57 protein-coding genes, 1 tRNA gene and 1 pseudogene (2 of these 59 running past the window's edge) are annotated in these 55291 nt (G+C 70.8%); 29 read left to right on the top strand and 30 right to left on the bottom strand.

Going from position 1 to position 55291, the window contains the following annotated elements:
- From cmk to RWH45_RS00850, 4 genes are all read left to right on the top strand, one after another.
- Positions 1-229: the 3' end of a (d)CMP kinase gene (gene cmk, locus RWH45_RS00865; protein ID WP_315993048.1), read on the top strand. 509 nt of this gene lie to the left of the window's left edge; 229 of the gene's 738 nt are visible here — the last part of the coding sequence; its start codon lies beyond the left edge, outside the window; it ends in the stop codon at positions 227-229.
- Positions 219-1745, top strand: coding sequence for a ribosome biogenesis GTPase Der (gene der / locus RWH45_RS00860; RefSeq protein WP_315993047.1), 1527 nt, complete (start codon positions 219-221; stop codon positions 1743-1745). The genes cmk and der overlap by 11 nt, the downstream gene beginning before the upstream one ends.
- 295 nt (positions 1746-2040) lie before the next feature.
- The gene (locus RWH45_RS00855; protein WP_315993046.1) at positions 2041-2478 is read left to right on the top strand and encodes a DUF805 domain-containing protein; all 438 of its coding nucleotides are present in this window, start codon (positions 2041-2043) and stop codon (positions 2476-2478) included.
- A 116-nt stretch (positions 2479-2594) separates the two neighbouring features.
- Complete coding sequence (locus RWH45_RS00850) at positions 2595-3038, top strand: DUF805 domain-containing protein (protein WP_315993045.1); 444 nt, start codon at positions 2595-2597, stop codon at positions 3036-3038.
- Positions 3039-3195: 157 nt separating this feature from the next.
- Here RWH45_RS00850 and RWH45_RS00845 read toward each other — a convergent pair whose 3' ends face one another.
- Complete coding sequence (locus tag RWH45_RS00845; protein ID WP_315993044.1) at positions 3196-3609, bottom strand: GNAT family N-acetyltransferase; 414 nt, start codon at positions 3607-3609, stop codon at positions 3196-3198.
- An 80-nt stretch (positions 3610-3689) separates the two neighbouring features.
- Here RWH45_RS00845 and RWH45_RS00840 point away from each other — a divergent pair, with 80 nt between their 5' ends.
- A complete protein-coding gene (locus tag RWH45_RS00840) occupies positions 3690-4592 on the top strand; it encodes an NUDIX domain-containing protein (protein ID WP_315993043.1) in 903 nt (300 codons plus the stop codon).
- Positions 4593-4713: 121 nt separating this feature from the next.
- On the opposite strand, the gene RWH45_RS00835 is transcribed toward RWH45_RS00840, so the two are convergent.
- Positions 4714-5097 (bottom strand): RNA-binding S4 domain-containing protein, encoded by a 384-nt coding sequence (locus RWH45_RS00835; protein WP_076674808.1) that lies wholly within the window; start codon positions 5095-5097, stop codon positions 4714-4716.
- 42 nt (positions 5098-5139) lie between these two features.
- Complete coding sequence (locus tag RWH45_RS00830; protein ID WP_315993042.1) at positions 5140-5718, bottom strand: GNAT family N-acetyltransferase; 579 nt, start codon at positions 5716-5718, stop codon at positions 5140-5142.
- A 139-nt stretch (positions 5719-5857) separates the two neighbouring features.
- Between RWH45_RS00830 and RWH45_RS00825 the strand changes: the two genes are divergently transcribed.
- A tRNA-Pro gene (locus tag RWH45_RS00825) sits at positions 5858-5931 on the top strand.
- Between the two features lie 104 nt (positions 5932-6035).
- On the opposite strand, the gene RWH45_RS00820 is transcribed toward RWH45_RS00825, so the two are convergent.
- On the bottom strand, positions 6036-6278 hold the full coding sequence (locus RWH45_RS00820) for a hypothetical protein (protein WP_315993041.1): 243 nt from the start codon (positions 6276-6278) through the stop codon (positions 6036-6038).
- Between the two features lie 124 nt (positions 6279-6402).
- Positions 6403-7713, bottom strand: a complete 1311-nt coding sequence (locus RWH45_RS00815) for a terminase large subunit domain-containing protein (protein ID WP_315993040.1) — start codon at positions 7711-7713, stop codon at positions 6403-6405.
- Between the two features lie 86 nt (positions 7714-7799).
- On the opposite strand from RWH45_RS00815, the gene RWH45_RS00810 reads away from it, so the two are divergent.
- On the top strand, positions 7800-8477 hold the full coding sequence (locus RWH45_RS00810; RefSeq protein WP_315993039.1) for a hypothetical protein: 678 nt from the start codon (positions 7800-7802) through the stop codon (positions 8475-8477).
- Positions 8478-8863: 386 nt separating this feature from the next.
- Here the strand turns inward: RWH45_RS00810 and RWH45_RS00805 are convergent, their stop codons facing one another.
- The 4 genes from RWH45_RS00805 to RWH45_RS00790 form a co-directional block, all read right to left on the bottom strand.
- Positions 8864-9196, bottom strand: a complete 333-nt coding sequence (locus RWH45_RS00805; protein ID WP_315993038.1) for a hypothetical protein — start codon at positions 9194-9196, stop codon at positions 8864-8866.
- Positions 9197-9380: 184 nt separating this feature from the next.
- Entirely contained in the window at positions 9381-9656 is a 276-nt protein-coding gene (locus RWH45_RS00800) for a hypothetical protein (protein WP_315993037.1), read from the bottom strand.
- A gap of 112 nt (positions 9657-9768) precedes the next feature.
- Entirely contained in the window at positions 9769-9945 is a 177-nt protein-coding gene (locus tag RWH45_RS00795; protein ID WP_315993036.1) for a hypothetical protein, read from the bottom strand.
- A gap of 124 nt (positions 9946-10069) precedes the next feature.
- Positions 10070-10555, bottom strand: a complete 486-nt coding sequence (locus RWH45_RS00790) for a hypothetical protein (RefSeq protein ID WP_315993035.1) — start codon at positions 10553-10555, stop codon at positions 10070-10072.
- A 158-nt stretch (positions 10556-10713) separates the two neighbouring features.
- Here RWH45_RS00790 and RWH45_RS16245 point away from each other — a divergent pair.
- Positions 10714-10881: pseudogene (locus RWH45_RS16245) on the top strand (DUF3263 domain-containing protein); the annotation flags it as partial.
- Positions 10882-11206: 325 nt separating this feature from the next.
- Here RWH45_RS16245 and RWH45_RS00785 read toward each other — a convergent pair.
- Together RWH45_RS00785 and RWH45_RS00780 are read right to left on the bottom strand one after the other, a co-directional pair.
- Positions 11207-11830, bottom strand: a complete 624-nt coding sequence (locus tag RWH45_RS00785) for a hypothetical protein (RefSeq protein WP_315993034.1) — start codon at positions 11828-11830, stop codon at positions 11207-11209.
- Between the two features lie 111 nt (positions 11831-11941).
- Positions 11942-12421 carry a hypothetical protein gene (locus tag RWH45_RS00780; protein WP_315993033.1) on the bottom strand — a complete coding sequence of 160 codons (480 nt, stop codon included), beginning with the start codon at positions 12419-12421 and terminating at the stop codon, positions 11942-11944.
- Between the two features lie 187 nt (positions 12422-12608).
- Here RWH45_RS00780 and RWH45_RS00775 point away from each other — a divergent pair, with 187 nt between their 5' ends.
- A complete protein-coding gene (locus RWH45_RS00775) occupies positions 12609-13127 on the top strand; it encodes a hypothetical protein (RefSeq protein ID WP_315993032.1) in 519 nt (172 codons plus the stop codon).
- A 228-nt stretch (positions 13128-13355) separates the two neighbouring features.
- On the opposite strand, the gene RWH45_RS00770 is transcribed toward RWH45_RS00775, so the two are convergent.
- The 4 genes from RWH45_RS00770 to RWH45_RS00755 all read right to left on the bottom strand — a co-directional run bounded on the left by RWH45_RS00770 (position 13356) and on the right by RWH45_RS00755 (position 14984).
- Positions 13356-13730, bottom strand: a complete 375-nt coding sequence (locus RWH45_RS00770; protein WP_315993031.1) for a hypothetical protein — start codon at positions 13728-13730, stop codon at positions 13356-13358.
- Positions 13731-13837: 107 nt separating this feature from the next.
- A complete protein-coding gene (locus RWH45_RS00765; RefSeq protein ID WP_315993030.1) occupies positions 13838-14179 on the bottom strand; it encodes a hypothetical protein in 342 nt (113 codons plus the stop codon).
- A gap of 91 nt (positions 14180-14270) precedes the next feature.
- Positions 14271-14417 (bottom strand): hypothetical protein, encoded by a 147-nt coding sequence (locus tag RWH45_RS00760; RefSeq protein WP_315993029.1) that lies wholly within the window; start codon positions 14415-14417, stop codon positions 14271-14273.
- 321 nt (positions 14418-14738) lie between these two features.
- Positions 14739-14984 carry an alternative tryptophan synthase beta-subunit gene (locus RWH45_RS00755; RefSeq protein ID WP_315993028.1) on the bottom strand — a complete coding sequence of 82 codons (246 nt, stop codon included), beginning with the start codon at positions 14982-14984 and terminating at the stop codon, positions 14739-14741.
- 452 nt (positions 14985-15436) lie between these two features.
- Between RWH45_RS00755 and RWH45_RS00750 the strand changes: the two genes are divergently transcribed.
- Complete coding sequence (locus RWH45_RS00750; RefSeq protein ID WP_315993027.1) at positions 15437-15784, top strand: YnfA family protein; 348 nt, start codon at positions 15437-15439, stop codon at positions 15782-15784.
- Positions 15785-16112: 328 nt separating this feature from the next.
- Positions 16113-16508 carry a barstar family protein gene (locus RWH45_RS00745; protein ID WP_315993026.1) on the top strand — a complete coding sequence of 132 codons (396 nt, stop codon included), beginning with the start codon at positions 16113-16115 and terminating at the stop codon, positions 16506-16508.
- Positions 16509-16600: 92 nt separating this feature from the next.
- Here RWH45_RS00745 and RWH45_RS00740 read toward each other — a convergent pair whose 3' ends face one another.
- On the bottom strand, positions 16601-17902 hold the full coding sequence (locus RWH45_RS00740) for an ABC transporter permease (protein WP_315993025.1): 1302 nt from the start codon (positions 17900-17902) through the stop codon (positions 16601-16603).
- On the bottom strand, positions 17899-18606 hold the full coding sequence (locus RWH45_RS00735; RefSeq protein ID WP_315993024.1) for an ABC transporter ATP-binding protein: 708 nt from the start codon (positions 18604-18606) through the stop codon (positions 17899-17901). Before RWH45_RS00735 ends, RWH45_RS00740 begins: the two co-directional genes overlap by 4 nt.
- A 133-nt stretch (positions 18607-18739) precedes the next feature.
- Here RWH45_RS00735 and RWH45_RS00730 point away from each other — a divergent pair, with 133 nt between their 5' ends.
- The 3 genes from RWH45_RS00730 (at position 18740) to RWH45_RS00720 (ending at position 21791) form a co-directional block, all read left to right on the top strand.
- On the top strand, positions 18740-19945 hold the full coding sequence (locus RWH45_RS00730) for a sensor histidine kinase (protein WP_315993023.1): 1206 nt from the start codon (positions 18740-18742) through the stop codon (positions 19943-19945).
- Positions 19942-20610 carry a response regulator transcription factor gene (locus RWH45_RS00725; RefSeq protein WP_315993022.1) on the top strand — a complete coding sequence of 223 codons (669 nt, stop codon included), beginning with the start codon at positions 19942-19944 and terminating at the stop codon, positions 20608-20610. The genes RWH45_RS00730 and RWH45_RS00725 overlap by 4 nt, the downstream gene beginning before the upstream one ends.
- Before the next feature lie 155 nt (positions 20611-20765).
- Complete coding sequence (locus tag RWH45_RS00720; protein ID WP_315993021.1) at positions 20766-21791, top strand: hypothetical protein; 1026 nt, start codon at positions 20766-20768, stop codon at positions 21789-21791.
- Between the two features lie 122 nt (positions 21792-21913).
- Here RWH45_RS00720 and RWH45_RS00715 read toward each other — a convergent pair whose 3' ends face one another.
- Positions 21914-23689: a Na+/H+ antiporter gene (locus tag RWH45_RS00715; protein ID WP_315993020.1), complete on the bottom strand. Its 1776-nt coding sequence runs from the start codon at positions 23687-23689 to the stop codon at positions 21914-21916.
- Between the two features lie 260 nt (positions 23690-23949).
- Between RWH45_RS00715 and RWH45_RS00710 the strand changes: the two genes are divergently transcribed.
- Positions 23950-24729, top strand: coding sequence for a hypothetical protein (locus RWH45_RS00710; RefSeq protein ID WP_315993019.1), 780 nt, complete (start codon positions 23950-23952; stop codon positions 24727-24729).
- Between the two features lie 42 nt (positions 24730-24771).
- Here the strand turns inward: RWH45_RS00710 and RWH45_RS00705 are convergent, their stop codons facing one another.
- The 7 genes from RWH45_RS00705 to RWH45_RS00675 all read right to left on the bottom strand — a co-directional run bounded on the left by RWH45_RS00705 (position 24772) and on the right by RWH45_RS00675 (position 36078).
- Positions 24772-28116 carry an ATP-binding protein gene (locus RWH45_RS00705; RefSeq protein ID WP_315993018.1) on the bottom strand — a complete coding sequence of 1115 codons (3345 nt, stop codon included), beginning with the start codon at positions 28114-28116 and terminating at the stop codon, positions 24772-24774.
- The gene (locus tag RWH45_RS00700; protein WP_315993017.1) at positions 28113-28865 is read right to left on the bottom strand and encodes a DUF4194 domain-containing protein; all 753 of its coding nucleotides are present in this window, start codon (positions 28863-28865) and stop codon (positions 28113-28115) included. Before RWH45_RS00700 ends, RWH45_RS00705 begins: the two co-directional genes overlap by 4 nt.
- Positions 28858-30339 carry a DUF3375 domain-containing protein gene (locus RWH45_RS00695; RefSeq protein WP_315993016.1) on the bottom strand — a complete coding sequence of 494 codons (1482 nt, stop codon included), beginning with the start codon at positions 30337-30339 and terminating at the stop codon, positions 28858-28860. Before RWH45_RS00695 ends, RWH45_RS00700 begins: the two co-directional genes overlap by 8 nt.
- 74 nt (positions 30340-30413) lie before the next feature.
- Entirely contained in the window at positions 30414-32429 is a 2016-nt protein-coding gene (locus RWH45_RS00690) for an ArnT family glycosyltransferase (RefSeq protein ID WP_315993015.1), read from the bottom strand.
- A gap of 169 nt (positions 32430-32598) precedes the next feature.
- Positions 32599-33960 carry an APC family permease gene (locus RWH45_RS00685; RefSeq protein ID WP_315994571.1) on the bottom strand — a complete coding sequence of 454 codons (1362 nt, stop codon included), beginning with the start codon at positions 33958-33960 and terminating at the stop codon, positions 32599-32601.
- A gap of 256 nt (positions 33961-34216) precedes the next feature.
- Complete coding sequence (locus tag RWH45_RS00680; protein WP_315993014.1) at positions 34217-35611, bottom strand: aspartate aminotransferase family protein; 1395 nt, start codon at positions 35609-35611, stop codon at positions 34217-34219.
- A complete protein-coding gene (locus tag RWH45_RS00675; protein WP_076674833.1) occupies positions 35608-36078 on the bottom strand; it encodes an Lrp/AsnC family transcriptional regulator in 471 nt (156 codons plus the stop codon). The genes RWH45_RS00680 and RWH45_RS00675 overlap by 4 nt, the downstream gene beginning before the upstream one ends.
- Positions 36079-36246: 168 nt before the next feature.
- On the opposite strand from RWH45_RS00675, the gene RWH45_RS00670 reads away from it, so the two are divergent.
- Together RWH45_RS00670 and RWH45_RS00665 are read left to right on the top strand one after the other, a co-directional pair.
- Positions 36247-37977 (top strand): cellulase family glycosylhydrolase, encoded by a 1731-nt coding sequence (locus RWH45_RS00670; protein ID WP_315993013.1) that lies wholly within the window; start codon positions 36247-36249, stop codon positions 37975-37977.
- A gap of 175 nt (positions 37978-38152) precedes the next feature.
- Positions 38153-40198: an ArnT family glycosyltransferase gene (locus RWH45_RS00665; RefSeq protein WP_315993012.1), complete on the top strand. Its 2046-nt coding sequence runs from the start codon at positions 38153-38155 to the stop codon at positions 40196-40198.
- A gap of 152 nt (positions 40199-40350) precedes the next feature.
- Here RWH45_RS00665 and RWH45_RS00660 read toward each other — a convergent pair whose 3' ends face one another.
- Positions 40351-41145: an alpha/beta fold hydrolase gene (locus RWH45_RS00660; protein ID WP_315993011.1), complete on the bottom strand. Its 795-nt coding sequence runs from the start codon at positions 41143-41145 to the stop codon at positions 40351-40353.
- A 56-nt stretch (positions 41146-41201) separates the two neighbouring features.
- On the opposite strand from RWH45_RS00660, the gene RWH45_RS00655 reads away from it, so the two are divergent.
- From RWH45_RS00655 to RWH45_RS00630, 6 genes are all read left to right on the top strand, one after another.
- A complete protein-coding gene (locus RWH45_RS00655) occupies positions 41202-41768 on the top strand; it encodes a mismatch-specific DNA-glycosylase (protein WP_315993010.1) in 567 nt (188 codons plus the stop codon).
- Positions 41765-42157: a ribosomal maturation YjgA family protein gene (locus RWH45_RS00650; RefSeq protein ID WP_315993009.1), complete on the top strand. Its 393-nt coding sequence runs from the start codon at positions 41765-41767 to the stop codon at positions 42155-42157. Before RWH45_RS00655 ends, RWH45_RS00650 begins: the two co-directional genes overlap by 4 nt.
- A gap of 142 nt (positions 42158-42299) precedes the next feature.
- Complete coding sequence (locus RWH45_RS00645; protein ID WP_315993008.1) at positions 42300-42596, top strand: DUF1905 domain-containing protein; 297 nt, start codon at positions 42300-42302, stop codon at positions 42594-42596.
- Positions 42597-42609: 13 nt separating this feature from the next.
- The gene (locus RWH45_RS00640) at positions 42610-43098 is read left to right on the top strand and encodes a prepilin peptidase (protein WP_315993007.1); all 489 of its coding nucleotides are present in this window, start codon (positions 42610-42612) and stop codon (positions 43096-43098) included.
- Positions 43099-43180: 82 nt separating this feature from the next.
- The gene (locus RWH45_RS00635; RefSeq protein ID WP_315993006.1) at positions 43181-44242 is read left to right on the top strand and encodes a YhjD/YihY/BrkB family envelope integrity protein; all 1062 of its coding nucleotides are present in this window, start codon (positions 43181-43183) and stop codon (positions 44240-44242) included.
- The gene (locus RWH45_RS00630) at positions 44235-44972 is read left to right on the top strand and encodes an NAD(P)H-hydrate epimerase (protein ID WP_315993005.1); all 738 of its coding nucleotides are present in this window, start codon (positions 44235-44237) and stop codon (positions 44970-44972) included. The genes RWH45_RS00635 and RWH45_RS00630 overlap by 8 nt, the downstream gene beginning before the upstream one ends.
- Before the next feature lie 24 nt (positions 44973-44996).
- Here RWH45_RS00630 and RWH45_RS00625 read toward each other — a convergent pair whose 3' ends face one another.
- On the bottom strand, positions 44997-45752 hold the full coding sequence (locus RWH45_RS00625) for a glutamine amidotransferase (RefSeq protein WP_315993004.1): 756 nt from the start codon (positions 45750-45752) through the stop codon (positions 44997-44999).
- 236 nt (positions 45753-45988) lie between these two features.
- Here RWH45_RS00625 and RWH45_RS00620 point away from each other — a divergent pair, with 236 nt between their 5' ends.
- Entirely contained in the window at positions 45989-46216 is a 228-nt protein-coding gene (locus RWH45_RS00620; protein WP_315993003.1) for a response regulator, read from the top strand.
- The gene (locus RWH45_RS00615; RefSeq protein ID WP_315993002.1) at positions 46213-46860 is read left to right on the top strand and encodes a CYTH domain-containing protein; all 648 of its coding nucleotides are present in this window, start codon (positions 46213-46215) and stop codon (positions 46858-46860) included. Before RWH45_RS00620 ends, RWH45_RS00615 begins: the two co-directional genes overlap by 4 nt.
- A 189-nt stretch (positions 46861-47049) precedes the next feature.
- Here RWH45_RS00615 and lpdA read toward each other — a convergent pair whose 3' ends face one another.
- Both lpdA and RWH45_RS00605 read right to left on the bottom strand, forming a co-directional pair.
- Positions 47050-48447 (bottom strand): dihydrolipoyl dehydrogenase, encoded by a 1398-nt coding sequence (lpdA, locus tag RWH45_RS00610; protein ID WP_315993001.1) that lies wholly within the window; start codon positions 48445-48447, stop codon positions 47050-47052.
- Between the two features lie 9 nt (positions 48448-48456).
- Complete coding sequence (locus tag RWH45_RS00605; RefSeq protein ID WP_315993000.1) at positions 48457-49104, bottom strand: copper resistance CopC family protein; 648 nt, start codon at positions 49102-49104, stop codon at positions 48457-48459.
- Positions 49105-49617: 513 nt separating this feature from the next.
- On the opposite strand from RWH45_RS00605, the gene RWH45_RS00600 reads away from it, so the two are divergent.
- The 3 genes from RWH45_RS00600 (at position 49618) to RWH45_RS00590 (ending at position 51434) form a co-directional block, all read left to right on the top strand.
- Positions 49618-50106, top strand: coding sequence for an FHA domain-containing protein (locus tag RWH45_RS00600; protein ID WP_437127313.1), 489 nt, complete (start codon positions 49618-49620; stop codon positions 50104-50106).
- Positions 50106-50792 (top strand): transcriptional regulator FtsR, encoded by a 687-nt coding sequence (gene ftsR, locus RWH45_RS00595; protein WP_315992999.1) that lies wholly within the window; start codon positions 50106-50108, stop codon positions 50790-50792. Before RWH45_RS00600 ends, ftsR begins: the two co-directional genes overlap by 1 nt.
- A gap of 96 nt (positions 50793-50888) precedes the next feature.
- Positions 50889-51434, top strand: a complete 546-nt coding sequence (locus RWH45_RS00590) for a MerR family transcriptional regulator (protein WP_315992998.1) — start codon at positions 50889-50891, stop codon at positions 51432-51434.
- Positions 51435-51788: 354 nt separating this feature from the next.
- Here RWH45_RS00590 and RWH45_RS00585 read toward each other — a convergent pair whose 3' ends face one another.
- The gene (locus RWH45_RS00585) at positions 51789-52601 is read right to left on the bottom strand and encodes a ParA family protein (RefSeq protein ID WP_298875452.1); all 813 of its coding nucleotides are present in this window, start codon (positions 52599-52601) and stop codon (positions 51789-51791) included.
- A gap of 68 nt (positions 52602-52669) precedes the next feature.
- On the opposite strand from RWH45_RS00585, the gene RWH45_RS00580 reads away from it, so the two are divergent.
- A protein-coding gene (locus RWH45_RS00580) for a pyruvate carboxylase (RefSeq protein WP_315992997.1) crosses the window boundary here: on the top strand, positions 52670-55291 show its 5' portion. 786 nt of this gene lie beyond the right edge of the window; only the first 2622 of its 3408 coding nucleotides appear in the window; the start codon lies at positions 52670-52672; the stop codon falls past the right edge of the window.

Here is a 55291-nt window from a genome sequence, read left to right as displayed (position 1 = left end):
CCCCGAGGTGCGGGCGGCCCGACGCAGCAAAGAGCTCACCTCGCAGGACGCCGCGGCCGTCGCCGCGGCTCTGCACAAGCGGGATGCCGCTGATTCCACGGTCGTCGACTTCCTCACCGCCGCGCCCGGCGTCGAGGTCGTCGACTCGACCCACCTCGATTTCGCACAGACCGTCGACGCCGTGTTGAGCGTCGTCGAGAACACGATGGGAGCCCGCGATGGGCGTTGAAGAAGACGAATACGAAGGCGGGCCCGACCAGCTCGCCGAGAAGATGCAGAACCTCGACGAGGCGCTCGCCGAGCAGCGAGCCGAAGCACTGCGTGCGGGCCTCGCCGACTTCGACCTCGACGAGGACGACGCCGAACTGCTCGCGGGGCTGGCGTCGGGCGACGGCGAGATCGAGTTCCTGCCCGCACTGCCGGTCGTCGCGATCGTCGGTCGGCCGAACGTCGGCAAGTCGGCGCTCGTGAACCGCATCCTCGGTCGCCGTGAGGCGGTCGTGGAAGACACCCCCGGTGTCACGCGCGACCGCGTCACGTACAAGGCCGAGTGGCTCGACCGCCGCTTCTCGCTGGTCGACACCGGCGGGTGGGAGCCCGACGCGAAGGGCATCGACCGCTCCGTCGCCGCCCAGGCCGAGGTCGCGATCGACCTCGCCGACGTCGTGCTGTTCGTGGTGGATGCCACGGTGGGGGCGACCTCGACCGACGAGCACGTCGTGAAGCTCCTGCGCAAAAGCAAGAAGCCCGTCTTCCTCATCGCCAACAAGGTCGACGACGCCCGCCAGGAGCCCGAGGCCACGGCCCTGTGGAACCTCGGCCTCGGCGAGCCGCACCCGGTCTCGGCCATCCACGGTCGCGGCGTCGCCGACCTGCTCGACGAGCTCATGAAGGTGCTGCCCGAGGTCTCGGCGGTCGCGAAGTACGAGATCGGCGGACCGCGCCGCGTCGCGATCCTCGGTCGCCCGAACGTCGGCAAGTCGTCGCTGCTGAACAAGGCCGCGGGCGAGGAGCGCGTCGTCGTCAACGAGCTCGCGGGCACCACCCGCGACCCCGTCGACGAGGTCGTCGAGCTCGGCGGCAAGCTCTGGACGCTGGTGGACACCGCCGGCATCCGGCGCCGCGTGCATCTGTCGCAGGGGGCCGACTTCTACGCGTCGCTGCGCACCTCGACCGCGCTGGAGAAGTCCGAGGTCGCGGTCGTCGTGCTCGATGTGTCGCAGCCCATCAGCGTGCAGGACCTCAACATCATCGACCTCGTCCTGGAGTCGGGTCGCGCTCTCGTGCTGGCGTTCAACAAGTGGGACCGCTTGAACGACGACGACATGGAGAACCAGGACCGTCGCCGCTACCTCGAGCGCGAGATCGAGCAGGACCTCGCGCACGTGGCGTGGGCTCCGCGCGTGAACATCTCGGCCCGCACCGGCCGTCACCTCGACAAGCTCGTGCCGGCGCTCGAGACGGCGCTGGAGTCGTGGGACACCCGCATCCCCACCGGCAAGTTCAACGCCTTCCTCTCGGAGCTCGTCGCCGAGCACCCGCATCCGCTCCGCGGCGGCAAGCAGCCCCGCATCCTGTTCGGGACGCAGGCGGCGACGCGTCCGCCGACATTCGTGCTGTTCACGACCGGGTTCCTCGACCCGGGCTACCGCCGGTTCATCCAGCGGCGCCTGCGCGAGATCTACGGCTTCGAGGGCACGCCGATCGTGCTGAACATGCGTATCCGCGAGAAGCGCCAGCGCTGAGCCGCGCGTCCGACGCCCCGGTCCCCTCCTCTGGGGGTCGGGGCGTTCGCGTCGCCGCGGGCGGTCACTGCGACGCGTGCCGGGGTCGCGGGGCGATGTCCGGCGAGGCGCCGGGGGCGCAAGATGGTGGGTGCCTGTCGTCTCGGCGTCATCCCGCCGGGATGCCGGCCGGCTGCTCGTGGCGAGTCCCGTGCGGCGCCGGATGCAAGGGTCCGCGGCCGCGAGCCGGGTGCCGATACAGTGCACGGGCGACGGCGGGGGCCGTGGCATCCCTGATCCCTCCCGGAGGCGCACCATGACCGCGATCGCACCACCCCTCGACCAGCCCTACTACGGCGCGCCGCTTCGGGCTGCCGTCAGGCGGTTCTTCGCGAAGTACGCGACCTTCCGCGGACGGGCGAGTCGCAGCGAGTACTGGTGGTGGGTCCTGACCGGGACCGTCGTGGGCACCGTGCTGAACGCGCTGCCGACGCTGACCGACGGCGTGCGGATCGAGGCCGACGGCTCGACGACCATCACGGGACCGCACGGGGTGATCCTCTCGCTGATCTGGATCGTCTGGGCCCTCGGCACGATCGTGCCGACACTGGCCGTGCTGGTGCGGCGCCTCCACGACACCGGGCGGAGCGGCCTGTGGGTGCTCGTCGGGATCGTGCCCCTCATCGGCGTCCTGGTGCTCCTCGTCTTCACGGTTCAGGGGCCGCGGCCGGAGGGTGCGCGCTTCGACGTGTGAGTCGACACGGAGCGTCGTTCTCGTACGGCGGGCGCGCAGTCTCGATACAGTGCACGAGCGGGGGGCGATCAGCCGCCGCATCGGGCATCATCCGTCATCGTGTCAGGGGGACACACATGTCGTACACGCAGAGCACTACTCCGCTTTCTCAGCCGCTCTACGGCGCCTCGTTCGGCGCCGCCGTGCAGCGCTTCTTCAAGAAGTACGCGACCTTCCGCGGTCGCGCCAGCCGCAGCGAATTCTGGTGGTGGGTCCTCGCGAACGCGCTGGTCTCCATCGTGCTCAGCGTTCTGGCGCTGCTCACCGGCGGACCGGGGGTCGACGAATTCGGACAGACCGCCGTGCCGTCGGGTCTCGGCTTCGTGTTCTACGTGATCCTGTTGCTGTGGGGCCTCGCGACGTTCGTGCCGCATCTCGCGCTCATCGTGCGCCGTCTGCACGACACCAACCGCAGCGGTTTCTGGATCTTCATCGGGTTCGTTCCGCTCGTCGGCGGCATCATCCTCTTCGTCTTCGAGCTGCTGCCCAGCGATCCGCGCGGAGCGCGATTCGACGCCTGATCTCGATACCGAACGTCCCGGCCCCCATGGGGTCGGGACGTTCGCGTGTGCGGGGAGGATGGATGCCGCCGGCCCTGCGCTCGGCATCCGCTCGCGAGCGGCGTCGGTGGCGGTACCGGGGGCCCTGCCCGTCCACCACGCCGTCTCGGGGCTACTGTCAGACGGACGCCGCCGGACGCACGAGGGCGGTCCGGTCGGGCTCGACGAATCCGTACTTCCGGTACAGGCCGTGCGCGTCGCTGGTGAAGAGGGTCCAGCGGAAGTGCGGGCCCGGACCCTCGTCGATCATCAGCGACACGAGACCCCGGCCGATGCCGTGACCGCGGTGCCCCTCGACGACGAAGACGTCGGCGAGGTAGCCGAAGGCGACGCCGTCGGAGATCGCCCGTGCGAAGCCGACGAGCTCGCCGGTGTCGCGGCGATAGGCGGCGACGAGGCGCCACGCGCTGTCGAGCTGAGCCTCCACGTCGGCGCGGGTGCGCCACCGGGCCCAGTAGGCCTCGGTGCTCAGCCACTGCCAGACCGCGTCACGGTCGATGCGCCGGGGGTCGTCGTCGAATTCGTACTCCACCCGTCAAGTGTGGCGCGTTCCGCGGCGGGATATGACGCACGGCGGCGCTCCCACCCGACGGCTGTGCCAGGCTGGACGGGATGACGATCGAGCCTCCCGCCCCGGGCGAACCGCGGCGACCGCACGGGCCGCGCGACCCCGGCGACGCGTGGGTCGTCGCGCCCACGGGCGAGAAGTACTGGGGACGTTTCGGCGCCGCGGGCCTGCTCGCCCTCGACCCCGAGCGCGGCGTGCTGCTGCAGCACCGGGTCTCGTGGAGCCACTTCGGCGGCACCTGGGCGCTGCCCGGCGGAGCGCGTCACGAGGGGGAGTCCGCTCGCGACGGTGCCCTGCGCGAGTCGGCGGAAGAGGCCGGTGTGCCCGTGGATGCCGTGCGCGCGCGCTTCGAGAGCGTCCTCGATCTGGGTATCTGGTCGTACTCCACGCTCGTCGCCGACGTCACGACGCCTTTCGAGCCGGTCATCAGCGACCCCGAGAGCGTGGCCCTCGAGTGGGTCGCGGTCGATCGGGTGACGGACCTTCCGCTGCACCCCGGATTCGCTGCGGCCTGGCCGGCGCTGCGCGCAGCGCTGGGCTCTCGTCCGGCGATCGTGGTCGACGTGGCCAACGTCATGGGGTCGGTCCCCGACGGCTGGTGGAAGGATCGCGCGGGAGCCGCGACCCGCCTCGTCACGAAGCTCTCCCGTCTCGCCGAGCAGGGGGTGGATGCCGACCTCCTCGGCCTCTCCGCCACGCGTTGGTTCCCGCGGGTGGTCGCCGTGCTGGAGGGACAGTCTCGGGCGGCGGAGCCGGTGGCTCCGGCCCTCGAGGTGCGCCGTGCCCCGGGTGAGGGTGATGACGAGATCGTCGAGGCCGTGCGCGGGCTCGTGGGGGCGTTCGATCCCGTCGTGGTGGTGACCGGCGACCGTGAGCTCGCGGCCCGCGTCGAGGCTCTCGGCGCGACCGTGCGCGGCGCACGCTGGGCGCTGGATCAGCTGGGCTGACGGCGCCTCCGACCCGCGGGGATTCCCTTGCCGGCGAGGTGGCTGAGCTTGTCGAAGCCACCGGTCCCCGCGACCGGCGCAACGACCGGACGCAGCCCCGCGTGGTGCGACGCCGAGGGGCTCAGTCGAGTTCGCGGCCTCGCAGCTTCTCGATCTCGCGGCGGTCGCGCTTCGTGGGGCGTCCCGCGCCGCGGTCGCGGACGGGCACGAACGGCATGCTCTCCTTCGACGGGGGCGGGGGAGTGCGATCGTCCACCGACTCGGCCACCAGAGCGGCACCGACGCGCTTCGCGATGGTCTTCTTCACGACCAGGATGCGATCGAACCCCTGGATGCGCACGCGTAGCTCGTCGCCGGGACGCACCGGCTGAGCCGCCTTCGCCCGTTCGCCGTTGACGCGCACGTGTCCGGCGCGGCACGCCGTGGTCGCAGCCGAACGCGTCTTGTAGACCCGCACCGCCCACAGCCACGCGTCGACGCGAGCGGTGGTCGTGGCATCCGTCATCTCAAGTCCTTCGTCGGCGAACCTCCATCGTAAGACGGGCGATCAATCGCGGAGAGTGAGGGAGACCAGGGCGCGGTCGGGCTTGGAGCGGTCGACGATGTCGAAGCCGGCATCCTGGAAGACCGCCACCGTGCCGCGGAACAGCTGATCAGCCGAACGCTTCTGGACCGACGGATCGAGGGGGTAGCCCTCGACGACGCGGGCGCCGCCCTCACGGGCGAAGGTCACCGCGGCATCCAGGAGGGCACGGGTGAGGCCGGTGCCCCGGTGCTGCTCCCGCACCACGAAGCACGACACGGCCCACACGTCGTCGGCGTCGAGAGGCTCCACGGTCGCGGTCTTGACGTCGCGCGTGCGGGCGAGGCGCGGCTGCGCGAGACGTGGACCGACCCGGACCCACCCGGCCGGCTCGCCGTCGACGTAGGCGACGAGGCCGGGCGCCCTTTCGCTCCGCGTCTCGGCGCGGAACCGCTCCGTCAACTGGCTGCGCGACTCGTCGTTGAACTGCGCGTTGGTGAGCAGCCACCACTGGCACTGACAGCCGGGGCCGTCGCCGCTGTCGAGGGCCGTCTCGGCGTCGTCGAAGCGGTCACCGGTGGCGGGCAGGATCTCGATCGTCATGTCGCGACGCTAGCGAGGGGGTCCGACATCGACAAGGGCATCACGCCGTTCGAGGCGGCGCCACACGCCCGGGGTGGGTGCTGGTTCGCGACGGTGTCGGGGAGGGGCTAATATAGGGGAGTTGCCCGCTCGCGGGTAACGGGATGTGGCGCAGCTTGGTAGCGCACTTGACTGGGGGTCAAGGGGTCGCAGGTTCAAATCCTGTCATCCCGACAGTTGAGGCCCGAACTTCCGCAGGATTGCGGGGGTTCGGGCCTCTTGTCGTTTCCGGCGACGGGCGCCAGACACGACGCAGACACGATGACCCCGCCAGGCACCTATTGATCGGCGCGCTCTGCGGCGGCTGCAGCGCGCAGGCGGCGCAGCCGGTACTGGTGCGAAGGCCACGCGTCGAGGCGATCGCGGAGGGTCGCGAACAGCACATCCTCTTCCACGACGCGGACGCGCTGCCCGTCGCGTTGCTCCCACGACATCGGCATGCCGCTGCGTCGCCACCGTTTGATCGTGAACGCGGAGCGGCGCACTGTGCGCGCCGCCTCGCGGTACGTCAGGGTGGCCACCGGTCAGCCGATCTGAGCGGTAACGATGGATCCGCCCGCACGCTCGTCCGCTACGGGGGCGGTGGTGGTGCGGGCTTCTTCTTCGGCGGCGGAACGAACGACTCAAGCCCGACCAGCGCGTACGTCACGGCGACGATGGGCGCGTTGTCGACGGGTGACGCGTCGCGGTTCCAGACGGGCATGCCGCTGAGATTGCGGGTGGTGGCGTTGTCGACGGCAGGTCGAGTGGCCCTTGCCCGCGGTGACGGATCTTGTCCTCTCGGACACGGTCACGGATCCGACCAGCGGCGAGCAGCAGCGTGGTGGCGGAGATGTAGACGATGTCGAAGCCGGCGTCTTTGAGCGGCTGGACGAGATCGGAGTCGGCGCCGCGGGTCTGCAGCGCCACCTGCGTGATGCCCGTCTTGGCGCGGATCGCCTTCGCGTGATTCACGACCCACGTCTTGCCCGTGCGCTGAGCGATCACCTCGAGGTGCACGCGCCCGTCGTCGCGGTAGCCGGCGACACCGATGCTCGTGCGCGTGTTCCGCTTCTCGCGGTGCACGTCGATACCCATGACCATCCGCGAGCCGTCGGCAATCCTCGAGCCCGTCGACTCGATGTCGCCGTCCTCGTCGAGCAGCAGCGGGTCGGCGGACGCGTGCCACTCCTCGGTATCCAGGAACGGCACGACCAGGGACGTCACCCACTGGCCGAGCACCTCGATGCGCTCGACCCGCTTGTTCTTCGCCTTCGCCGCGGTGCGCATCAGCCCAGCGATCGTCATGCCCGGCAGGTGCCCGGCGGACGGGTTCGCCTGTGCGAACGCCTTCGGGTCCGCGGACCACTCGGCCAGGAACCACTCGGCGTCCGGGTCGTCGACGTCCTCGGTGGCGATGTCGAGCACGTCGCGCAGCACGACCGACCGCGAGGTGCCCGCGTTCGAGAAGGCGACCAAGAGCGAGTCGTACATCGCGTTGACCGACTTCTCAATCGCCGACCAACCCTCGTAGTCGTACTGCTGACGCAGCTCATCAAGGAGCAGCCGGGCTGCCGAGTGACCGCGGGCGCCCTCGAACGTGCGGGGCATGTACATGCCGCCGCCCTTAGTGCGGATGTCAACGTCGCCGTTGACCGTGCGGGGCGGATAGGTCAGCTTCTGCAGCTCGGGGCGCAGGTCGTGCGCGATGCCGAGCTTCTCGTCGTCGGGCCCGCCCCATCGGCGCACCTGCTTCCACGGCTTCATCGCAACGTCGAGCTTCTGCGCGGCGCCGACGATGATGAAGTCCTGCTCGGGAAGCTGCTGCGGCCAGCGGCCCGCGTCGAGGTACATCCAGTACGCCGCGAGCACGGCGGCGATCGCGGTCTTCCCGTTCTGCCGTCCGACGATGACCAGGCCTTGCGGAACCGCAGCAGCCCGAACGCGTCGAGCTCGAGCATGTGGATCAGCAGCCACTCCTGCCACGCCAGGAGACGCACGCCGAGATCCTCGCGCGCGAACTTGATCACGTCGAACCCGCGCGACGTCGCCGGGTTCAAGCTATGGATCTCATGCTGTTCTACACAGGTATCGCCGCCGTTGCTGGCGGAGCCAGCGCCGTCATCGCTTGGACCGCACGCTCGGATGCTCTCAAGGCTGGGAAGGCAGCTGAACTGGCTCGAGCTGATGCGACGGATGCTGAGAGGCGCGCGGGCGAAATCGCGGAGCGGTCTGCCAAGGCGCTAGATCGCGCTAACGAGTTGGCGCAACGACACTTCGACGGCCGCCTCGAGTGGGAACGACGCAAATCGCGCGCGAGCTGGGGAGCTCTACTACGCGCGTGGGCTGTGTTTCGCGTGCACAAGGCGAGCTACGGAGGGGAGCGTCCTCTGCCGGACTCTGTTCGGCGAGTCGAGTTGAGAGAGGTCAGCGAGGCGCGCGTCGCCCTGGACGAATCGACAGCGGTTCAGCTGCAGGGGTCGATCTTCGAGGCCATTAGTAAGTGGACGAAAGAGATCGAGGCCCTGCCAATAGCGGAGAGAAAAGCTGCATTCGTGGCAGCCGCATCCCGTCTAGTTGTGACAGAGGATCTGATCGAGTCATGGGTGGCGGACCCGGAAGGAATCAGCCGCGCCCTCGCCGAGTACCCCAGTGCAGCAGAGAACGGCAAGCGTTCCCCTGACAAAGGCGACGACCAAGCGACCGATGGAGACGACAACGGTGAGGACCCGAAGCCCTAAGTCCAGTCCCGGGAGGGTGTGCCGAGGTCGACGACGGGAGCGCCGTTGCCGCGGTCGCGGTTGCAGCCGGCGTGGGAGGGGCGCTTGTTGGTGGGGTCGTCCTGTAGCTGGGGGTGGGTTCAGTGCGACCGGGTAGCGCTCTTCTTCCGCCTCCGGTGGATGCTCGTGAAGCGCGGGAGCGTCAGCTGATGCCAGCGCGACTCGGTCACGCTTCGCCTGCTGCCGCCTGTCACTCCGTCGCGCCATGAACATGAGCGAGAGCCTAAGGGACTGTAACGGATCTCACACACCGCGTTCTCACTCCCTGCAGGCCCCGGCGAGAGCCCGCCCCCGGCATCCCTCTTTGGAGGTGACGCCGGGGGCGTTTCGTAGTCCGCCTGGGTGTTTCAGACGGTACCCGTGTGCGACCACAGGCCGTCTGCGAGGCCCGGCGCGGTGGCGATGACCGTGAGGGTGTACGGCAGTGGCTCAGCCGCGGCGTCTCCAGGGTGCCCGACGTTGAATTGCACGCCGTCCGCAGTCTCGCCGGGGTTTACCACGCCCTGGAAGGTGGCCGGGCTCACCCATGACCACCGTTCGGAGTAGTCAGAGATCAGCCGCACGTGGTCACCGTCGAGGGTGGCGCTCACGGTGACTCTGGCTGTGTCGTTCGAGAGGTTGCGGACGAGGATCTGGAAGGTCGACACACCCTGCTGGGGGAAGTCGATCTGCGTGGCCATGGCTGTGATGGCATTCGATGGACTGGCTGTCGCGGCCGGCGCGGCCACGGCCACCGCGACGACCGGAAGGGTCCATACGCCGGCCTTAAGCACCTGACGCCTATTGATATCGCGCACGGTACGAGTGTGGCAGTGCAACGCGTCTCGCGGGTAGCACCTCGTTGCGGGATCCCCGGGGCCGGGGTCAGTGAGCGCGAACGGTGATGAGTGCCCATCCGTCGGGGTTCTGCGCGTCGAGCGCGGCGCGGTCGGCGGCTTCGATGTCGCGCGCGCCGTCGCGGCGGACGAACGTCCCGACCGCGGTGAGGAGTGTGGTGCCCTTGCCCATCGTGACGGGGGTGTTCGCGAGCTCGAACCCGGCGGGGCACTGCGCTTCGAGGAGGTCGTGCGCGTCTGCGAGGGAGTGCGCCTCGACCTCGATGGTGCGGGTTTCGACGGGGCGGATGGTTCCGATGAGCACGAGGTCAGCCTAGGCGGCGGACGGCGACGGCGTTGCGCCAGACGACGGGCTGCCAGTGTCCGCCGTCGCAGGGGACCTCGAGCACGACCATGCGGTCGTTCGCGCCCATGGCCTACGCCTCGACGCGTTCGGCGGCGCGGTTCGGCCACTGCACCCACGCCCACACGGGGCGTTTCGGGCCGAACCACTCGACCGGCTGCGGCCCATACGCCTGCAGCGGGAGCGTGATCGGATGCACCGATGCCAGCGTGCGCGACAGCATCTCGTCGCTGACCTTCGTCGAGCCCACAGACCGGTCCCCTTCCCCGGCCACGGGTGATGCTACGGACCACCACCGACACGCGGAAGCGCCCCTCCCGGAATTCGCATAGGGAGGGGCGCTTTGGCTCGGCGCCGCAGGTCGACGCACATGATCAGGTGGGCTGGACCTCGATGACGATTCCGCCCCGGCTCTGTCCAGCGGTGTTGTAGATGGTGGCCACGATGGTGCCTGGCGACGAAGAGTAGGTGAGGCCGTTCAGTCGGAAGCGGACGAATGTCTGCTCTCCTACGACGAGGTAGCGGCCGGGAACACCCGCCACCGGGGTGAGCCCGATCAGGTTGTTGACGGACGTGTAGCCAGCCCCTGAGCCGGCAATGTCGATGTACCAACCGTCCTTGTACGAGCCGCCATCTTCGTATCCGCCGGAGCCATCGGCGACCTGAGCGAAGAAGGTGTAGTTGACGTTGGTGCCCGCGTTGGGCGCGGTGTTTCCGAGCACAGCGGTGCTCTGTGCGTCAGGGTTTTGAGTGGACGCGGATGCTTTCGGCGCAGCGACTGCCACCGCAATGACCGGCACGCTCCATGCGCCCGCCTTTAGGACGGTCCGTCGTGACGGGTCGCGTATTTCGTTTTCCATGGTGGTGCCCCCAAGCTCCCGGCGAGACGGAGCACGTCGCTCTCTAGATCCCCCGATGATCCCAGAAGACTAGTCGGGCGACTCGAACGGCCATAAGGAGCCTGATGTAAAGCTTTGACGTAGAGGAGCGGTGACCCCGCTGGTCGAGCCTCAAGGACAACGCAGTTTGCGCGTGCTTCGGGGTGCCGCCAGCGCGGTACTTCCAGCTCCTGCTCCGCGCCATCGACACGGCTGCCCCGCTTGAGGCGCGACCCATGCTCGTGCGTTTAATGCGTCATGTCTGGGACGCTACAGCTGTGGAGACGGCACCCCGCCGCGCGGTCTGACAGACACGATTCAGACACCATGTCGGACCGCGTCAGAGTGTCACGGTGTCGTCCAATGTCGCTCAATTGGGCAGGATTACACCCGGTCAGCGGGGGAAATGCGGGCCTATGTGCGTCCGTGTCGTTGAGTGTCGTGACCGGTGAAGGGGTCGCAGGTTCAAATCCTGTCATCCCGACAGTTGAGGCCCGAACCTCCGCAGGATTGCGGGGGTTCGAGCCTTTTGTCGTTTCCGGCGACGGGCGTGCGTCTCATGAGCGGGCACGTGAGCGCCGAGTGCGGTTCGATCAGCGGCTCTAACAGAATCGTCTGGACCTGGCACTGACGTCAGTCCCGGACGAGCCAGATACGTTTGCTGGTGGCGTTGTCGGATACAGGCGGGTCGGACACGTCGGTGTCGTAACGGAACCGGACGCCGTAGAGGACTCCTGCTCGGGGAAGATTGTCCACCGTGATCGGCCACAGTCGTTTCGCGGTGTCGCCGGGAGAGACCTCTACGTAGAGGCGCTCGGAGCGTCGTGTGTACGGGTGATTTCGGTCTGGGTCGGGGTCCCAGGTGGGCACGCCGATGGACGCGGCCCAGATTCGGTTTCCGATTCCTTCGACGTAGGTGCTGCTGCCGGGCGTCTTGAAGGCATCGTGGCCGATGGCGGTGAGGTCGCCGCCGAACGTCCAGTAGTGGCAGGTGCCCGAATTGGTTATACGGGTGGGGATGTGCAGTGTCTGCCCGATCTTGACGCGGTACACCGGCTCCTTCCGCCCGTCGACAGTCCGGTACTCGCTCGGCTTCTCGACCGGGTAGCCGGCGATGTTCGCGTCAATGGCGGCACCGGCGTTGCCTGGCACCGTGAGGCAGTCGGGTGCCGAGTCGGCGCTGGCGGCGGTGGGGGCTGTGATGAGGGAGAGGGTGAGCAGGCCGGCAGCAAAGGCCCCTGGGGTGCGTGATCGCATGTGACTCATTCCGATGGGTCAGCACCACATTCCGGGGAGGAGCAGTCCCGGCGGAAGCGATTGTGTTCGGCCTGACTGACGCCAGCACTCATTGCCCCGGCGTCCTTTTACTCAGAGAAGCGTGAGGGGAATCGAAACCGAACCTCGACCCGGCGCCGAGAAGGTGATGACAGCCGTCGGCGGGGAACTCTGCTCCGGCCCCTGGCGGCCGAGGTAGATGATGAAAGCCCCGCTCTCGGCGCCGGGTTCGATGGGTGCTGCAAAAAACCAGACGACGGACTCGCCTCCGTCGCCGTACCGCCAAGCGACATCGCCGCTGTATCCCGAGTAGAAGTAATCCGGTTCGGTCGCCGGAAGGTCAGCGATGAGGTCGCCGGCGGCAAGGGCAGTGGTGCCGTCGTTGGTGATCCAGATCACGTAGGACGTGATGCCGTTGTTGTCAGTGGGGCCGCTCACCCGGTAGGTGAGCTGAGGTGTGGTGCTCGCTGATGCGAGGGGCGCAGCGACGGCCAACGCGATCACGGGCGCGCTCCATGCGGCAGCCCCGACGAGGGCGCGGCGACTGATGACACCGCGTTCGAGATCGCTCATGCCACGGATGCTATCGGCTGTTGAAGTGCCGCGGACACGCGATGTCGGAATTGCCGAGCTGATTTCTTGGCTCAGTTACACAGACGTCATGTGATTCATGCATACTCGGCGGCACGGGGTGGCAATGGGACTGCACGGGGCGGCACCAGTCGATCGAGGCAGCACCCCCGCAACGACGGGGGACTTCGTGACCGAGCTCATCACCGACCATTCCACCGCGAACGCTGGAATGGATCGCCGCACCGTTATCAAAGCGGCTGCGTGGACAGTTCCCGCAATCGCCATCGCCGTCGCGGCACCCCGCGCGGCGGCGTCCACGTCCGATGTCGGCGCGTATTCGCTCTCCGGCTCCTGCGGAGCTCCGGGTATTCAGGGGCCGGGGTTCGTTCTCGTCGCCAGCGCCACCGCACCGGTACCGACAGGAACGACGGTTCTCATCTCCGGCACAGGAGTTTCCAGTATCGGAGTCTTCTCCTCGACCCCTTCGGGGATGACAACGCAGACTCGGCTCAGCGGCACGGCTACCCAATTCACGCTGACCGCAGACCTTCCGGCGGGAACAGCCATCTCGTTCCGCACGACTCTGTCGACGAGCGCGAGGTGGACTTTGAACGCTCTCACGACGCTGCCCGAGGGCTACACCGCAACAGGGGCGAAGTCGGACGCCGTTGTCACCTCCTCGCTCACCGGATGCTCGACGAGCTGAGAATGCTTGCCGCGTGCGTCAGGCGGGCTTCCGGTCGGGGTCAGCGATGCGCCCGACGCGCGGCCCCTGCTCGTGCGTCGACTGCGCCGCATTCGGGATGCTTCTGTGGCGGGCGAGACTGCACGCCGTCGACGCGCACGCGGACGGACACGGTCCGGTGACCATTCGGAACGCGTCGGAGTGATCCGGTGCCCTCCCGTGTCGATCCGATCGGGCGCGCCCGCCGAGTCAGTCCGCGTGCCGCCCGCTGTTGCGGTCCCACTCGAGCGACTTCCACTGGAGGAAAGTGCAGAGGTTGCTGGCGATCACGTATTCGGCGGCGAGGCTCGTGATGTCGTGGATCGACAGGGACAGACTCTCGGGCTGCTCGCTGAGGGTCAGTTCCCACATCGGGTCGTCGTAGCTGCGCGGTCGCATGTGGATGGATGCCGACGCGTTGCGCAGGCGCAGGATGACGAGCCCCGTGTCGTCCTCGCCGTCGTCCTCCTGAGGGGCGACCGAGATCGAACCCGCGATGCAGTGCTCCTCGCTTTCGAACTCCGCGACCCATGCTTCGAGCTGTTCGCGGGAGCGGCGGGGCGGCGAGTCCTCGAGCGATTCCATACCGGCAGTCTCGCACCCGTTGTCGAGCGGCGCGCACACCTTGCGCATGTATCTCGGCGTCGGACGCGGGGCTCCAAGCTACGGTGACACGTCCGTCGCGAGGGAGATCAGGCGGCGTCCACCGTCGCGGCATCCGTTCGCTTCTGCAGGTATTCGCAGAGCTTGCCCGTCGTGAACAGCTCCTCGCCGAGGGACATCAGGTGCGTTCCGGTGAGCGGGAACTCCCCGGAACGTTCGGTGAGGGTCGCGGTCCAGATGCGGTCGCAGTCGATGTTGAGGTAGATGGACGCCGGACCGTGGTTGAGATGGACGGCGACGATGCCCGAGTCGGCATGCTCGGGGTCATCCTGCGGGAGGACGTGAACGGTCGCGTGGGCGACGCGGTCGTGCTGCTCGTAGTCGGCGACCCACTGCGAGATCTCGTCGAATGCGGGGCGAGTGCACGTCATCCGCCAAGGCTATACGGAATACGACGCGCGTCGGCGGGGTCTCCTGGATGCGCAGGCACCGGGAGAGCACCGTCTGGGGAGAGGTCGCGCCTCAGCGGTCCGAGTGACCGGCCGCCTGGAGGAACTGCACCATCGAGTGGTTGTACGGGCTGCGGAACCGCCGCTTCGCGCGGATCATCGTGTAGCCCTGAGCGCGGAGGGCGAGAGCGTTCGTGACGCTCAATCGCTGCTTCGGCACGGGTTCCCACCCTCCCGGCAGTCGATAGGCGTGCGTGATCGTCTGCGACCCTGGCATCGGCATTGCCCCCCTTGAATGCAGCGGACCGATTCAAGCGACTTTACCTGCCGGTGGGGCAATCGCTTTCCGCTCGCACTACCGGGATTCGCCGGAGCTCCGGTTCGATCGGCCTTCCCCGTCGGGCCGTCCCCGGAATCCGGGCGCGGAGTTGGGGGCTCACGACGAGGACGCGGATGCCGTGAGGCCGGCCGCCGTGCCCGATTCGCGCGGGACGATACGCACGGCATCCGCGTCCTCACCCCCCAGGGGGTGGCTGTGTGGTCAGGCCGCGGACGACCCCGACGGGCGGATGTCGGCGTCGGACCACGGGGCGGCGCCGGCCGGCTGCTGGGTGTAATGCGAGAGCGACAGCTCTTTCGAGTTGCCCCACCCGCGTCGAGCCCGGACGAGGGTGTACCCCTCGTCACGCAGCGCGTGGGCGGTCTCGGCGGTGAGGGGGCGGTGGGGGAGCGTCTCCCATCCGCCGGGCATGCGATAGGCGTGGGTCACGGTGCGAGGGCGAGTCATTTCCACTCCAGAACTCGAGCTTTCGAGGGCGCTGCGCCATTGGAGCGGGGGAGGACGACGTTACGCGTCGTCGGTGGGGGTGTCTGTCCCCTCTTCGGAGGGTCAGCGTGTCGGCGGATACTGCCGCAGCGAGATCTCACGCGTGTCGAACAAGCCGCGACGCGCGCGTACCAGCATGATCCCCTGGTCGCGCAACGCGGCGGCTCGTTCCGGCGTGAGGGGCTCGTGGGGGGCCTTCTGCCAGCCGCCCGCGAGTGTGTAGATGTGTGTCAAGGTGCGAGGTCGAGTCATCATCACCCCCTGCGGGGAATGTAGCCCTCGGAGATAGGTCCTGGCCGAGAATTTTCCTCTCCGTAATGCGCGCGTGGACGACCGTAACCCGGGCGTCTCCAGACCGTCTTCCGGGCGGATGCGGCAGGGTGCCCTGGGTGGGTCGCGGCCATAATGGCCCGATGGTCACCGCCCGCATCGTCGTGCTCTTCGCTCTCGCCGCCATCGCCGAGATCGGCGGTGCCTGGCTCATCTGGCAGGCGGTGCGCGAGAACCGGGGCTGGTGGCTGGCGCTGCTCGGGATCGTCGCGCTCGGCGCGTACGGCTTCATCGCGGCGCTGCAGCCGGACGCGCACTTCGGACGCGTCCTCGCCGCCTACGGCGGGGTGTTCGTCGCGGGTTCTCTCGCCTGGGGCATCGTCGTCGACGGCTTCCGTCCCACGGTGTGGGACTACGTCGGCTCGGCCGTCGCTCTCGTGGGGGCGGGGATCATCGTGCTCGCGCCCGCCTCGGCCGGGGCGCCGGAGTGACGGCATCCGATTCGGAATCCGGCGGATGAAACCAATCAGTTAGAGAGCCAAGTAGTTAGCTAGACGAGATATCGGCGGATTGTCAAGCGGCATGTGGTGATGCGCCCGTGCGGGCACACTCGATGCATGCAGTTCGACACCACGCCCCACGAGGGCCTCGCCGACGACTTCTCCGCCTCCGAGACCGCGCGCCCCTTCGGCTCGTACCTCTCGGTGATAAACGGCGGAGACTGATCGTCCCGCGGCCCGCCAGGGCCACTCACGACAGGACCGGATGCCGACAGGCTCCGGTCCTTCGTCGTGATCCCGTGGAAGGAGGGCGGATGACATGACCGCGCGGCTCATCGAGATCGACGGATCGCGGGTGCACGGCATCCCGTCCCTGTACGCGGAGCTGAACCGCGTGTTCATGCCGAACGAGCCCTGGACCCTCGGCGAGAGCCTCGACGCGTTGGACGATCTGCTGTACGGCGGGTTCGGGGTCCTGCACGGCTCGGAACCGGTGCGCGTGCTGTGGCGCGACGCGGAGGCGGCGCGAGCGGCGCTCGGGGTGGAGACGACCCTCGCCTACCTGCGGCGCAAGCTCGAACGCCCGGACGTCTATGCGGTCGCACCGGCGCGACGTGCCCTCGACGAGCTCGAGGCCGGACGCGGCGAGACGTACTTCGACCTCGTCGTCGGGGTGTTCCGCGATCACGCGAACATCGAGCTCGTGTTCGCCTGAGGACCCCGTCGACGTTCCGGTGGACCGAGCGCCGTGCCGTGTGCAGCGCTGCGCTCGGGGCCCGGGATGCGTCACCCCGGGCCCGTCTCGCGTCACTCGTACCGCAGCGACTCCACCGGATCGGCGCGTGCCGCCCGCGCGGCCGGAAGGCTCCCCGCGAGGAACGCGATCGCCATGATCGCCACCGTCGTCACCAGGATCGACACGGGGTCGAAGGCGATGAGCTGCAGCCCCGGCAGATCGCTGAAGAGCGTCTGCCCCAGCTGCGCGCTCACGGCCGTGCCGACGCCGATCGCGACGACCGCGCCGATGAGACTGCCCAACAGTCCCAGCATCACCGCCTCGAGGCTGAACAGCGAAAAGACCCGGCCGCTGCCCATGCCCATCGCCTTCATCAGCCCGATCTCGCGCGTGCGCTCCTGCACCGACATCAGCAGGGTGTTGACGATGCCGAAGCTCGCCGCCAACAGCGCGATGACGGCGAACGCGTTGAGGACGAGCACGATCCCGTCGATGACCGCCTTGAAGGTGCCGAGCTGATCCGAGACGGTCTGGCCGGAGTAGCCGGCATCCGACAGCGCGGTCTTGGCGTCGTCGACGTCTTGCGCCGCCGCCGACGACAGGGTCACGCTCGCGCTCGCGTACCGATCGAGCTCATCGGCCGGGACCCCGGTGTTCTGAGCGGTGAACAACGCGTCTTCCAGAGCGGTGTTGGTGGTCAACGAGGTCGTGGAGGCGAAGGCGCCCTCGGTCACGCCCGTGATGGTCGCCGAGACCACGTGCTGCGTGCGCACCGGGTCGGACACGGCGATCGTCAGTGTGGCCCCGACGGCATCCGCGGCGTCCGCGAAGCCGAGGGGCGTCACGAGCGACTCGGGGATCGCGGTCTCGAGCGCGTCGGAGGACTCGTCGGGCGCGGCGCCCGCCGCAAGCTGCGGAGTCTGGCCGCCGATGAGCGAGCCCGCGCTCGCGACGTAGCGCTCGCCGCCGTCGACCTGCACGTAGTCGATCTGCACGGCGCGGGTGGGGCTCACCGACGCGACACCGGGAAGGTCTTCGATCGTCCGGATGTCGGCATCCGTCAGTGCCGAGACGGTCGCGGTGGCGCCGGGGCGACCGGGGTTCGTGTTCGCCGAGGAGACCGCGTCGGGGTCGTACTTCTGCGGTTCTGCGGATGCCGCGGCCCCCGTTCCCGTCTTCGTCACGGTCAGCACGTCGGCAGCGCCGATGGAGGAGACGGTGTCGTCGATGAAGCGGTTGATGCCGGTGCCGAGACCGTTCGTCAACGTCAGCGTGAAGGCGCCCACGAAGATCGCGAGCACCGTGAGGATCGTGCGGGTCTTGGAACGGAACGTGTTCGCGGCGGCCGTGGCGACCAGGTCGGTGGTCTTCATGCGGCGCTCCGTTCCTCGGTGACGATGACGCCGTCGCGGATCTGCACCCGGCGGTCGCACCGCGCCGCCAGGTCGTCGTCGTGGGTCACCACGATGAGAGTGATGCCGTGCTCGCGGTTGAGGCGGAACAGGATGTCCTCCACCACGGCGCCGGTGGCGGAGTCGAGGTTGCCCGTGGGCTCGTCGGCGAAGATGACCCGCGGGTCGTTCACGAGAGCGCGGGCGATCACCGCGCGCTGCTTCTGCCCGCCCGAGAGGGCCGTGGCCTTGTTCTTCGCCTTGTCCTGCATGTCGAGCTCGGCCAGCGCCGCGAGTCCCCGCCGGCGGCGTTCAGCGCGTCCGACGCCCGCGATCTTCAACGGCAGGATCACGTTCTCGAGCACCGAGGCGCTGGGGGTGAGGAAGAACTGCTGGAACACGAAGCCGAACGTCTTGTTGCGCGTGCGGTTGAGGTGGCGCCCGCGCAGGGTCGCGGCATCCTTCCCCTCCAGACGCACGGTTCCGCTCGAGGGGGCGTCCATGAGAGCGAGCAGGTGCATGAGGGTCGACTTGCCCGATCCGCTCTTGCCGACGATCGCGATGCTCTCGCCGCGGTGGATGTCGAGGCTCACACCGCGCAGCGCGTCGAAGCGCGCGGATCCGCGGCCGTACGACTTGTGCAGATCGGTGACGGAGAGCAGGGGAGGAGGAGGTTCGGATGCCATGACCTCACTGTCGCTCGCGAGCGCACCGCTCCGCGTCGCTCGCGCGGGGTGGGCGACTCCCCCCGCGGGGGTATTCCGCGAATGCCCCGTGCGGGCGATACCCGCGGGGGAGTGAGCAGTCCACACTGGGAGGATGCGACCCGACCCGGCCACGGACACGCCGCCGCGCCTGGTGCCGGCGGGGCGCGCCTGGCTCGTCGACGTGGTCATCGCCGTGCTGGTCGTCGTGCCCTCGTTCGCGCCGGTCCCGTTCCCCGAGTTGCGGCCGTCGAGCCCCCTGGTGCACGTGCTCATCGTGCTGCCGGCGCTGCTGCTGCCGCTGCGCCGCCGGTGGCCGCGTCTCGTCTTCGTCGTCTGCATCGCCATCTTCGTGGGAGCCCTCGTGCTCGGGACACTCGCGCCGGGGGCGGCGCTGGCGACGGCGATCGCGGCCTACGGGATGGCCGACCGCGTCGGGCGCAGGGAGGCCGCGCCCGTGGCCATCGCGGGGGTGGTGGGGCTCGTCGGCGCCAGCATCGTCATCGGCCTCATGACAGGGCTCGACACGCGGTTCCTTCAGGTCGGCCTCGCCGTCGCGCTCGCCGGAGCGATCGGAGATGCCGCGCGCTCCCGCCGCGCGTACGTCGCGGCGGTTCTCGAGCGCGCCCGACGCGCCGAGCAGACGCGCGAGGCCGAAGCGCGGCGCCGCGTGAGCGAAGAACGCCTGCGCATCGCCCGCGACCTCCATGACGCCGTCGCCCATCAGATCTCGGTCATCAGCCTGAACGCCGGAGTGGCGAGCTCGGCACTGGACACCCGCCCGGACAAGGCCCGCGAGGCGCTCGCCACGATCCGCACCGCTTCCCGCGACGTGCTCGCCGAGATCGGTTCGATGCTGGCCGTGTTGCGCACCCCCGACGACGTGGACGCCCGCGACCAACCGGGGCTCGCGCGCCTCGGGGCGGTCGTGGAGTCGGTGCGCGTCGCCGGGTGGGATGCGGCCGTCCGCGACGAGCGCGACCCCGACGAGGTGCTGCCCCTCGGCGTCGACATCGTCGCCTACCGCGTCGTGCAGGAGGGGCTGACCAACGCCCTCAAGCACGGCACGGCCCGTCGCGTGCACGTGCTGCTGCGTCGTGACGGCGACGATCTCGAGGTCGTGGTCACCAACCCCTTCCGCCCCGAGGAGGCCGCCGCCGAGCCCTCCCCGTCGGGCTTCGGCCTGATCGGCCTGCGGGAGCGCGTCGAGTCGGCGGGCGGTCGCCTCGACGCGGGACCGGCGCCCGGCGGCTATCGTCTCGCCGCGCGTCTGCCGGTGCCCGCCCCCCGCCTGACTGCTCGACCCGGAGGTTCCGCATGAGCCCGACACGCGTCATCGTCGTCGACGATCAGGCCCTCATCCGTGCCGCGGTGCGCGACCTCCTCGACGCGGCCGACGGCATCGAAGTGATCGGCGACGCCGCCGACGGCGAGCAGGCCGTCGCGCTCGCCCAGGCGCTTCGCCCCGATGTCGTGGTGTGCGACATCCGGATGCCGCGCATGGACGGCATCGAGGCCACCCGCCGTATCTGCACCGACCCGGCGCTGGCCGACACCCGCGTGCTGATCCTCACCACGTTCGAGGAGGACGACTACGTCGTCGCAGCGCTGCGCGCCGGAGCGAGCGGCTTCATCGGCAAGGGCGCCGAGCCGGAGGAGATCATCCACGCCGTGCTCGCCGTCGACGACGGGGGCGCGCTCCTGTCGCCCGCGGCAACCCGCGGTCTCATCGAGAAGTACGTGCGGCGCGCAGCGCCGGTCGCGGGGGAGGCGCCGTCGCTCGACGTGCTGACCGACCGGGAACGCGAAGTCCTGCGCCACATCGCCCGCGGGCGGTCGAACGACGAGATCGCGGCATCCCTCTTCATCTCCCCCCACACGGCGAAGACCCACGTGAAGAACACGATGCTGAAGCTCGGTGCGCACGACCGCGCGCAGCTGGTGATCGCGGCGTACGAGAGCGGGCTGCTGGTCCCGGGGGAGTGACGGCCACCGTCACGATCGTCGCCCGCGCGGATGTCGTCGGGGCGCGCGGCGGGGCGGCTCATCGCTCTCCGACGGGTCCGCCGGGGTCGGCGCACGGGTCCTCGTAGGATCGTGACACCGGCGGGGTGGGTCGGCGTGGACGAGCGGGGGATCGCATGAGCGGAGGGCGACGCCTCATCGAGGTTCGTGGTGCGCTCGGGCATCCGCTGGTCTGGGCGGTGGTGTGCGGTCTCGCGGCCGTGCCCCTGCTGGGCACGGCGTTCGACTTCGGAGGGTTCCTCCTCTGTCTCGCCGCGGGCTGGCTCGTCGCGCACGCGGTCGTCCGCGCGCTGATGACCCTGCGCTCGCTCGCCCTCTCGTTCTCGCTGCACATCGGCCTCGCGGCGGCCGCCGGAGTGGCTCTGTACGCGCTGACGCAGCACGCGGCGCCGGCTCCGGTCGATGCGGCGATCGTCACGGCGGCGTCCTACGCGGCCGTCCCGGCCGCGGGATGGGTCTGGCTGACCCTGATCGGGCGGGTGTCCGGTCTCGTCCGCGCGGACTCCGCTCGGCGCGCGGCACGGCTGGTGACTCCCGAGTGGGAGCGGAGCGGAGACGTGTGGGAGCTGCGCCTGCCGGTCGTGCCGCTGCGGCTGTCGACGTATCGGCTCGTGCTCGGCATCCTGATCGGGGGCGGCGGGGGCGCCCTGATCGCTTTCGTGGTCGGGTTCTCCGATGTCGCGATGCGCATGAGCCCGCTGCTCATCGTCATCGTCCTGGGCTGGCTCGTCGGCCTGCCCGTCTACGGCGGCCTGCTGCTGATCGCACGTTCCCGCACCGTCGACGCGCGCGTGCGGGTGAGCGCCGATCGGATGGTGGTGGAACGGATGCCGGAGGGCGCACCGATCGTCGACCGCGGTCTCGCCGAGCTCCGGTCGCTCCGTTGGGCGGCGAGCGAGGCGCCGACCCGCGTCGAGCTACGGCCGGTGGACGGCCCCGGGCTCGTGCTGCTGTTCGGTCTCTCCCATCGGCCCGCGGGGATGGCGGCGACGCTGCCCGAGCTGCCGTCGGGCCTGCGCCGGCGGCTGACCGACGCGGGGCTGTCGGCGCGCGAAACGCGCGGTCGCGGCGGCGACGATGTGCTCGCGCGCGATCAGGCGGCGTCCGCGGCGCTCCGCTCGGGCGGGGTCCCTCGCCGCTGATCCCCACGGAGCGGAACACCGGTCAGGCGCGACCGGAGACCGATGCCCTCACGCCCTCGTCTGCGGGGGCGCTGACGAGCGCTGCCGCCCGTTCACCGAAGGGCCGCTTCCCCTCGGCGCGGCTACTCGCCCGCCTTCTCGAGACCGCGGGTGCGGATCTCTTCGAGGTCGAGGCCGGCGAGGATCTTGCGTGCGACGAGGTCGTCGATCGTGCCCTCGCGGCGCAGCCGGAGCAGCACTTCGCGTTTGCGGTCGAGGACCGCGAGCCGCAGCCTCTGCGCCTCCTTGTGACGCAGCAGCGGGGAGCGCTGCGTGACGTCGATGTCTTCGCTGACGGCGATCATCCGGAGGGGCCCGGTGAAGGCCGTGCCCGCCGCGTCCCCGTCGTCGACCCGGCGATCGTCGCCGCGCCGGTCGGTTTCGTGACCGTCCGGGGGGACGGGTCCGGTCGCCGAGGCGTCGTCGTCGAGAGAGGCGTCGAGTTCGGCGAGGTCGCGCTCCTCGATGGCGCGCTGCCGGGCGACGGCCCGCGCGTTCGCGAGCTCGAGACGCTCGTAGCCTTCACGCCGCGCGCGGTCGCGCACCCGATCGCTGATGCCGTGTTCGACCGCGAGGTCGTCGAGGGCGGCGAGGGCGGCTCCCGAGATGGCGCGTTCGGCGAGCTCGTACTCCTCGATCGCCGCATCGTCGTTCGGCAGCTTCGCCCATTTGATGACCGCGGGAAGAAGCGGTCCCTGCACGAGAAGGGTGAGCACGATGACGCCCGCCGTCACGAAGACGATCGCGTCGCGTCCCGCGACCGCGTCGCCCGCGGCCGTGGTGACGGGAACCGACAGGGCGATGGCCAGTGACACGGCTCCGCGGAACCCCGCCACGGTGCTCACGACCCGCGACCGGTGCCGGAGCGACCGCGACGATCCCGCGGCGGGTCGCGAGAAGGGCGAGAACATCCACTGGAACAGATAGCGCACCACGAACAGGGCGATCCAGGCGGCGACCGTCACGATCAGCAGGATGCCGATCTCCGACCCCGAGATCTCGTGCAGCACGAGTTGCACCTCGAGGCCGATGAGCACGAAGAGCGCGCCGTTGAGGAGGTAGACGCCGAAGGGCCACGTGGCATCCGCCGCCCTCCGCGACATCGCGGTGGTGATCCGCGGCGACACCCAGGCCATGATGAGGCCCGCGAAGACGACCGCCAGCACCCCCGAGGCGTCGATGAGCTCGGCGATCAGGAAGGAGACGAACGGGACCAGCACCATGGTGAGGTTGATCGTCAGGGTCGACTGCATCCGTCGCAGGGCGAAGAACGCCGCAGCGGCCACCGCGATCCCCGCGGCCGCTCCACCCAGGTACGACAGCAGCACCATGCCGGTGATCTGCAGCGGCGTGATCTGGTCGCCCAGCAGCAGGGCGACGGCGATCGCGTAGAGGACCAGGGCGGTGCCGTCGTTCGTCAGGCTCTCCGCCTTGAGCTTCATGAAGGTCTTGGCGGGCAGCAGGCGCCCGAGCGCGGCGACCGCCGTGGCGTCGGGCGGTGCCACCGCCGCGCCCAGCACCAGGGCGGCCTCCCACGGCACGCCCAGCAGCGTCGCGACCCCGGCGACGGCGAACGCGGATGCCACGACGAGGAGCGTGCTCATCGGGATGATGTAGCGCAGAGACCGGCGCACCGAGCGGAGGGACGTGGTCCACGCCTCACGGAAGAGCATGATCGGCAGGAACAGCAGCAGCACGGTCTCGGGCGGGAGCTCGATCTGACGGAGCTCGGGGATGAATCCCAGGGCGAGGCCGATGACGAGGAGGACGAGGGGCGTCGCGACGCGCAGTCGCGGCGCCAGCACCGTGCCCACGAGCATCGCGAGGCCCAGCAGAACCGTGATCTCGAGTCCCTGCATCCGTGCCGCCTTTCGCCATGCCCTCAGGACTCAGCGTAGAGAAGGGCCCGGACATTCCCGAGGGGGTGTTCGCGCCGGTCGGGGCGGCTCGCTCTCGACGACGGCGTGACCGCGTTCAGCGACCGGTCCCGGATGAGCATGCCGTGGAGGGTGCGGAGGAGCATCGAAGGGGCAGCTGTTCTCGTCTTCGATACTCTGGCGGAGGAACGGGGCGATCGGCCGATGGCGCGATTGCGCCGACGAGACGGGGGAGCGTGGTGATGGGTGTCGTCACGACCTCGCCTCGACTGGCGTCCGCGGAGGCGCGTGTGCCCGTCTTCCCGAACGGCCGACGCCCCGCGTGGCTCGTCGTCGTCGTCGTGCTCTTCGCCGTGCTGCCCGGTGTCATGGCGGTCGCCGACGGCCGACCCGGGCTGCGCCTCGTGACGGGTGCGTCGACCGTCACCCTCCTCGGCGTCGCGGGCTGCCTGAACCTGCTCCTCCGCACGATGCGGGAGAGGGTGGTGCGCATCGACGAGTCGGCATCCGGCATCTGGTTCCGCCCTGCCCCGGCCGCGACGGCGATGCCGTTCGTGCTCGGGAGCCTTCTGCTGCTCCCCGCGGTCGCGCAGATCGTTGTCGATGTGGCGGACTTGGCGACGATGCCGTCGTTCCTGCTCACGCGCGCGCCCTCTGCGCTCGGACTGCTCGGCCTCGGCATCATCGTCGTGAACACCGTGCGGCTGCGCGAGGCGGCCGGCCTCCACGTGACGGTGGAGGGGCTCACAGGTATTCGTGGTCGCGGCCGCATCGACTGGACCTGGGACGAGCTCGCCGAGGTGGATGTGGGCACGGGACCGGTCGCGAAGCTCCGGCTCGTCGCCGACGCAGGGGGACCCGGCATCGAAGCGCCCATGCTGGCGCTGGGTTCGGACCCGAACCAGGTCGCCACGGTGGTGCGGTACTTCCGCGATGTCCCTTCGGCGCGAGCGGAGCTGAACGGCCCCGGACCCGCCGTCCTCCGCGGCGTCGACGACGCGCTCCGCGCCCGTGAGGGATGAGCGCGCGCTGCGCCCGCGAGAGCCGAGGCGCCGCCGCTCGCGTCAGCCGGCGACGCCCACCTTCGCCTTCGCCCACGACCGCCCCCGGGTGTCCTTGAGGATGTCGTACTCGACGTCGACGTGCGGCTCGATCGCGCTGTACTTGTCGTTCGGAGCGCCGATGACGAGCTGGAAACCGAGACCGCGCCACGCCCCGATCGCGCGCTTGGTGAAGTGTGCGTCGGCCTTGATGAGGGCCTCGTCGAGGAACACCGGGGCGTACCGCGGACGCTCCGATCCGGCATCCCCGAGCTGGTAGCGCAGGGCCGCGCCGACGATGAACGCGATGAGCTCCTGCGACTCGCCGCCGGACTTCTCGCCGATGTGGTCGTAGAGGGCGACGTGCTCGCCGGTGTCGGCGCGGAAACGCTCGGCGCTCACGCGCACGTGGTTGCGCACGTCGACGAGGTCGGCGAAGTCGGGTGCGGTGGGGCGGATCCGGCCGATCAGCCGCGCCATGCGGCCGTACACGGCCTCGCGCTCGTCGTCGGTGGATGCCGCGTCGATCGCCGCCCGCACGTCGCGCAACTCGCGACGGAAACGGCGCCGCACCTCGGACTGGTTTTCGCGCGGCACGATCTGCAGGCGGTGGTCGTCGTCGTAGAACGGCAGATCCTGCATGACGTCGTTGATCGGCGCGATGCGCTCGCGGATCTCGCGCAGGGCCCGCGTGAGCGCCGAGTCGAGGTTCGTGAGGTCGTTGCCCGACAGCTGCAGCAGCGAGTCGCGCCACTCCGCCTCGAGTTCGTGCAGGCCGCTCGCCTCGAGGTCGGCGAGGATGCGCTCGAAGTCGCCGAGCGACTCGTCGGGGTCGGCCAGCAGGTTCGGGCTCGGCCACCGGTCGGTGAAGGCGGTGAGGGTGCGGCGCAGGCTCTCGCGCTGATCGCTCCAGGTCTCCTGGGCGGCGCGCTGCTCCTCGAGCAGACGCTTCGAGGCGGACTCGAGGGCGGCGTCGAAGCGGGAGAGCAGCTGCGAGGGGGAGGCGTCGTCGGAGGGCGCGACGAACAGCCCGTCCAGGTACGCGGCTTCGTCGACCGTCAGCGTCATCGCGGCGTCTTCCGCCCGCTCCAGGCGCTCGTTCGCGGCATCCACCTCGTCGGTGACCTCGGCCCAGCGTGCGGCGAGCGCCTGCTGCTCGGTCTTGGCGGCCCCGATCTCCTCGCGCAGCCGCGCCGCGCGGGCGCGCGTGCCGGAGATCTGCTCCTGCAGCTCGGCGATGCGCGGGTTGCCCGCGGTCACCTCGACGATCGTCTCGTTCCAGCGCTCGAGGTCGTGCTCGACGGATGCCGTGTCGACCTGGTCCCACGACAGATCGGCGATCTTCTCGAGGGCGCTGCGCCGCTCGTCGAACGCGTCGAGGGCCGCAGCGGCCTCGTCGACCGCCGACTTCGCGGTGGCGAGGTCGCGACGCACCGTGACGATCTGCTCGCCGAGCTCGGTCAGACGCACGCGGGACGAGAAGCCCAGGACGCTCTGGCGGACCGATCCACCGTGCGCACCGCGGGAGCCCTGACTCGTCTGCCCCGAGATCGTGAGCGCCAGGCGGTGCTGCGCCAGGTCGGCGGCGGCATCCACGCAGACGAACGCGAACTGCTGCTCGAGGCGGTCCTGCAGCCAGCCGGTGAAGGGGGAGCGGCGGTACTCGAGGCGTCCGGGCAGGGTCGCGGGGTCGAGCCCGGTGCGCTCGGGCAGGTCGGTCGACACGCCCTCGAACCGCAGCCGCTCCGACAGGCGCACACCGTCGATGGCGGCACGGAAGGATGCCAGGTGCGCGGCATCCACGAGGAGGGTCGTCGCGAAGCCCCCGAGGGCGAGGGTGAACGCCCCGCGCCACGGCTCGAACTCGGTGCGGACGTCGACGAGCTCGGCGACGAAGGGCAGGTCGGCGGCGGTGAGACCGGCGGCCTCGGCCAGCGCCTCGCGCGCCTCGTGCAGGCGCGGGGGGATGTTGTCGTCGCGCGTCTGCGTGCGGCGATGCTCGGCCTCGAGGGCGGAGAGCTGCTGGCGCAGGTAGGTGTGCCGGCTGCTCGCGGCGACGAACGCGTCGCGCACGGCGCTCTTGCCGAGAGTATCGCCGAGGGTGGCGCGGGCTTCGGCGAGCAGCGCGCCGAACTGCTTCTCCGAGGTCGCTTCCGTGTGCAGAACAGACAGGGCGGCGTCGAACCTCTCGCGGTCGCGCTGCATCCCGGCGAGCCGCCGCTCGAGCGCGCGCAATTCGCGCTGGGCGGCGTCGAGCTGGTCGCCTCCGGCCGCACGCAGCACGTCGCCCAGTCCCTCGCGCTCGGCTTCGGCGGCATCCGCCAGAGCCTGTCGCTCGCGGACGAGGGCGTCGGTGGCGTGGGTGCGCTCGCGCAGCTCGGTCTCGACCGCCGCCAGGAGATCGACGCGGCGCTGGGCGCGCCAGAGCGAGGCACGCGACTCGGGGTCGCCGAAGCGTCCGAGCGCGTCGATGAGGCGCAGTCGTTCCGCGGCCTCGTCGATGCGGGTCTTCATCGCGCGGATGGGCTGCAACGCCCGCACCTGCTGGCGGGCCTCCAGCATGCGCGTCCGCGTGCCCTCGAGACCGTCGAAGTGCGACACGACGGCGTCGGCGACGGCGAGCGTCTCGGGCTCCTCGAGCACCATGCGCTTGTACAGATCGTCGACCGTGGTGATCTGCTGCCCGGCCTGGATGCGCGCGAGCAGGCTCATCGCCTTCGCCCCAGACCCCGCCGCGCCGATGCCGAGCACCGCGTGAAGGCGGGCCGAGAATTCGCGGTCGGTGGCGAGGGTGTCGAGGCCCGTGGCCCGGACCGCCGCGTCGGAGAGGTGGCTCTGCGCCGCTCGCTCGAGGTCTCGGAGGTCGAACGCGCCGTGCACGGTCGCGCGCACCTTGACCGCGTCGTCGAGCGTGCGGGCCGTCCCGGGGATGTACCAGGCCCGCACCGCGGTGAAGCGGGCGCCGTCGTGGTCGGCCCAGGTCATGCCGATCGCCGTCCAGGTGTCGACGCCGTCGCCGCGCAGCACCCGCACCTTCGTGCCCTCGTCGGTGCGCGACTCGTCGAGCTTGCCGCGCCCGTACGACAGGATGTTGCGCTGCTCCTGTCCGCGCGGGCGCCCCACGACCGCGCCGTTCGAGGCGCCGTTGAAGGGGGTGGTGTGCGGCATCATCAACGCGACGTACGCGTCCATGAGCGTCGACTTCCCCGAGCCGGACCCGCCGCACAGAAGCGTCGCGGTCGGCGCGAAACGCACGCGGTGCGTCCCGTCGTAGCCGCCCCAGTTGATGAGCTGCAGGTCTTCCGCCACCCACTGCTGCCCGCGGGAGGCGGCGGGGATGAGCCCGAAGAGGGTCTCGAGCATGGTCATGGGAGCTCTCCCTCGGTCGTTCCGGATGCCACGAGCTCCGCCTCGGCGTCGGCTTCGGCGTTGCGCACCGCCGGCGTCGCGGCATCCGTCGTCTGCTCGTCCAGCCAGCGCTGCAGCTCGCGCAGCGTCTCGGCGCTCAGCACGATCTCGATGAGGGGACCGATGCGGTAGCGGCCCTCGGACTCCTCCTCGATGATGCCCTCGCGGTCGAGGCGGGCGATCGCGGTGCGCACGGCGCGCTGCTGGCTCGCGCGCGTGCCGTCGCTCTCGGAGAAGTAGGTCAGCACGGTCTGCTCGACCTCTTCGACGTCGACACGGGCGGACCCGGTGCCGGCGGTGGTCTCCCGCTGGAACACCGTGCGCAGATAGACGAGCACGAGTGTCTCGGCGCGCGAGTAGGCCTCGTCCTTGAGCAGGATCGGCACGTCGAGCTCGTCGCTGCGCACCTGCTCCTTGTAGGCCACCCCGCGGGAGTGGTCGACGACGAGGCGCACGAACAGGTCGTTCAGCCGCGACTCGATCGTCTGCTGGTGGGCGAGCAGCAGCTTCCACTCCGTCGGGGAGGACTCCGCCAGCAGGAACCGGCGCTGCAGGATCCGCACGAGCACGCGGCGCACGTCCGCGTCGAGGACGCCGCGATCGCCGGCGAAGAGCGCGTCGGGGTCGTTCTCCATCGCCACGGGCGCGATGAACGCGGGGGTGTCCGTCTCGGTGCCGGTGTCGGCGCGGGAGGACTCGAGGTCAGTCATCGGCATCCGTTTCTGTGTGGCTCTGGGCGCGGACCGCGCCGAACGCGAAGCGCCGGGTCGTTCCGTCGGGGCGTACGGCCTCCACGATCGAGACCTCGTCGGTCTCGACGAGGCCGCCCCGGTGCACGATCTCGAGCAGGCCGACCAGGTCGACGGGGCGCCGTGTCTCAGCGTCGGCGCCCGCGAAGGCCGCGGCGAGATCGAAGTCGCCGCCGAGGCCGGCGACGTACGCCTCGAGCTCGGGGTAGTGCGGTCCGCCCCAGGCACGCGTGTCGACCGTGGCGAACTCGACGTCGGCCGTCTCGGATGCGGATGCCAGGGGCTCGGGCGCTCCGGGCGGCCGCACGTCGCTCACCGAGCGGCGAAGGTGGCCGATGTCGGCGAGGGGGAGGGTCCGCACCGGTTCGACGCGGCCGGGTGCGCGGGTCTGACTCCAGCGGTGCAGCCCCGCCATGACGCCGCGCAGGAGGTCGTCGACCTGGCGGTCGCGGATCGGGTCATGGGTGCGCACCTGGGCGGTGATCACGTGCGACGCGCGCCGCTGGGCGGTCAGCACCTCTTGCACGCCGGCCTCGACGCGGCGGGCGATCGCGTCGAGCTCGCCCCGTTGCTCGGGGGTCATGAGGCGCGAGAACGGCTGGGTGAGCACCGCATGCAGCTGCTCGGTGAGGTCGTCGATGTGCTCGGGGTCGCCGATGAGGCGCAGTGCTCCCTGGAACGCCCGGCCCTCCGGCGTGGCCTGCATCACCTGCCGCCCGCGTTCGAGGTACTCCCGCAGCACGTCGCCCGTCGGACGCACGTCGCGGCGGAGCTCCGCCACGACGTCGCGCTGCATCGCCGTGATCGACTCCGTGACGCGTGAGAAGTCCGCGGGCAGCTCGCGGGCGAGGTGGATGACGTTCTCGGCCTCCTCGAGCAGGTGGTCATCGTCGAGCGGCTCGACGACGCCCTCGTCGAGCGCCGCGATCTCGGCATCCAGGGCGGCGCGTTCGGCCAGCAGCGCCTCGCGGCGGCGGCCGGGGTCGCTCTCCGCGTCGCGGGCGAGACGTTCGACGGCGTCGAGCAGCGTGCGCACGCGCGAGCGCGAGACCCGGGCGCGGCCGCCGCCGGCACGACCGGCGATCTCGAGGGCGCCGACCGCGTGCGCCGAGAGGCGGTAGACCTCGACGTCGTCCTCGATCTGCAGGCCGAGCCAGCCCACGCGCACCCAGCCGCGGCAGATCTCACGCGCGGAGCCCGCGGGGATGCGGCGCTCGTCGTCGGTGTCGATGCCGGCGGCGCGCAGCTCCTCGATGACCTCCGCGACCTCCACGTGGGCGTCCGCGACCGCGACGGCGGGGCGATCGGGCGTGAACACCACCGACAGGGCGGCCACCACGAAGGGCGCGAAACGCCCGTGCAGCAGGTCGAGGGTGGGGTTCTTGAACGCCGTCGCCGAGCGCAGGTAGGCGGCTTCGGCTCGGGTGCGGGTCACTGGCTGAAGTCTACCGGCGCGGGCCCGCGCGCCCGCGCGGATGACGGGGTGGGTGAATAGGACTGGGCCCGCTCTCACGCCCCTTCGCAGTCGTACAGCGTGACGCCCGACACCTTGTTCACGTCGCCGCCTTCGTGCGCCGCCGAGAAGGACCACTCGCCCACCTGCCGGCATCCGGGCTCCGTCGCGACGTGGCGGACGGGGTCGGACTCGGGCGCCCCCTTCGCCACCGCCAGGAGGCGGGCCCGACCGGAATGGACCATCTGCTCGAGCGCGGGCACCGTGAACACCGGCACGTGGCCGGAGTAGCCGCCGTCGGTGAGCACGTCGGCGCCGGTGGCGTCGATGATCTGCGCCGAGATCGCCCACGAGTCGGTGACCATCAGGGCCTGACCGCTGCTCCCGCCGCCGTGGGCGCGGGCCGTGTCGACGAGCTGCGCCATCGCCGGGGTGAGCCCCGCGCTTCCGCCCCAGGGCGCCGGGCTCGACACCGCGAACGTCTCGTCCGGATCGCTCTTCTGGGCGGTGACGCCCACGTACGCGTCGCCGCCGCTGCCGTCGCGCGCGTCGTCGAGCACCTGCAGGCTCGTCGCGATCGGCACGCACAGCAGGGCTGCAGCGAGGGCGGCGGGGGCCACGCGACGCCCTCGTGCAGACGAGAGAGCCGCGACCACCCCGACGACGACACCGGCGACCCCGACGACCATCGCCGGGAGGAGAAGGATGCCGGGCAGCCGGGCCTGCGTGACGAGCACCGCCCACCAGGCCCCCTGCGCGAGCGCGATACCCGGGAGCACAAGGCGTCGGCCCCGACTCTTCTCGCGCAGCAGCTGCACGCCCTCGCCCCACGCGACGGCCGTCAGCAGCACGAGCGGCACGCCGAGTGCGGCGACATAGGCCGTGTGCGGGACGCGCGTCAGCGACAGCACGACGGCCGCGGTCACGAGCCAGACCGCCGCCAGAACCACCAGCGCGAACCGGGCGCGCGCGTCGATCGCCGTCGCCTCGGCCCCGGGCCGTGCGGCATCGGCTCGGCGCCCGCGGACGCGCCCCTCCTCGCGACGCGGCCACCAGCGCCACAGTCCGAGGGCGATGCCGGCGATCGCCGCGGGATAGAGCCACCCGATCTGCGTGACGAGCGGCAGCTCGAGCAGCTTCGTCGGCGACGACGACGCCCCGCCGCCGGCCGCGGCGCCGTGCCCCGTCACGGCGTGCACGAGCGCGGTGAGCGTGGCCCCCCACCCGCCCGAAGCCGCGGGGGAGCCGACCGAGCCCGGCACCGCGCCCGGGGCGAAGCGGTCGAGACCGTTGTAGCCGAAGACCATGGCGAAGACGTCGTCATCCGTCGAGCCGTCGATGTACGGGCGCGAACCCGTCGGGACGAGGGCGATCGCGGTGATCCACGCCACCGAGGCGGCGACGGCGGCGCCCGTCACGACGCCGGCCCGTGCGAGGCCGCGGCGGCGACCGCTCGTGGCCACGACCGTGGCGACGACGAGCGCCGGGAGCACGAACCAGGCCGACATCATCTTGGCTTGGAAGCCGATGCCGATGAACACCGCGCAGACCAGCAGCGGCCACCACCGGGAGGTGATCACGGCCCGCTGCCACCACACCACCGCGACGGCCAGCGCCATCGTCAACAGCCCGTCCTCCATCGGATGCGCGAACATCGAGACGAAGATGGGCGTCGACGCGGCGGCCGCGGCGGCGACCAGGCCCACCCCGCGCCCGCCGGATCGCAGCCCCAGCACCGCGCACGCGACGATGGTCACCACGCCCTCGATCACCTGGGGCAGGGCGATCGCGGAGGTCGACATGCCGAACAGCCGGATGCCGAGCGCCTGCGGCACCGCGAACCCGCTGAGCTTGTCGAGGGTCACGGTCGCCGCCGGGTCGAATGCGCCGAACAGCATCGCGTGCCACGACGACGCCATCGACCGCGCCGAGGCCTCGTAGAACGAGAAGTCGCCGCCGCGAGCGAGGTTCCAGCACGTCAGGACGACGAATGCCGCGACGATGAGCGCCAGCGAGATGCGCGCCCACCAGGGTTCGCGCCACCAGCGCGCGAGGACGACGGGAGAGGTCACGACGAGAAGAGTGCTCCCGCCGCAACGGCACCGCGTATGTCCGGACTATCAGCGGGCTGTGACCGCTCCGGGCGGTCCGGTCCGCCCCGAGCCGCGGACGGCGGGTGCGGCGTGCACGCGAGGCCGCGGCATCCGGTGGGGGATGCCGCGGCCGCGGTGCGGGGGTGCGTCAGATCTCCGAGCGCGGGCCCGGGGCCACCTTGTTGACCCCGGTGACCGGCTGGTTCTCGTCGAACGAGGCGATCGGCCGGCGGAAGCCGCGGGTGAGGATCACGAGGTACACGACGCCGAGGGTGGTCCAGATGAGGCCGCCGACGAGGGCGTGCATGTCGAGGTTGACCCACAGCAGGCCCGTCAGCAGCATGCCGATCGCGGGCATGACGATGTACCGCGCGATGTCGCCGGGCGTCTTGCGCAGCCCCTTGCGCACCGCGAACCAGGCGATCACCGAGATGTTGACGAAGGTGAACGCGACGAGGGCGCCGTAGTTGATGTACGCCGCGATCTGCTCGAGGGTGAACGAGATCGCGAAGAGGCTCACGAGGCCCACGATGACGATCGAGAACGTCGGGGTGTGCGTCTTGGGGTTGATGAAACCGAAGATGCGGCGCGGCAACACGTTGTTGCGGCCCATCACCATCAGCATGCGCGAGACCGAGGCGTGGGATGCGAGCCACGACGCCAGGGTCGCCGCGAAGCCCGCGGCGGTGAGGACGGCCTGCAGCACGGGGCCGCCGACCTGCACGCCGATCTCGGGCAGCGTGCTGTCCTCGATCGCCTCCTGCGGGAACGCCGTGGCGTCGGGGAAGCGCAGCTGCGTGACGTACGAGGCGATGAGGAAGATGAGACCGCCGACGATGAGCGTCAGCACGATCGCGCGCGGCATGATCTTGGGGGTCTTGGCCTCCTCGGAGTACATCGACACCGCATCGAACCCGATGAACGAGAAGCACACGACCGTGGCCCCGGCCAGCACGGCGCCGAACTGCACGTCGCTGTGGGCGAAGGGAGCGAGCGACACCGCGGTGCCGGCTCCCGCACCACCCACCAACTGCACGACGACCGTGACGACGAAGACCGTCATCACGAGGATCGAGAACACCAGCAGCACCATGTTGACGTTCGAGGTGCCGCGCATCGTGAGGTAGATGACCCCGGTCACACCGGCGGTGAAGACGACGACCCAGATCCAGCCGGGCACATCGGGGAAGAGGGCCTCCATGTAACTGCGCAGGATGAGGGCGTTGACCATCGGCAGCAGCATGTAGTCGATGAGCGCCGTCCAGCCGACGACGAAGCCGACGCCGGGATGGATGGACTCCCGCGCGTAGGTGTAGGCGGAGCCGGCACTGGGGATGACGCGCACCATCTTGCCGTAGCTGATGGCGGTGAAGACGAGGACGACGAGGGCGACCGCGTAGGCGGCGGGGACGACGTTGTTGGTCTTCTCGGCGACGAGACCGAAGGTGTCGAACACGACGGTGGGGGTCATGTACCCCAGTCCCAGGCCGACGATCGACCAGAGACCCAGGGTGCGGGCGAGTTTGGCTCCCGAGCGTGACGTGGCCGCGTCGGCGGCGAGGTTCTCGTTCGTGGCTCCTCCTAGAGGGGTGCGGTGCGCGATCGGGTGTCGCGTCCGTGGGCTGATGTCGGGGGTACAGCGGTCGGAGCACCGCTCGGGGTGGGAGCGGGGGTGTCGGCAGGGGTGGAGCCGGATGAGCGGTCGAGGTGCGACCGTCGATGGGGGGGGAGGGATGCCGGCGGGTGTGGGCCGGCATCCCGCGGGATCAGAGGCGCGACCACGCCTCGGTGAGGGTCGAGCGCAGGATCTGCTCGATCTCGGTGAACTCGGACGGGCCGATGGTCAGGGGCGGGGCGAGCTGGATGACGGGGTCGCCCCGGTCGTCGGCGCGGCAGTACAGGCCCGCGTCGAACAGCGCCTTCGAGAGGAAGCCGCGCAGCAGTCGCTCCGATTCGTCGTCGTCGAAGGTCTCCTTGGTCGCCTTGTCCTTGACGAGTTCGATGCCGAAGAAGTAGCCGTCGCCGCGCACGTCTCCCACGATGGGCAGGTCGAGCAGGCGCTCGAGGGTGGAGCGGAAGACGGGGGAGTGGGTGCGGACGTTCTCGAGCAGCCCCTCCTCCTCGAACACGTCGAGGTTCTCCAGCGCGACGGCGGCCGAGACGGGGTGGCCGCCGAAGGTGTAGCCGTGCGGGAACGTCGCGTCGCCGTGCGCGAACGGCTCGTACACGCGGTCGCTCACGATCGTGCCGCCCAGCGGCGAGTAGCCGCTGGTGACGGCCTTGGCGAAGGTGATCATGTCGGGCTGGTAGTCGTACGCCGAGGCGCCGAAGTAGTGGCCCAGACGACCGAAGGCGCAGATGACCTCGTCCGAGACGAGCAGCACGTCGTACTTGTCGCAGATCTCCCGCACGCGCTGGAAGTACCCGGCCGGGGCGGGGAAGCACCCGCCCGCGTTCTGCACGGGCTCCAGGAACACCGCGGCGACCGTCTCGGGGCCCTCGAACTGGATCATCTGCTCGATGCGGTCGGCCGCCCACAGCCCGAACTCCTCGGGGGTACCGCCCCCGAAGCCGGACTCCTCGGCCCGGTAATAGTTCGTGTTGGGCACGCGGAAACCGCCGGGGGTGACCGGCTCGAACATGTGCTTCATCACGGGGAGTCCCGTGATGGCCAGGGCCCCCTGGGTGGTGCCGTGATAGGCGATCGCGCGCGAGATGACCTTGTGCTTGGTGGGCTTGCCTTGCGTCTTCCAGTACTGCTTGGCGAGCTTGAACGCCGTCTCGACCGCTTCACCGCCGCCCGTGGAGAAGAAGACGTGGTTGAGGTCTCCGGGGGCGAGGTGGGCGAGGCGCTCGGCGAGCTCGATCGCCGCAGGGTGCGCGTACGACCAGAGGGGGAAGAATGCGAGCTCCTCGGCCTGCTTCGCGGCGGCCTGGGCGATGCGGCGGCGTCCGTGGCCGGCGTTGACCACGAACAGACCGGCGAGGCCGTCGATGTAGCGCTTCCCGGCGGCGTCGAAGATGTGGTGACCCTCGCCCTTGGCGATGATCGGCACGCCCGGGCCCTCCGTCATGGTCGATTGACGGGAGAAGTGCATCCAGAGGTGGTCGCGGGCCTTCGCCTGCAGGTCGGCGTGCTGATCGGTTTCGATGAGGGTCATCGCGTTCCCCAGTTGTAGAGCTGACGGTGGAGCTTGAGATAGACGAACGTCTCGGTCGAGACGACGTCGGGGAGAGACCGGATGCGATCGTTGAGCAGATCGATGAGGTCGTCGTCGCTCTCGCAGACGACCTCCACGAGCAGGTCGAACGAGCCCGCCGTCGAGACCACGTAGATCACGCCCGGCAGTTCGGTCATCTGCGCGGCGACGACGCGGGTGTCGCCCGATACGCGAACCCCGATCATCGCCTGCCGGGCGAAGCCCAGCTGCAGAGGGTCGGTGACCGCGACGATCTGCAGGATGCCGGCATCCTGCAGCTTCTGCACCCGCTGGCGCGTCGCGGTCTCACTGAGACCGACGGCTTTGCCGATCTCGGCGTAGGAGCGGCGGCCGTCTTCCTGCAGCTGTTCGACGATTGCCTTGGAGACGCGATCGAGGGCGGGACTGCGTTCGGCCGTGGGACTCATGATGGGCGACGGTATCAGCGCAACATTGGCTGAATCAATGATGATCTCGACATTTACGGAGGCGTAACACCGCGGAAACCGTCGTTGCCGCAATGCCGCGGCCCCGACGGTGCGCCGCGCGTCCGCGCGATGGTCCGCGGCGCCGCTACGATGACCGCGGAGGTGCGGATGTCGGGGTGGCTCGAACGGTGGTCGTCTGCGCGCCGCACCGTCCTTCGCGCGGCGGCCGCGGTCGCCGTCGCCGCGCTCGCCGTGACCGGTGCTGTCGCCGCACCGAGCGCGACCGCAGCGTCGACTCTTCCCGGCTGGCTCTCGACCCGCGGGGCGAGCATCGTCACCTCCGCCGGCACGCCGTACACGATCAAGGCCGTCGCCTGGTTCGGCATGGAGACCTCCAACTGCGCACCGCACGGCCTGTGGTCCCTCTCGCTCGACGAGGGTCTGCGGGCGATCGCGGGCATGGGCTTCAACACCATCCGCCTGCCCTTCTCGAACGAGTGCCTCGCCGCCTCGTCGTCGAACTCGATCAACGCCTCCGTCAATGCCGACCTCGTCGCCCTCAGCCCCCTGAAGCTGATGGACACCGTGATCGCCCGAGCGAAGGCCTATGGCCTGTCGGTCATCCTCGACCGTCATCGCCCCGACTCCGCGGCGCAGAGCGAGCTCTGGTACACCGGCGCCTACAGCGAGAAGCGGTGGATCGACGACTGGAAGATGCTCGCGCAGCGGTACAAGAACGAGCCCGCCGTGATCGGTGTCGATCTGCACAACGAACCGCACGGCCCGGCCTGCTGGAACTGCGGCGATCCGGCCCGCGACTGGCGCGCGGCAGCCACGCGCGCCGGAAACGCCGTGCTGTCGGTCAACCCGAAGCTGCTGATCGTCGTCGAGGGCGTCGAGCGCCAGAACGACGGCTCGAGCACGTGGTGGGGAGGCGGCCTACGCGACGTCGGCGCGGCTCCGGTGACCCTGTCGGTGAAGAACCGCGTCGTGTACTCCCCGCACGACTACCCGGCCACGGTGCACCAGCAGTCCTGGTTCACGGCGCCGGGCTACCCCGCCAACCTCGAAGCGGTCTGGGATGCCAACTGGGGCTACCTCGTGCGCAAGGGCATCGCGCCCGTGCTGCTGGGCGAATTCGGGACGAAGCTCGAGACCGACAGCGACAAGAAGTGGATGAGCACGCTCGTCGCCTATCTCGCCAAGACGAAGATCAGCTACGCGTACTGGTCGTTCAATCCGAACAGCGGCGACACCGGCGGCCTGGTCGCCGACGACTGGCGCACCCATCAGAAGGCGAAGCTCGCCGCGCTGCGACCGATCCTCACCCCCGTGACGGTGCCCACTCCGAAGCCGACGTCGAGCCCCACGACCTCCCCGAGGCCGAGCGCCTCGGCATCCCCGAAGCCGACCGCGTCGGCCTCCCCGAAGCCGAGCTCGAGCCCGTCCACGTCGCCCAAGCCGTCGACGTCGCCGAAGCCCACCACCTCGCCGAAGCCCACCACCTCGCCGAAGCCGAGCTCGAGCCCGTCCACGTCGCCCAAGCCGACCACGTCGACGTCGCCGAAGCCCTCGCCCTCGACCTCGCCGAAGCCCTCGGCGACGAGCCTCTCCGCGACGTGGGTGCCGCAGAGCGCCTGGGGGGAGGGGTACGTCGCCGAGCTGTCCCTCACCGCCGGGGCGGCCGTGAAGAGCTGGTCGGTGTCGTTCGAGGCGCCGGGAACGTCGGCGGTGACCAGTGCCTGGGGCATGTCGTGCAGCGTCGCCGGCATCACCGTGACGTGCACCGGGAGCGACTGGGCGGCCGCCCTCGCGCCCGGCCAGAGCGTGCGGGTGGGGTTCCAGGCCGCCGCGACCACGGCGCCGACCGCGCCGACGCTGCGCGTCTCGGCATCCTGAGCTCCGCCGATCGGCGGGCGCAGCGCCCGCACACGGTGCGACCGCGACCCCTGACCGCGACAGTGGGTCTCGCCGTGGCGCGGAGGGACACGGCGGGTCGGGGATACCGGCATCCATCGCTCACGCATAACAAGCGTGAGGGCTGGTCGAGGGGATCGCTGTCTACGCTGCGCGGGTGACCGCCGTCCTGACCCCCGCTCCCACCCCCTCCGTCTCCTTTCCGCGCGCGCGACGACGGCCCGGGGGCTGGACGGTCGGGCTCGTCGCGATCGGGCTGCTCGCCCTCGTGCTGACGGGGTGGCAGGTGTGGGCGGGGGCGCCGAGCGAGTACTACGCCTCGATCGCCCTGTCGATGAGCCGGTCGTGGTCGAACTTCTTCTTCGGCGCCGTCGACCCCGCGGGCACGGTGACGCTCGACAAGATCCCCGGGTCGTTCTGGATCCCGGCGCTGTTCGTCCGTGTCTTCGGCTATTCGGCGTGGGCGGTGATCCTGCCGAACGCCCTCGCGGCCGTCGGGGCGGCGCTGGTGACGGCGGCGACCGCGCGTCGGCTCGCGGGCGTCCGCGCGGGTCTGGTCGCCGGGGCGATCGTGGCGGTCACCCCGATCCTCGTCGCGGTGGCCCGGTCGAATCAGCCGGAGACGTTCTTCGTCCTCGGCCTCGCTCTCACCGCCTTCGCCGCCGTGCGCGCCGTCCAGCAGCGCAGCGCCGGGTGGCTGATCGCCGCGGGCGCGCTGGTGGGGCTGTCGTTCCAGTTCTACATGCTCGAGGCGTGGGCGGTGTGGCCGGCTCTCGCGGCCGCATATCTCTGCACGCGGCAGTCGTGGGGGCGCCGTGTGGGGCATCTGCTCGTCGCGGGTGTCGTGAGCCTCGTCGCCTCGCTGTGGTGGGTGGCGATCGTCGCGGCGATCCCCGCCGGCAGCCGCCCGTACATCGGGAGCACGCTGTCGAACGACCCGTGGGAGATGGTCTTCGGCTACAACGGCCTGGGCCGCTTCACGGCGACGAGCGACAGCAGCGCGTACGAGTCGTTCACCCCTCCGTTCTCCGGCGACCCGGGGGTGCTGCGCCTGTTCAACGCGCAGCTCGCCGGACAGGTCGCGTGGCTCATCCCCGCGGCGGTCGTGGCACTCGCGGTGCTGTGGGTGATGCGGTTCCCGCGGCCGCTCACGGTGCTCCTCACGGTGTGGACGGCCACTTTCGTCGCCATGTTCTCGACGGTGGCCGGGATGCACCAGTTCTACACCGCGGCCCTCGCCGTGCCTCTCGGCCTCGTCGTGGCGACGGCTCTGGCGGTCGCGCACCGCGCCGAGCGGACCTGGCCGCAGGTGGCGATCGTCGGCACGGCCGCGGTGACGGCGCTGGGGATCGGGCTCGCCTCGGGCGGCTACAGCATCCCGGTCTCCCTCGCGCAGGCCGTGGTGGCCGCCGTGGCGATCGCCCTGCTGCTCGCTCGCCGCGGGTCGCGCACCGTCACCACGGCGGCGATGCTGGTCGGCCTGCTGCTGACCCCCGCGGTCTGGTCGGCGGTCACGATCGCGCACCCGAATTCGATCAACCCGGTCGCCGGGGGCGTGTCGGAGATGTCGGGCGCAGGCTTCGGCGGCGGGATGCCGGGTGCCGGCCGCGGCGCGGGCGGCTCGGGCGCATTCCCCGGGGGCGGTGCGGCGCCCGGCGGTGCGGCACCGGGCGGTTCGGCTGCGGGGGGCTCGGCGCGGGGCGGTGCAGCCCCGGGAGGGAGTGCACCGGGCTCGGCCGCGGGCGGCTCCTCGGCGCGCGACGGCGGCGCGCAAGCGCCCGGCGGGGCCGACGACGGCGGCTCGAACCGCGGCGGAGGCGCAGGCGCCGGCGGAGGCGCCGGCGCGGGAACCGCCGACACGGCCCTCATCTCCTGGCTGGAGCAGAACGCCGCCGGGTCGACCTACCTGGCCGCGACCTTCGGCGCCCAGTCCGCGGCATCCCTCATCATCGCCAGCGACGGCGGCTCGTTCCTCCCCATCGGCGGATTCAACGGGACGGATGCCGTGCCCACCCTCGACGAGTTCGTCGCGCTCGTCGAGTCGGGCCAGGTGCGCTTCGTCATCGAGGGGCAGGAGCGCGGCGGAGGGGTCGGGTCGTCGGCCGCGGCCGCGTCGAGTACGTCGGCGCAGATCCGCGATTGGGTCGGGCAGAACTGCGCGATCGACAGCAGCGCCCCCTCGACGGTGTACGCCTGCGGTTGAGCTCGTCCCCGCGCGCGTCGCCGCCGCCCCTCCGCGCGATCGACTGTCCGAAACACCCGGTCAATCTCGAAAACCGCCCGGGTGTTGTGGACACTCGCCGGGAGCGGCAGCGGGAGCGGCAGCAGGCACGCCGCGGCGGAGCGGCGGCCGGGCTAGGCGCGGCCGAGGAACTCCAGGCCCGCCTCGCGGAACGTGCGTGCCCCGGGGGCGTTGACGTGGTGACGGCCGGGGATGTCGGCGAACTCGCCGCGGGGGAGGAGGCTCGCCAGGTGGGCGGACTGGTCGTGGATGGGGTCCTCGGTCCCCGTCGCGATCAGCACGGGCTGCTGCGGGGGAGATGCCGGGTCGGGGTCGGTCTCGCCGAGGCGCATCCCCTCGGCGATCGCCACGAGCGCGCGCAGGTCGTTACCGGGCACCCGCTCGGCGAGCGAGACGTAGCGCAGGGTGGTGGCATCCTGGACGGGCTCGCCGTGATCGAGGAACGCGCGCGCCTGCTCGACCTTGAGTCGGGCGAGCGGCCGGCCGTCGGGGATGCCGCCCAGCACGGCGCGCTCGACGTGCTCGGGCGCGTCGACGGCGAGCTGCCAGCCGACGCGACCGCCGAGCGAGTAGCCGAGGTAGCGCACCTGGTCGACGAGGTAGGTGTCGAGCACGGCCACGAGGTCGGATACGAGGGTGGGCATCGTGTACGACGCGGCGTCGTGGGGCTTCTCGCTCGCCCCGTGCCCGCGCTGGTCCACGGCGATCACCCGGAAGCCCGCGCGCAGCAGATCGCGCACCCACCCGGTGTTGATCCAGTTGTCGCGCGTGCTCGAGCCGAAACCGTGCACGCACAGCACCGGTTCCGCCTCGGGATCGCCCCAGGAGTAGGTGGCGAGGCGCACGTTGTCGCCGACGATGACGAACTGCGCGGGAGGGATCTCGGTGAGGGCGGGCACGGCATCCATTCCTCCGATCCTGGCAGAACGCCGCGTGCGGGCCCGGTACTGGTCATAGTGGTCTCATGGGATTCACGCGTGCCGAGCTCGAGTCCTTCCGGGATGCCACGGTGCCCGACCTCGTGGAGCCCGGGGTGCGGCTGCTGTTCGTGGGGATCAACCCGGGGTTGTGGACGGCGGCCACGGGCACCCCGTTCGCGCGACCCGGCAACCGCTTCTGGCCGGCTCTGGTGAAAGCCGGGATCCTGCCGCGTTCGCCCGCGTACTCGTCGGCGCTGGGGGAGGCCGACCGGCGTCTCGTGTTCGATGCGGGGATCGGGGTGAGCAACCTCGTCGCCCGCGCCACGGCCCGGGCCGACGAGCTCACGCGCGACGAGCTGCGCGCGGGCGCGCACGCACTCGCGGAGCGGGTCGCGATCTGGCGGCCGCGGGTGGTCGCGGTCGTCGGACTCACCGCGTATCGGCAGGGGTTCGACCGTGCGAAAGCCGTCGCGGGTCGACAGGACGAGGCGGTCGCCGGGTGCGAGACATGGGTCCTGCCCAACCCGAGCGGTCTGAACGCGCACGACACCGTCGAGTCGCTCGCGACCGCCTACGCTGCTCCCGCGCGCGCGGCCGGGGTGATCTCATGACACGGCGTCTCGCGGCGGTCCTCGCCCTCGCCGTCGTCGTCGCCGCGGGGCTCGCGGGGCACCGCCTGATGCCCTCCTCGGTGGCATCCGACGTCGCCGGTGACGCGCTGTACGCCGTGGCGGTGTACACGGGGCTCGTCCTGCTGCTCCCGCGCGCACGACCGCTCCTTCTCGCGGCGGGCGCGGCCGCGTGGTGCGTCGCCGTCGAGCTGTTGCAGCTCACCGTGTTGCCGATCACGCTGGCGGAGCGGATGCCGGTCGCGGCCCTCGTGCTGGGCTCCGGGTTCGACGCGCGCGACCTCGTCGTGTACGTGCTCGCGGTCGTGAGCGCTCTCGGCGTCGACGGCGTGGTGACGAGGGTGCGTGCCCGGCGCGCGGAGACGGGCTGATCCGGTCGCCCGCCCGCGGTGCGTGCGCCGTCGGGCGGGGATCCGCGGTCTCTCCGCCCGACGGCTCCTCCCCGGGGAGGGATGCCGCGCCCCGGGGACGTCGCGGGGTAGCGTGACGGTTCCGCGACGAAAGGAGGGCCCGGTGCTCGTGCAGTTCGACGGCGTCGTGTTCCGGTGGGAGGCCCGCAGCGACAGCGACTGGTACTTCGTCGCTCTCCCGGCCGAGCTGAGCGACGACATCCGTGAGACCCAGACGTTCCGCCGCGGGTTCGGCGGGGTGCGTGTCGACGCCACCATCGGTTCCACGTCGTTTCGCACGTCGATCTTCCCGCAGGCGGGTGGCGTGTACGTCCTGCCGCTCAAGCGGGCGGTCCGCGACGCCGAGGGGATCGAGCCGGGCGGTACCGTCGTGGTCGACCTCGCGGTGCTCGACGCCTGAGACGCACGGCGCTGTGCTGCGGCCGTCGTCGGCAGACGCACCGTCGTCGCTCCCCGCCCTCGCGCTCTCGCTGTTCGCGGTCGTGAGCGTCGTGCTCGTGATCACCGACGTGCGTCGACGCCGTCTGCCCGATGTGGTCGTGCTGCCCGCGACGGCGGCGGCGGTTCTCATCCTGGCGGTCGCGGCGGCGACCGCCGGACGACCGGCACTCGCGGCCGCAGTCGCCTTCGGCGCCGTCGGGGCGTTCGGCGCGTGCCTGCTGGTGCGTCTGTCGCGGCCCGAGGCGTTCGGCGGAGGCGACGTCAAGCTCGCCGCCCTCGTCGGTGCGCACCTCGGGTGGTTCGGCCCGGAGGCCGTGGCATCCGGGGTCGCCTTCGGTTTCGTGGCCGCCGGCGTCGCCGCCGTCGGCGTGCTCGCGGCGGGTGCGCGCGGAACGAGCCTGCCCTTCGGCCCGTTCCTGCTGCTCGGTGCGTGGGTGCGCCTGCTGACCCCGGCGTCGTGACCGGTGCCCGGCCGCTTGTCGCTCGACGGGCGGCGGGTCAAGCCCGTCCGGCCCGGCGCGTCCGCATCGATACGCTGACCCCATGGCCGACCTCATCCGTCGCGTCACCGCGTGGGCCTTGTCGCTCCGCCTCGTGCGCGCCTTCCTCGTCTACTCGGGGGCACGCGGCCCCGTCCTCGCCGACAGCGTCACCTATCGCACGCTGTTCAGTCTGTTCGCGGCGGTGCTGCTCGGCTTCTCGGCGGCGGCGGTCTGGCTGTCGGGCAACCCCGAGGGCCTCGCGGCGCTCGAGCGCTCGGTGAACAACGTCGTCCCCGGCCTGGTGGGCCCCGACGGTCTGCTCGACGTCAGCGCGATCGAGGCGCCGACCGAGTTCACCATCGCGGGCGTGATCGGAACGATCGGTCTGCTGGGCGCGGCGATCGGGGCGATCGGCTCCCTCCGAACTGCCCTTCGCCAGATCGCGGGGGTGGCGACCGACGACACCCTGCCCGTCCTGGTCATCGTGCGCAACCTCGCCGTCGCCGTCGGCATCGGCGTCGCGCTGGTGGGGGCGGCCGCGGTGACCTTCCTCGCGACGGCGGGTCTCACTTTCGTCCGGGGGCTGCTCGGCATCTCCGCGGACTCCTGGCTCACGGCCGTGCTGACCTGGTCGCTCTCCACGATCGTCGTCCTCGCCCTCGACACCGCGGCGGTCGCGGTGGCGTTCGCCGTGCTGTCGGGCGTGAAGACCCGTCGCCGCACGTTGTGGCGCGGGGCGCTGCTCGGGGGCGTCGGTCTGGTGGTGCTGCAGCAGTTGTCGGGCCTGTTCGTGGGCGGTGCGGGCAACAACCCGCTGCTGACGACCTTCGCCTCGCTCATCGCCCTGCTGCTGTGGCTCAACCTGTCCAGCCAGGTCATCCTGATCGCGGGCGCGTACATCACCGTCGCCACGGAGGAGGACCACGATCGCGTCCGCGCGAAGTACGGCGCCTCCACGATGATCCAATTCCGGGTGCGGCGCGCCGAGAAGGCCGTCCGCGCCGCCGCGGGCGAGCTCGACGCCGCGCGCGCGGCCGAGAAGAAGGAGCGCGAGACCCTCGCCGAGAGCGACCCCGCCGCCGCCACGCGTGCGGACGAGGCGGAAGCGGACGCGCGTGTCTGACGGTTCGACCCCCGCGGGGGCGGCGCGCGTCGCCGCATACACCGCGGATGCCGTTCGCGCGGCCGAGGCGCCTCTCCTCGCGGAGGGGAGACCGCTGATGCGGTGGGCGGCGCATGCTCTCGCCGTCGTCGCCGCAGCGGAGCGCGACACGGCACCCGGACCGACGCTGGTCCTCGTCGGCGCGGGCGACAACGGGGGAGACGCGCTGTACGCCGCCGCCGAACTGGCGCGTGCCGCCGATTCCCGCGTCGACATCGTGCTCGTGCGCGATCGCGTGCATCGCGCCGCCCTCGACGCCGCCGTCGCCGCCGGCGTGGTCGTGCGGCAGGCGTCGGAGATCTGCGCCGCGATCGACGACTACAGCCTCGTGCTCGACGGCATCCTGGGCATCGGCCGTCTCGCCGACCGGCGGATGCGGGGCAGCGCCCGCGCGATCGTGGAGTGCCTGCTCGCCCGCACCCGCCGTCCGCGCATCGTCGCGGTCGACCTCCCGAGCGGACTCGATCCCGATGACGGATCCGCGGATGCCGCCGTGCTCGCCGCCGATGTCACGGTCACGTTCGGCGCGATCAAGTCGGGTCTCGTGCGCGGTCGGGGCCCGGAACTCGCCGGGCGGGTGCACCTGGTCGACCTGGGACTCGAGCCGTACCTGCGGCGGGCGCACCCGGCGGTCACCGCGCCGATCGAGGTCGTGCGGGTCGATTCGCCGGGATCCCTTGCCGAGGCGTAGGGGCCGAGTGGTGCCGGCCGCCGCTCAGCGGGCGTAGCGCTCGACAAAGGTGCGGAGCATGCGCGACGGTGCTGTGACGGGTGCCCGCCGCACCGCCGACAGGGTGAGGTCGAGGTCGCCGGAAGCGAAGTACCCGTACCCGGCGTAGGCGTGGATGCGGGTGACGATCCCGTCGACGTCGAGTTCGGGGTGGAACTGCGTGGCGTAGACGTTGCGCCCGACGCGGAACATCTGCACCGGACACGCGGCCGACGACGCCAGCAGCACCGCCGACGGCGGCAGGACGCTGATGGCCTCCTTGTGACCGACGAACGCGGTGAAGGCATCGGGGAGGCCCGCCGACAGGGGGTCGGTGCGCCCCTCCGGGGTCAACGTCACCTCGACGACGCTGATGGGTTCCGCATACGTGCCGTCGATCGGCGCACCGAGGTGCGTCCCGAGGGTGCCGACGCCGTAGCACGCGCCCAGGAAGGGCGCATCGCGTGCGACCACCTCGGCGACGAGCTGTGCCATCTCCGCCTCGACGCGACGCTGCACGACGGACTTGCGCTCGAAGGGGTCGGACGCGTTGAACGGGCTTCCGCCGACGAGGACCCCCGACACCTCGTCGAGATCAATCGCGGGCATCGTCTCGCGCTCGAGACGCACGCGGCGCAGACGGTGCGGCGGCAGCCCGGTGTAGCGCAGGAACAGCGCGTACTCCTCGTCGGCGGGGCCGTCTTCGGCGCGCGTCGCGAGCAGCACGAACGGGCGGTCACCGGGCAGGTCCGTCGCGTTCACCCGAGCGAGTCTAGGCGAGCGGGCGGCGACCGTCGGGCGGTCCCGCGCCGGGCGGGGAGCGCCGCCGGCGGGGCGCGCAGTGGTTCCCGGGGCAGCGCCGCCGGCGAGGCGCGGAGTGGTCCCCGCGGGAGCGGCGGCGAGGCGCGCAGTGCTTCCCGGAGCAGCGGCGCGAGCGATCGCGGCGACGCGGTGTCAAGGCGCGGGGCCTCGTCGCGGGTGCGGTCTACGCTGACGGCATGGCTATTGCACGACTGACCGGAGGCCCGCTCGACGGGCAGGTGATCCCGCTCGAGAACGAGACCGACGACACGCTGATCATGCCCTACAGCGAGGGACAGCTCGTCTACCGCCGCGAGGGCGAGCCCACGAACACGGGCGACTCCGACGGCCCCACCCAGGCGGTCTTCGCCTTCGCCGAAGAGACCGAGGACATCAACCCCGACGCCGACGGGCGCGACGATTGAGCGCAGGCCCGAACGGGTCGTCGAACGTCGAGGTCGAGACGAAGTACGACGTCGACGACGCCACGCCCCTGCCCGACTGGTCGACCCTTCCAGGGGTGGCGACGGTCGGTGACCCCGAGCCGCGAGATCTCGACGCGCGCTACCTCGACACCCCCACGGCCGATCTGGCCCGTGCGGGCGTGGCGATGCGGCGCCGTCTGGGCGGTCCCGACGCGGGCTGGCACGTGAAGGGGCCCGCCGAGGGCGCCGGTCGCACCGAGACGCAGTGGCCGCTCGAGGCCGATGACGTCGACCCCGAGGCCGACCCGGTCGTGCCTCCGGCGGTTCAGGATGCCGTCTCCGCGATCGCTCGACCGCCCTTCGCCGCCCTCGCCCGCCTGCGCAACCACCGCACGGCGTACGCGCTCCGGGATGCCGAGGGCAACGAGGTCGCCGAGTTCGTCGACGACCGGGTCCGTGCGCGAGACGAGCGCCGGGGCGTGGACTCGTCCTGGCGTGAATGGGAGGTCGAGCTCGGCGCGGCCGGTCCGACCGACGACGAGGGTCGTGCGGCGTTCTTCGCCGCCGTCGATGCGGCCGTCTTCGCCGCCGGTGGCCGCCCCGCGGCATCCGGTTCGAAGCTCGCCCGCGCCCTCGGCCACTGATCGACCTGGACGGGGCCCCCCCCGCCGCCGCGACAGCCCGCCCGTCGCGAGACAGCGTCTCGCTGACGACTCCGGGACATCCGGCGACCGGCATTCCGGCGAGGTGATGTGTCCTGGCGGGAGCGGCTTCCCGACACCCACGCAGAAGGCCCGCCCGGGCGAACCGGGCGGGCCTTCTGCGTGGAGCGATCAGAGGTTGATCATGTGCCCTGCGAGGCCGTGGAAGGCCTCCTGCAGGCCCTCCGACAACGTCGGGTGCGTGTGGACGTTGCGGGCCGCCTCGAGCGCGGTGAGGTCCCACTTCTGCGCGAGGGTGAGCTCGGGCAGCAGCTCGGAGACGTCGGGACCGATGAGGTGGCCGCCGATGAGCTCGAGCGTCTCGGCGTCGGCGACGAGCTTGACGAAGCCGACCGGCTCGCCGAGGCCGTTGGCCTTGCCGTTGGCCGAGAAGGGGAACTTCGCGACCTTGATGTCGTGGCCGGCGTCGCGGGCCTGCTGCTCCGTCAGGCCGAACGACGCGACCTGCGGGTTGCAGAAGGTGGCGCGCGGCATGTTGCGGTAGTCGCCCAGGGTCTGCGTCTCGGCGTTGCCGATGGTCTCGGCGGCGACGACGCCCTGCGCCTCGGCGACGTGCGCGAGCTGCAGCTTCGCGGTGACATCGCCGATGGCGTAGATGTGCGGCACGTTGGTGCGCATGTGGTCGTCGATGTCGATGGCACCGCGCTCGGTGAGCTTCACGCCCGTGTTCTCGAGACCGAAGCCGTCGACCTTGGGGGCGAACCCGATCGACATCAGCACGCGGTCGGCGTCGATCGAGCCGGTCGAGCCGTCCTTAGCGGTGTACGCGACGGTGACCTTGTCGCCGTGGTCGGTGACGGAGTCGACCTTCGTCGAGGTGAGGATGTCGACGCCGTAGCCCTTGTACTGCTTCTGGATCTCCTTCGAGACCTCGGCGTCCTCGTTCGGGAGGGCGCGGTCGAGGAACTCGATGATCGTGACCTTCACGCCGTAGTTCGTCATGACGTAGGCGAACTCCATGCCGATGGCGCCGGCGCCGACGATGACGATCGACTCGGGGAGCTCGCGGGTGAGGATCTGCTCCTCGTAGGTGACGACGTTCTCGCTCAAGGTGACGCCGGGGAGGAGGCGCACTGTCGAGCCCGTGGCGATGATGACGTTGTCGAATGTGACCTGCTCCTTGGAGCCGTCGGTCTTGGTCACGTCGATGGTGTGGTCGTCGGCGAAGTATCCGCGACCCTCGTACTCGGTGACCTTGTTCTTCTTCATCAGGTAGTGGATGCCCTTGACGTGACCGGCGGCCACGCTGCGGCTGCGGTCGAACGCCTTGCCGAAGTCGAAGGTGACGTCGCCCGAGATGCCGAACAGGTCGGCCTTCGCGTGGAAGGTGTGGGCGAGATCGGCGTTGCGCAGCAGCGCCTTGGAGGGGATGCAGCCGACGTTGAGGCAGACACCGCCCCAGTACTTCTCTTCGACGATCGCAACCGACAGTCCCAGCTGCGCACCGCGGACCGCGGCGACGTACCCGCCGGGACCCGCACCAAGAATGACCAGATCGTAATGAGGCATGGCTCCAGCCTATCGCCCGGTCGTGCCGCCACCGGCGGCGTTCCGACGCCCGCGCGAGGCGAAGACGTAGACGAGCACGCCCGCAACGATCACCAGGGCCACGGCCAGCAGGATCCACGGCAGGGGAGAGCTCGCCGACGACTCCTCGACCGGCGCCGCGACGGGGGTCTCCGCTTCCGTGGGCGCGGCCGAGGCGGAGACGGTGGGGGAGGGGGATGCCGACGCCGAGGTCGTGGGCGTCGCCGTCGGGGTCGGGGCGGCCTCGGGGACGGTGAACGCGAAAGAGCCGTCGATCGGGTGTCCGTCACTGGAGACGACGCGCCACTTCACGGTGACGACACCGGATGCCGACCCCGCCAGCGCCTGGGTCACCTCGGTGCCCGACGGCTCGGGGGCACCCTCCGCGAGCGACGCGCCGCTCGCATCGGTCACTTCGACCACCGTCGCGCCCGGGTCGGTGAGGACGTCGGCACTGAACGTGAGGGTGATGCGCTGCGGCACGGCCTCGAGCACCGCATCGGCCGCGGGATCGGTCGACACCAGCTCGTCGTGCGCGGAGGCCGGCGTCGCGGGGACGAACAGCACGGCGGCGGCCAACAGGAGGGATACCAGGACGGCGGGGAGGCTGCGCCGACGCGGCGCCGAGGGGGACGTCATCCTTCGACCCTAACGAGGGCGTCGGCGTGACGGGCCGCCCCGGGTACCGGCCCTTCTCCCCGCCCCAGACCCTGCGCCTGGTCGAACGGTCTGGGGTCCCGTCTGCTCCGGTGCTTCGACGGGCTCAGCCACCTCCCGCACAGGACCCCGACCTCGGCGCCCCAGGACCCTGAGCCTGTCGATGGGTCCGGGACCTCGCGGCGGTTCCGCCCACCCGGCGCGCGGGACTCCGAGCCCCTCGAAGGGTCCTCCGGCGGCGGCCTCACCGACTCAGGTTCTCGTCACCTGCGTCTTCGCGCTCCTCACCCGCCACACCCGTGGCGTCACCGGACTCGACACGACGGACCCCGGGTCGATAGGTTCGAGTGTCTCGTCGGCCGTTTCCGCGCCCCGAACCGCGGTGTCCGGTGTCGACGAAATGAAGACACATCACGCATCACCATGGCCCGCGCGCGGTCGGTTCCCCCCGTTCGATCTGGACCGATCGGTTATGGTGAATATGAAGGAGAAGCCGTGGACGAGACCAGCCGATTCGATCGAGACGAGATCCGACGCGCGGCCGACGCCGTCGCCCGCGACAGCTCGCACGACACGACCCAGACCCACGACGCCGACCTGTCGTTCGTCCCCTTCGGAGCCGACCTCACCGAGGCCGAGCTCGAAGCGATCGGTGCGCTGCCCTCCGGGGCGGCGCTGCTGATCGTGCGGTCGGGTCCCACGACCGGTGCCCGGTACCTGCTCGACACCGACGTCACCACCGTCGGGCGTCATCCCGAGGCCGACCTGTTCTTCGACGACGTGACCGTGTCGCGTCGCCACGCCGAGATCATCCGCTCCGGTTCGGCGTTCGAGATCGTCGACCAGCGCTCGCTCAACGGCAGCTACGTCAACGGCGAGCGGGTCGACCGCTCCGCTCTCGTGAACGGCTCCGAGGTGCGCATCGGCAAGTTCCGCCTGAACTTCTTCGGTTCGCCGGTCGACCTGCCCGCGGCAGAGCACTGATGGCGGCAGCCCCCTCCCGTGGTCGTCAGGCGGCTGCGGGGCTGCTCAGCATCGGACAGGTGCTCGCGCGCCTGACCCCCGACTTCCCGGCGCTGACCTCGAGCAAGCTGCGCTTCCTCGAGGTGCAGGGCATCGTCTCGCCCACCCGCACCGAGTCGGGGTACCGCAAGTTCTCGCCGGCCGATCTCGAACGGCTGCGCCTCGCGTTGACGCTGCAACGCGATCACTATCTGCCGCTCGTCGTCATCCGCGAGTATCTCGAAGACCTCGACGCGGGGCGCAACCCCGCCCCGCCGACGTCGATCCCGTCGATGACCTCCGCGCCGCGCCGGTACCGCCGCGACGAGCTGCTCGCTGCCGCCGGAGCACGCCCGCAGCTCTTGAACGACGCCGTGAGCACGGGCGTGATCGCGGGGGCCGACACCTACTCCGAGCAGACCGTGACCCTGCTGCGCGCCCTCGTCGCCCTCGACCGTCACGGGATCGAGCCGCGGCACGTCCGCACGCTGCGCCAGAGTGCCGAACGCGAGGTGTCGCTCGTCGAATCCGCCCTCTCCGCGCTCCTGCGTCGTCCCGACGCCGCCTCCCGGGCCCGCGCGAGCGAGCTCGCGCCCGAACTCGCGGGCCGTCTCGATGAGGTGCGCACCCTGTTCGTGCGCGACGCGATCGAGCGAATGCTGTCCTGATCGCGACACGCCGCGGCCCTCGGAGCGGATGTCATTGCCGGGGGACCCGCGCTGATCTAGCGTGGAACCAACGAGCCGATGAGGAGGGACGCGAGCATGAACGCTGGCGATGCACTCGGTGAACCCCGGTTCGCCGCCGACCTCCTCTTCACCGACGGTCTGCCCGAGATGGATGACGAGACCGGCTACCGGGGCGCGGTCGCCGCGCGTGCCGCCGGCATCACGTACCGCCAGCTCGACTACTGGGCCCGCACCGAACTGGTCGTCCCCACCGTCCGTGGAGCCAGCGGCTCCGGCTCGCAGCGCCTCTACGGCTTCCGCGACATCCTCGTCCTGAAGCTCGTGAAGCGTCTGCTCGACACCGGCATCTCGCTGCAGCAGATCCGCACGGCCGTCGACCAGCTCCGTGCCGCCGGTATCCGCGACCTCGCGGGCACCACCCTCATGAGCGATGGAGCGTCGGTGTACCTCTGCACCTCGAACGACGAGGTCATCGACCTCGTCAGCCGCGGTCAGGGCGTCTTCGGCATTGCGGTCGGCAAGGTGCTCCGCGAAGTCGAGTCGACGCTCGTCGACTTCGAAGCCGCGACGCCCGAGGCCGTCGACGAGCTCGCCGCCCGTCGCGCCGCCCGCACCGCCTGAGGCACGCCCTTCCCGGACGCCTCGGCATCCGGGGCTTCGTCGCGCGGCCGCGGCAGCGACCCGACGCGCGGCCCGGACCCTTCGACAGGCTCAGGGTCCTCGCGTGCATACCGGCTGTTTCCCGGATTCGTCACGAGGCTCAGGGTTCTCGCGTCGGAGGTGGCTGAGCGTGCCGAAGCCGCCGGCGCCGGCGGAATTCTCGGCCCCTTCGACAGGCTCAGCGTTCTTGCGTCGGAGGTGGCTGAGCGTGCCGAAGCCACCGGTGCCGGCGGGGGTGCCGACTTCCGACGGCTCGGCGCCGAAAGGAAACGCCGCCCCGGCTGCACGGCAGCGGGACGGCGTCTCGAGAAGAGGTCAGGCCTGAGGGGCCTCGTTGTCGACCGGGATACGGCCCGTGCGTACGATGCGGTCGAGCAGCGCGTCGAAATCGGCGGCCAGCTCCTGCGCCGAGTCGCCCGGCCACACGTGCAGCGGCTTCGCGGCTCCCTGGGCCTGCTGCAGCGACGTCCGCTCGGGCAGCTGCGGGTTGAGCACGAGGGGGCCGAACATGTCGCGCAGCTCTTTGATGCGGAACTGGTGCTCGATCGACTGCGGGCGAACGCGGTTGACCACGACGCCGAGGGGTTGCAGACGAGGCGAGAGACCGCGGCGGATCTCCTCGATCGCGCGCAGCGCGCGGTCGGCGGCGGCGACGGAGAACAGTCCCGGCTCGGTCACGACGACCACGCGGTCGCTCGCGGCCCACGCGGTGCGCGTGAGGGCGTTCAGCGAGGGGGCGCAGTCGATGAGAACGAGGTCGTACTCGCTCTCGATCGTCGCGAGGGCCTCTTCGAGCTTCCAGACGTCACGGACGCTCGGGTGCGGCCCGTCGAAGTTGATGGCCGACGGGCTGCCGATCAGCACGTCGATGGTGCCGGGATGCACCTTCGCCCACCCGCTCGAGGTGATCGCCTGGCGGACGACCTTCTCTTTCGGGTTCGCCAGGACATCGGCGATGTTGAGCCGACCGGCGACCTGGATGTCCATCCCGGTCGACACGTCGGACTGGGGGTCGAGGTCGACGACGAGAGTGCGAACGCCACGCGCGAAGGCGGCCGAAGCCAGCCCCAGTGTCACGGTCGTCTTGCCGACCCCGCCTTTGAGAGAGCTGACGGAGAGTACGTGCACAAGAGTCCACGTTACCGTCCCCTAGGCTGTGAGCACATTCAGCCCCGCCAGCTTGACGTGAGGTGCGCATGTTCTCGAAAATCCTGGTCGCCAATCGCGGGGAGATCGCCATCCGCGCTTTCCGTGCCGCCTACGAGGTCGGAGCGCGCACCGTCGCGGTCTACCCGTATGAGGATCGGGCGTCGCTGCACCGGCTGAAGGCTGACGAGGCCTACCAGATCGGCGAGCGCGGTCACCCCGTACGTGCCTACCTCGACGTCGACGAGATCATCCGCGTCGCCAGGGAGTGCGGAGCGGATGCCATCTACCCCGGGTACGGCTTCCTCTCGGAGAACCCGGAGCTCGCCGAGAAGGCCGCGGCGAACGGCATCACCTTCATCGGCCCTCCCGCCGAGGTGTTGTCGATGGCCGGCAACAAGGTCACCGCCAAGGAGCACGCGATCGCAGCCGGCGTGCCGGTGCTGCGCTCGACCCCGGCGTCCGACGACATCGACGCCCTGCTGGCGCAGGCGGGGGAGATCGGCTTCCCCCTCTTCGCCAAGGCGGTCGCCGGCGGCGGCGGACGCGGCATGCGGCGCGTTGAGGCCATGGGCGAGCTCGCGCCGGCTCTGGCCGAGGCGATGCGCGAGGCGCAGAGCGCGTTCGGCGACCCGCGGATGTTCCTCGAGCAGGCCGTGCAGCGTCCACGTCACGTCGAGGTGCAGATCCTCGCGGATGCCACGGGCGAGACCGTTCATCTCTTCGAGCGCGACTGCTCGGTGCAGCGCCGCCACCAGAAGGTCATCGAGATCGCCCCGGCGCCGAACCTCGACGACGCCGTGCGGCGGGATCTCCACGGCTACGCCGTCGCCTTCGCCCGGTCGATCGGATACCAGAACGCGGGCACCGTCGAGTTCCTGCTCGAGACCGCGGGACCGCGCGCCGGCGAGGTCGTCTTCATCGAGATGAACCCCCGCATCCAGGTCGAGCACACCGTGACCGAGGAGGTCACCGACGTCGACCTCGTGCAGTCGCAGATGCGCATCGCCGCGGGGCAGACCCTCGCCGAGCTCCACCTGCAGCAGGACGACATCCAGTTGCGCGGCGCCGCGCTGCAGTGCCGCATCACCACGGAGGATCCCACGCAGGGCTTCCGCCCCGACACCGGCAAGATCACCACCTACCGCTCGCCCGGTGGAGCCGGCATCCGTCTCGACGGAGGCACGACCGCGGCGGGGTCGCAGGTGAGCCCGCACTTCGACTCGATGCTGTCGAAGCTCTCCTGCCGCGGACGTGACTTCCCCGCGGCCGTCGCGCGTGCCCGCCGGGCCCTCGCCGAATTCCGCATCCGTGGCGTCTCCACCAACATCCCGTTCCTGCAGGCCGTGCTCGATGACCCCGCGTTCGTTGCGGGGGATCTCAGCACATCGTTCATCGACGAACGCCCCGAGTTGCTGAAGGGCCGGGAGTCGAAGGACCGCGGCACGAAGATCCTGTCGTGGCTCGTCGACACGACGGTGAACCGCCCCCACGGCGACAACCCCCTCTCGATCGACCCCGGCGCCAAGCTCCCGCGGATCGATCTGACGGATGCCGCACCCGCGGGCTCGCGCCAGCGCCTGCGCGAGCTGGGTCCGGTGGGCTTCGCCCGTGCCCTGCGCGAGCAGACCGCCCTCGCCGTCACGGAGACGACCTTCCGCGACGCGCACCAGTCGCTGCTGGCCACGCGGGTCCGCACGCGGGATCTCGTCCGGGTCGCGCCCTACGTCGCTCGCATGACTCCTGAGCTGCTGTCGGTGGAGGCCTGGGGAGGTGCGACCTACGACGTCGCGCTGCGGTTCCTCGGCGAGGACCCCTGGGAGCGCCTCGACGCGCTGCGTCAGGCTCTTCCGAATGTCGCGATCCAGATGCTGCTGCGCGGCCGCAACACGGTGGGCTACACGCCGTACCCGACGGAGGTCACCGATGCCTTCGTGGCCGAGGCGGCGGCATCCGGGGTCGACATCTTCCGGATCTTCGACGCGCTCAACGACGTCTCGCAGATGCGGCCCGCGATCGACGCCGTCCTCTCGACCGGCACCGCCGTCGCCGAGGTCGCGCTCTGCTACACGGGCGACCTCCTCGACCCCTCGGAGCGTCTGTACACGCTCGACTACTACCTCGGCCTCGCCGAGCAGATCGTCGAGGCGGGCGCGCACATCCTCGCGATCAAGGACATGGCGGGACTGCTGCGTCCCGCCGCCGCGACGAAGCTCGTCACGGCTCTGCGCGAGCGCTTCGACCTCCCGGTGCACGTGCACACGCACGACACCGCGGGCGGACAGCTCGCGACTCTGCTTGCCGCCTCGGCGGCCGGAGCGGATGCCGTAGACGCGGCCGCCGCGCCGATGGCGGGAACGACGAGCCAGCCGTCGCTGTCGGCTCTGGTGGCCGCCCTCGCGCACACCGAGCGCGACACGGGTCTCGATCTCGCCGCCGTGAGCGACCTCGAGCCGTACTGGGAGGCGGTGCGTCATCTGTACCGCCCGTTCGAGTCGGGTCTCGCCGGCCCCACCGGACGGGTCTACCGGCACGAGATCCCGGGAGGGCAGTTGTCGAACCTCCGTCAGCAGGCCATCGCGCTCGGCCTGGCGGACGACTTCGAGCTGATCGAGGACATGTACGCGGCGGCCGATCGCATCCTGGGCCGTGTGCCCAAGGTGACGCCGTCG

The sequence above is a fragment of the Microbacterium galbum genome, assembly GCF_032464915.1.
Taxonomy (GTDB): Bacteria; Actinomycetota; Actinomycetes; order Actinomycetales; family Microbacteriaceae; genus Microbacterium; species Microbacterium galbum.
The sequence above is the reverse complement of the archived record's forward strand: the minus strand, read 5'-3'. Positions and strand labels throughout refer to the sequence as shown.

Coding starts and splice junctions, on each gene's coding strand:
- RWH45_RS00605 (WP_315993000.1), bottom strand. CDS start 49,104: ATGACGTCCCCCTCGGCGCCGCGTCGGCGCAGCCTCCCCGCCGTCCTG.
- RWH45_RS00835 (WP_076674808.1), bottom strand. CDS start 5,097: ATGACGGATGCCACGACCACCGCTCGCGTCGACGCGTGGCTGTGGGCG.
- RWH45_RS00830 (WP_315993042.1), bottom strand. CDS start 5,718: ATGACGATCGAGATCCTGCCCGCCACCGGTGACCGCTTCGACGACGCC.
- RWH45_RS00850 (WP_315993045.1), top strand. CDS start 2,595: ATGTCGTACACGCAGAGCACTACTCCGCTTTCTCAGCCGCTCTACGGC.
- RWH45_RS00765 (WP_315993030.1), bottom strand. CDS start 14,179: ATGACGTGCACTCGCCCCGCATTCGACGAGATCTCGCAGTGGGTCGCC.
- RWH45_RS00700 (WP_315993017.1), bottom strand. CDS start 28,865: ATGACTGACCTCGAGTCCTCCCGCGCCGACACCGGCACCGAGACGGAC.
- ftsR (WP_315992999.1), top strand. CDS start 50,106: ATGGCGGCAGCCCCCTCCCGTGGTCGTCAGGCGGCTGCGGGGCTGCTC.
- RWH45_RS00620 (WP_315993003.1), top strand. CDS start 45,989: ATGGCTATTGCACGACTGACCGGAGGCCCGCTCGACGGGCAGGTGATC.
- RWH45_RS00655 (WP_315993010.1), top strand. CDS start 41,202: ATGGGATTCACGCGTGCCGAGCTCGAGTCCTTCCGGGATGCCACGGTG.
- RWH45_RS00670 (WP_315993013.1), top strand. CDS start 36,247: ATGTCGGGGTGGCTCGAACGGTGGTCGTCTGCGCGCCGCACCGTCCTT.
- RWH45_RS00810 (WP_315993039.1), top strand. CDS start 7,800: ATGGATCTCATGCTGTTCTACACAGGTATCGCCGCCGTTGCTGGCGGA.
- RWH45_RS00755 (WP_315993028.1), bottom strand. CDS start 14,984: ATGACTCGCCCTCGCACCGTGACCCACGCCTATCGCATGCCCGGCGGA.
- der (WP_315993047.1), top strand. CDS start 219: ATGGGCGTTGAAGAAGACGAATACGAAGGCGGGCCCGACCAGCTCGCC.
- RWH45_RS00780 (WP_315993033.1), bottom strand. CDS start 12,421: ATGAGCGATCTCGAACGCGGTGTCATCAGTCGCCGCGCCCTCGTCGGG.
- RWH45_RS00705 (WP_315993018.1), bottom strand. CDS start 28,116: ATGACCATGCTCGAGACCCTCTTCGGGCTCATCCCCGCCGCCTCCCGC.
- RWH45_RS00790 (WP_315993035.1), bottom strand. CDS start 10,555: ATGGAAAACGAAATACGCGACCCGTCACGACGGACCGTCCTAAAGGCG.
- RWH45_RS00735 (WP_315993024.1), bottom strand. CDS start 18,606: ATGGCATCCGAACCTCCTCCTCCCCTGCTCTCCGTCACCGATCTGCAC.
- RWH45_RS00710 (WP_315993019.1), top strand. CDS start 23,950: ATGGGTGTCGTCACGACCTCGCCTCGACTGGCGTCCGCGGAGGCGCGT.
- RWH45_RS00730 (WP_315993023.1), top strand. CDS start 18,740: ATGCGACCCGACCCGGCCACGGACACGCCGCCGCGCCTGGTGCCGGCG.
- RWH45_RS00745 (WP_315993026.1), top strand. CDS start 16,113: ATGACCGCGCGGCTCATCGAGATCGACGGATCGCGGGTGCACGGCATC.
- RWH45_RS00785 (WP_315993034.1), bottom strand. CDS start 11,830: ATGCGATCACGCACCCCAGGGGCCTTTGCTGCCGGCCTGCTCACCCTC.
- lpdA (WP_315993001.1), bottom strand. CDS start 48,447: ATGCCTCATTACGATCTGGTCATTCTTGGTGCGGGTCCCGGCGGGTAC.
- RWH45_RS00715 (WP_315993020.1), bottom strand. CDS start 23,689: ATGCAGGGACTCGAGATCACGGTTCTGCTGGGCCTCGCGATGCTCGTG.
- RWH45_RS00750 (WP_315993027.1), top strand. CDS start 15,437: ATGGTCACCGCCCGCATCGTCGTGCTCTTCGCTCTCGCCGCCATCGCC.
- RWH45_RS00660 (WP_315993011.1), bottom strand. CDS start 41,145: ATGGATGCCGTGCCCGCCCTCACCGAGATCCCTCCCGCGCAGTTCGTC.
- RWH45_RS00855 (WP_315993046.1), top strand. CDS start 2,041: ATGACCGCGATCGCACCACCCCTCGACCAGCCCTACTACGGCGCGCCG.
- RWH45_RS00590 (WP_315992998.1), top strand. CDS start 50,889: ATGAACGCTGGCGATGCACTCGGTGAACCCCGGTTCGCCGCCGACCTC.
- RWH45_RS00725 (WP_315993022.1), top strand. CDS start 19,942: ATGAGCCCGACACGCGTCATCGTCGTCGACGATCAGGCCCTCATCCGT.
- RWH45_RS00720 (WP_315993021.1), top strand. CDS start 20,766: ATGAGCGGAGGGCGACGCCTCATCGAGGTTCGTGGTGCGCTCGGGCAT.
- RWH45_RS00635 (WP_315993006.1), top strand. CDS start 43,181: ATGGCCGACCTCATCCGTCGCGTCACCGCGTGGGCCTTGTCGCTCCGC.
- RWH45_RS00740 (WP_315993025.1), bottom strand. CDS start 17,902: ATGAAGACCACCGACCTGGTCGCCACGGCCGCCGCGAACACGTTCCGT.
- RWH45_RS00680 (WP_315993014.1), bottom strand. CDS start 35,611: ATGACCCTCATCGAAACCGATCAGCACGCCGACCTGCAGGCGAAGGCC.
- RWH45_RS00650 (WP_315993009.1), top strand. CDS start 41,765: ATGACACGGCGTCTCGCGGCGGTCCTCGCCCTCGCCGTCGTCGTCGCC.
- RWH45_RS00805 (WP_315993038.1), bottom strand. CDS start 9,196: ATGGCCACGCAGATCGACTTCCCCCAGCAGGGTGTGTCGACCTTCCAG.
- RWH45_RS00840 (WP_315993043.1), top strand. CDS start 3,690: ATGACGATCGAGCCTCCCGCCCCGGGCGAACCGCGGCGACCGCACGGG.
- RWH45_RS00675 (WP_076674833.1), bottom strand. CDS start 36,078: ATGAGTCCCACGGCCGAACGCAGTCCCGCCCTCGATCGCGTCTCCAAG.
- RWH45_RS00770 (WP_315993031.1), bottom strand. CDS start 13,730: ATGGAATCGCTCGAGGACTCGCCGCCCCGCCGCTCCCGCGAACAGCTC.